General features: G+C 66.7%; 42 protein-coding genes and 1 rRNA gene (1 of these 43 running past the window's edge). 23 read left to right on the forward strand and 20 right to left on the reverse strand.

The features are described 5' to 3' along the window. The 4 genes in view from MLJ35_RS12945 to MLJ35_RS12960 are tightly spaced (at most 9 nt apart) and all read left to right on the forward strand, a layout consistent with a single transcriptional unit that may run on beyond the window. Positions 1–732: the 3' portion of a 4Fe-4S dicluster domain-containing protein gene (locus MLJ35_RS12945; protein ID WP_243324503.1), read on the forward strand. Its footprint begins 48 nt before the window's first position; only the last 732 of its 780 coding nucleotides appear in the window; the start codon falls outside the window, past its left edge; the stop codon is at positions 730–732. After that, positions 729–1,907, forward strand: a complete 1,179-nt coding sequence (gene nrfD / locus MLJ35_RS12950) for an NrfD/PsrC family molybdoenzyme membrane anchor subunit (RefSeq protein ID WP_243384690.1) — start codon at positions 729–731, stop codon at positions 1,905–1,907. Before MLJ35_RS12945 ends, nrfD begins: the two co-directional genes overlap by 4 nt. A gap of 2 nt (positions 1,908–1,909) precedes the next feature. Continuing rightward, positions 1,910–3,442, forward strand: a complete 1,533-nt coding sequence (locus MLJ35_RS12955; protein ID WP_243384691.1) for a sensor histidine kinase — start codon at positions 1,910–1,912, stop codon at positions 3,440–3,442. Positions 3,443–3,451: 9 nt separating this feature from the next. Next, positions 3,452–4,573, forward strand: a complete 1,122-nt coding sequence (locus MLJ35_RS12960) for a response regulator (RefSeq protein WP_243384692.1) — start codon at positions 3,452–3,454, stop codon at positions 4,571–4,573. A 46-nt stretch (positions 4,574–4,619) separates the two neighbouring features. Here MLJ35_RS12960 and lipA read toward each other — a convergent pair whose 3' ends face one another. Continuing rightward, positions 4,620–5,504 carry a lipoyl synthase gene (gene lipA, locus MLJ35_RS12965; RefSeq protein ID WP_243384693.1) on the reverse strand — a complete coding sequence of 295 codons (885 nt, stop codon included), beginning with the start codon at positions 5,502–5,504 and terminating at the stop codon, positions 4,620–4,622. A gap of 50 nt (positions 5,505–5,554) precedes the next feature. Here lipA and MLJ35_RS12970 point away from each other — a divergent pair, with 50 nt between their 5' ends. The 3 genes from MLJ35_RS12970 to MLJ35_RS12980 are packed head-to-tail and all read left to right on the forward strand — an operon-like array spanning position 5,555 to position 7,395. Continuing rightward, positions 5,555–6,370, forward strand: a complete 816-nt coding sequence (locus MLJ35_RS12970; protein ID WP_243384694.1) for a segregation and condensation protein A — start codon at positions 5,555–5,557, stop codon at positions 6,368–6,370. After that, positions 6,367–6,840 (forward strand): hypothetical protein, encoded by a 474-nt coding sequence (locus tag MLJ35_RS12975; RefSeq protein WP_243384695.1) that lies wholly within the window; start codon positions 6,367–6,369, stop codon positions 6,838–6,840. The genes MLJ35_RS12970 and MLJ35_RS12975 overlap by 4 nt, the downstream gene beginning before the upstream one ends. A 51-nt stretch (positions 6,841–6,891) precedes the next feature. Continuing rightward, entirely contained in the window at positions 6,892–7,395 is a 504-nt protein-coding gene (locus MLJ35_RS12980) for a tetratricopeptide repeat protein (protein ID WP_243384696.1), read from the forward strand. Between the two features lie 3 nt (positions 7,396–7,398). Here MLJ35_RS12980 and MLJ35_RS12985 read toward each other — a convergent pair whose 3' ends face one another. The 3 genes from MLJ35_RS12985 to uvrC all read right to left on the reverse strand — a co-directional run bounded on the left by MLJ35_RS12985 (position 7,399) and on the right by uvrC (position 10,595). Next, positions 7,399–8,310, reverse strand: coding sequence for a YaiO family outer membrane beta-barrel protein (locus MLJ35_RS12985; protein ID WP_243384697.1), 912 nt, complete (start codon positions 8,308–8,310; stop codon positions 7,399–7,401). Between the two features lie 49 nt (positions 8,311–8,359). Further along, positions 8,360–8,665, reverse strand: coding sequence for a hypothetical protein (locus MLJ35_RS12990; RefSeq protein WP_243384698.1), 306 nt, complete (start codon positions 8,663–8,665; stop codon positions 8,360–8,362). Positions 8,666–8,768: 103 nt separating this feature from the next. Then, on the reverse strand, positions 8,769–10,595 hold the full coding sequence (uvrC, locus tag MLJ35_RS12995) for an excinuclease ABC subunit UvrC (protein WP_243384699.1): 1,827 nt from the start codon (positions 10,593–10,595) through the stop codon (positions 8,769–8,771). Positions 10,596–10,662: 67 nt separating this feature from the next. On the opposite strand from uvrC, the gene MLJ35_RS13000 reads away from it, so the two are divergent. Beyond that, positions 10,663–11,286, forward strand: coding sequence for an MBL fold metallo-hydrolase (locus tag MLJ35_RS13000; protein WP_243384700.1), 624 nt, complete (start codon positions 10,663–10,665; stop codon positions 11,284–11,286). A gap of 1 nt (position 11,287) precedes the next feature. On the opposite strand, the gene MLJ35_RS13005 is transcribed toward MLJ35_RS13000, so the two are convergent. Next, the gene (locus MLJ35_RS13005; RefSeq protein WP_243384701.1) at positions 11,288–11,887 is read right to left on the reverse strand and encodes a hypothetical protein; all 600 of its coding nucleotides are present in this window, start codon (positions 11,885–11,887) and stop codon (positions 11,288–11,290) included. Positions 11,888–11,988: 101 nt separating this feature from the next. Between MLJ35_RS13005 and MLJ35_RS13010 the strand changes: the two genes are divergently transcribed. Then, complete coding sequence (locus MLJ35_RS13010; protein WP_243384702.1) at positions 11,989–12,762, forward strand: slipin family protein; 774 nt, start codon at positions 11,989–11,991, stop codon at positions 12,760–12,762. Here the strand turns inward: MLJ35_RS13010 and MLJ35_RS13015 are convergent. Together MLJ35_RS13015 and MLJ35_RS13020 are read right to left on the reverse strand one after the other, a co-directional pair. Beyond that, a complete protein-coding gene (locus tag MLJ35_RS13015) occupies positions 12,749–14,701 on the reverse strand; it encodes a transglutaminase TgpA family protein (protein WP_243384703.1) in 1,953 nt (650 codons plus the stop codon). The genes MLJ35_RS13010 and MLJ35_RS13015 overlap by 14 nt on opposite strands. After that, positions 14,698–15,819, reverse strand: a complete 1,122-nt coding sequence (locus tag MLJ35_RS13020) for an anhydro-N-acetylmuramic acid kinase (protein WP_243324537.1) — start codon at positions 15,817–15,819, stop codon at positions 14,698–14,700. The genes MLJ35_RS13015 and MLJ35_RS13020 overlap by 4 nt, the downstream gene beginning before the upstream one ends. A gap of 69 nt (positions 15,820–15,888) precedes the next feature. Between MLJ35_RS13020 and MLJ35_RS13025 the strand changes: the two genes are divergently transcribed. After that, entirely contained in the window at positions 15,889–16,476 is a 588-nt protein-coding gene (locus MLJ35_RS13025; RefSeq protein ID WP_243384704.1) for a hypothetical protein, read from the forward strand. A 218-nt stretch (positions 16,477–16,694) separates the two neighbouring features. Continuing rightward, on the forward strand, positions 16,695–19,412 hold the full coding sequence (locus MLJ35_RS13030; RefSeq protein ID WP_243384705.1) for a TonB-dependent receptor: 2,718 nt from the start codon (positions 16,695–16,697) through the stop codon (positions 19,410–19,412). A 53-nt stretch (positions 19,413–19,465) separates the two neighbouring features. Here the strand turns inward: MLJ35_RS13030 and gatC are convergent, their stop codons facing one another. Beyond that, positions 19,466–19,750 carry an Asp-tRNA(Asn)/Glu-tRNA(Gln) amidotransferase subunit GatC gene (gene gatC, locus MLJ35_RS13035; protein WP_243384706.1) on the reverse strand — a complete coding sequence of 95 codons (285 nt, stop codon included), beginning with the start codon at positions 19,748–19,750 and terminating at the stop codon, positions 19,466–19,468. Position 19,751: 1 nt separating this feature from the next. Then, entirely contained in the window at positions 19,752–20,795 is a 1,044-nt protein-coding gene (gene tsaD / locus MLJ35_RS13040; protein WP_243384707.1) for a tRNA (adenosine(37)-N6)-threonylcarbamoyltransferase complex transferase subunit TsaD, read from the reverse strand. A 13-nt stretch (positions 20,796–20,808) separates the two neighbouring features. Here tsaD and MLJ35_RS13045 point away from each other — a divergent pair, with 13 nt between their 5' ends. Beyond that, the gene (locus MLJ35_RS13045; protein ID WP_243384708.1) at positions 20,809–22,035 is read left to right on the forward strand and encodes a hypothetical protein; all 1,227 of its coding nucleotides are present in this window, start codon (positions 20,809–20,811) and stop codon (positions 22,033–22,035) included. Further along, positions 22,032–24,302, forward strand: a complete 2,271-nt coding sequence (gene priA / locus MLJ35_RS13050; RefSeq protein ID WP_243384709.1) for a replication restart helicase PriA — start codon at positions 22,032–22,034, stop codon at positions 24,300–24,302. The genes MLJ35_RS13045 and priA overlap by 4 nt, the downstream gene beginning before the upstream one ends. A 44-nt stretch (positions 24,303–24,346) precedes the next feature. Here the strand turns inward: priA and MLJ35_RS13055 are convergent, their stop codons facing one another. From MLJ35_RS13055 to MLJ35_RS13075, 5 genes are read right to left on the reverse strand one after another with little or no spacing between them, the layout of a single operon-like run. Further along, positions 24,347–28,945 carry a pilus assembly protein gene (locus tag MLJ35_RS13055; protein WP_243384710.1) on the reverse strand — a complete coding sequence of 1,533 codons (4,599 nt, stop codon included), beginning with the start codon at positions 28,943–28,945 and terminating at the stop codon, positions 24,347–24,349. 13 nt (positions 28,946–28,958) lie between these two features. Continuing rightward, positions 28,959–29,531, reverse strand: coding sequence for a pilus assembly PilX N-terminal domain-containing protein (locus MLJ35_RS13060; RefSeq protein WP_275976536.1), 573 nt, complete (start codon positions 29,529–29,531; stop codon positions 28,959–28,961). Positions 29,532–29,542: 11 nt separating this feature from the next. Further along, positions 29,543–30,721, reverse strand: a complete 1,179-nt coding sequence (locus tag MLJ35_RS13065; RefSeq protein WP_243384712.1) for a PilW family protein — start codon at positions 30,719–30,721, stop codon at positions 29,543–29,545. Further along, on the reverse strand, positions 30,708–31,277 hold the full coding sequence (locus MLJ35_RS13070; RefSeq protein WP_420843044.1) for a prepilin-type N-terminal cleavage/methylation domain-containing protein: 570 nt from the start codon (positions 31,275–31,277) through the stop codon (positions 30,708–30,710). The genes MLJ35_RS13065 and MLJ35_RS13070 overlap by 14 nt, the downstream gene beginning before the upstream one ends. Further along, complete coding sequence (locus tag MLJ35_RS13075) at positions 31,259–31,963, reverse strand: pilus assembly FimT family protein (protein WP_243384714.1); 705 nt, start codon at positions 31,961–31,963, stop codon at positions 31,259–31,261. The genes MLJ35_RS13070 and MLJ35_RS13075 overlap by 19 nt, the downstream gene beginning before the upstream one ends. Positions 31,964–32,147: 184 nt before the next feature. Between MLJ35_RS13075 and rsmA the strand changes: the two genes are divergently transcribed. Together rsmA and MLJ35_RS13085 are read left to right on the forward strand one after the other, a co-directional pair. Beyond that, the gene (gene rsmA / locus MLJ35_RS13080) at positions 32,148–32,957 is read left to right on the forward strand and encodes a 16S rRNA (adenine(1518)-N(6)/adenine(1519)-N(6))-dimethyltransferase RsmA (protein ID WP_243384715.1); all 810 of its coding nucleotides are present in this window, start codon (positions 32,148–32,150) and stop codon (positions 32,955–32,957) included. Further along, a complete protein-coding gene (locus MLJ35_RS13085) occupies positions 32,957–34,684 on the forward strand; it encodes a ribonuclease J (RefSeq protein ID WP_243384716.1) in 1,728 nt (575 codons plus the stop codon). Before rsmA ends, MLJ35_RS13085 begins: the two co-directional genes overlap by 1 nt. On the opposite strand, the gene MLJ35_RS13090 is transcribed toward MLJ35_RS13085, so the two are convergent. Genes MLJ35_RS13090 through MLJ35_RS13100 form a run of 3 tightly spaced genes read right to left on the reverse strand, consistent with a single transcriptional unit; the run spans position 34,685 to position 36,348 of the window. Then, entirely contained in the window at positions 34,685–35,194 is a 510-nt protein-coding gene (locus tag MLJ35_RS13090; protein ID WP_243384717.1) for a hypothetical protein, read from the reverse strand. A gap of 3 nt (positions 35,195–35,197) precedes the next feature. Next, positions 35,198–35,704: a hypothetical protein gene (locus tag MLJ35_RS13095; RefSeq protein ID WP_243384718.1), complete on the reverse strand. Its 507-nt coding sequence runs from the start codon at positions 35,702–35,704 to the stop codon at positions 35,198–35,200. Then, a complete protein-coding gene (locus tag MLJ35_RS13100; protein WP_243384719.1) occupies positions 35,701–36,348 on the reverse strand; it encodes an RNA polymerase sigma factor in 648 nt (215 codons plus the stop codon). The genes MLJ35_RS13095 and MLJ35_RS13100 overlap by 4 nt, the downstream gene beginning before the upstream one ends. Before the next feature lie 126 nt (positions 36,349–36,474). Here MLJ35_RS13100 and hpt point away from each other — a divergent pair, with 126 nt between their 5' ends. The 3 genes from hpt to holA are packed head-to-tail and all read left to right on the forward strand — an operon-like array spanning position 36,475 to position 38,571. Continuing rightward, entirely contained in the window at positions 36,475–36,996 is a 522-nt protein-coding gene (gene hpt, locus MLJ35_RS13105) for a hypoxanthine phosphoribosyltransferase (protein WP_243324569.1), read from the forward strand. A gap of 7 nt (positions 36,997–37,003) precedes the next feature. Further along, complete coding sequence (gene lptE, locus MLJ35_RS13110) at positions 37,004–37,552, forward strand: LPS assembly lipoprotein LptE (protein WP_338028460.1); 549 nt, start codon at positions 37,004–37,006, stop codon at positions 37,550–37,552. After that, entirely contained in the window at positions 37,552–38,571 is a 1,020-nt protein-coding gene (holA, locus tag MLJ35_RS13115; protein ID WP_243384720.1) for a DNA polymerase III subunit delta, read from the forward strand. The genes lptE and holA overlap by 1 nt, the downstream gene beginning before the upstream one ends. 302 nt (positions 38,572–38,873) lie before the next feature. Here holA and MLJ35_RS13120 read toward each other — a convergent pair whose 3' ends face one another. Continuing rightward, positions 38,874–39,227 (reverse strand): DsrE/DsrF/TusD sulfur relay family protein, encoded by a 354-nt coding sequence (locus tag MLJ35_RS13120; RefSeq protein ID WP_243384721.1) that lies wholly within the window; start codon positions 39,225–39,227, stop codon positions 38,874–38,876. 132 nt (positions 39,228–39,359) lie between these two features. Here MLJ35_RS13120 and MLJ35_RS13125 point away from each other — a divergent pair, with 132 nt between their 5' ends. Genes MLJ35_RS13125 through MLJ35_RS13140 form a run of 4 tightly spaced genes read left to right on the forward strand, consistent with a single transcriptional unit; the run spans position 39,360 to position 42,182 of the window. Next, on the forward strand, positions 39,360–40,340 hold the full coding sequence (locus MLJ35_RS13125; protein ID WP_243384722.1) for a fumarate hydratase: 981 nt from the start codon (positions 39,360–39,362) through the stop codon (positions 40,338–40,340). A gap of 20 nt (positions 40,341–40,360) precedes the next feature. Beyond that, complete coding sequence (locus MLJ35_RS13130; protein ID WP_026852856.1) at positions 40,361–40,939, forward strand: FumA C-terminus/TtdB family hydratase beta subunit; 579 nt, start codon at positions 40,361–40,363, stop codon at positions 40,937–40,939. Between the two features lie 45 nt (positions 40,940–40,984). After that, complete coding sequence (gene prmC / locus MLJ35_RS13135) at positions 40,985–41,878, forward strand: peptide chain release factor N(5)-glutamine methyltransferase (RefSeq protein ID WP_243384723.1); 894 nt, start codon at positions 40,985–40,987, stop codon at positions 41,876–41,878. 46 nt (positions 41,879–41,924) lie between these two features. After that, positions 41,925–42,182: a flagellar biosynthesis anti-sigma factor FlgM gene (locus MLJ35_RS13140; protein WP_243384724.1), complete on the forward strand. Its 258-nt coding sequence runs from the start codon at positions 41,925–41,927 to the stop codon at positions 42,180–42,182. A 2-nt stretch (positions 42,183–42,184) separates the two neighbouring features. Here the strand turns inward: MLJ35_RS13140 and MLJ35_RS13145 are convergent, their stop codons facing one another. Together MLJ35_RS13145 and trmFO are read right to left on the reverse strand one after the other, a co-directional pair. Continuing rightward, positions 42,185–43,528, reverse strand: coding sequence for a hypothetical protein (locus tag MLJ35_RS13145; RefSeq protein WP_243384725.1), 1,344 nt, complete (start codon positions 43,526–43,528; stop codon positions 42,185–42,187). Continuing rightward, positions 43,525–44,883: a methylenetetrahydrofolate--tRNA-(uracil(54)-C(5))-methyltransferase (FADH(2)-oxidizing) TrmFO gene (gene trmFO / locus MLJ35_RS13150; RefSeq protein ID WP_275976554.1), complete on the reverse strand. Its 1,359-nt coding sequence runs from the start codon at positions 44,881–44,883 to the stop codon at positions 43,525–43,527. Before trmFO ends, MLJ35_RS13145 begins: the two co-directional genes overlap by 4 nt. 324 nt (positions 44,884–45,207) lie before the next feature. Between trmFO and MLJ35_RS13155 the strand changes: the two genes are divergently transcribed. Then, positions 45,208–45,297 (forward strand): 16S ribosomal RNA (locus MLJ35_RS13155); the annotation flags it as partial.

A 45,297-nucleotide genomic window follows, 5' to 3' on the forward strand; every position in this document is an offset into this window, starting at 1 on the left:
GCCTGCAGCTCCGCCTGCAAGGAGCAGAACAAGCTACCGGGGAAGGTAGAGGAGGTGTTGACGGCCTACACCTGGACCACGGTCCAGGAGCGGGAGGGCCTCAACGTCCGGCGCCTGTGCATGCACTGCGAAGTGCCCACCTGCGCCTCCGTCTGCCCCGTGGGAGCCCTGAAGAAGACGCCGGAAGGCCCCGTGGTCTACGATGCCGAGCGCTGCATGGGCTGCCGCTACTGCATGATGGCCTGCCCCTTCGAGATCCCGAAGTACCAGTGGGACCGCCCCGTGCCCGTGGTCGGCAAGTGCATCATGTGCGCGGGCCGACTCAAGGAGGGCAAGCCCACCGCCTGTGCGGAGGCCTGCCCGGCGGAGGCCACCATCTTCGGGAAGAAGGAGGACCTGATCTGGGAGGCCCGGACGCGCATCCGCCAGAAGCCCGGCGCCTATGTCGACCACATCTATGGCCTCACGGAGGCCGGTGGAACCTCGGTCCTGATGATCTCCAACGTGCCCTTCGACAAGCTGGGCCTGAAGTCCAACCTGCCCGGGGAGCCCCCGGCCATGAAGACCTGGCAGGTGCTGTCCAACATCCCGGACTTCGTCGCGGTATGGGCCGTCTTCCTCTACGGGGTGCACTGGATCACCGCCAGGCGGGAGGAGGTGGCGAAGGCCGCGGCCAACGGAAACGGGAACGGCCGCAATGGACAAGGCCACGGACGGGAGGACCGGTCATGAACACCACGCTCACCACGCCTGCCACGCTGGCTGGACGCCGGTTCCGCCCTGGCTTCTGGACCGCCGTCTTCGGAGTCCTCTTCCTCGCGTTCTGCGCCGTCTCGGTGATCCGCTACACCAAGGGGCTGGGTGCGGTCACCAACCTGAGCGACCAGTTCCCCTGGGGGCTCTGGATCGGCTTCGACCTCCTCTGCGGCGTGGGCCTGGCCGCCGGGGCCTTCACCCTCACGGCGGTGGTCCATCTATTCAACCTGCGCCGCTACGAACCCATCGTGCGCCCCACCATCCTCACCGGCTTCCTGGGCTACGCCTTCGTGATCGTGGCGCTGCTCCTGGACCTGGGCCAGCCATGGCGCATCTGGCACGCCATCGTCTACTGGAACACGCATTCAGTCATGTTCGAGGTGGCCTGGTGCGTGATGCTCTACACCACGGTGCTGGCAGTGGAGTTCTCGCCAGTGGTCTTCGAGTACTTCGGCTTCCACGCGCCGGCGAAGTTCATCCACCAGCTCATCACGCCCCTGGTCATCCTCGGCGTGATCCTCTCGACGCTCCATCAGTCGTCGCTGGGGTCCCTCTACCTCATCGTTCCCAGCAAGCTGCACCCGCTCTGGTATTCGCCGATGCTGCCGCTGCATTTCTACATTTCGGCCATCGGGGCGGGCATCGGCATGATCGTCCTGGAGTCCTACCTCAGCAAGCGGGCCTTCCACCGCCACCTGGAGATGGATCTGCTCGAGCCCCTGGCCCGGGGCATGGTGGTGGCGCTCGGCATCTACGGCCTCATGCGGCTGCAGGGGATCGCCCGCAACCATGCGTTCGGAACGATCTTCGACCTCGGCTATGAAGGGCGCATGTTCCTCCTCGAGTTCGCGCTGGGCGTGGTGCTGCCTGTGGTGCTGATGTCCTTCCGGAGGCTGCGCACGAACCCCGATTGGCTGGTGGCGGGCGCCTTCCTCGCGGTGCTCGGGTTCGTCATGAACCGCCTCAACGTGAGCATCACGGGCATGGAGGCGGCTTCCGGCACCCGCTACCTCCCCTCGGCCATGGAGATCACCGTCTCCCTCGGCCTCGTGGCCATCGGCATGGCGGTCTTCGCCTTCGCCGTCCGCACCTTCTCCGTCTTCCCCGAGGGGCCGGTCGCAGGCTCGAAGGAGCTGCCGAGGAGAGGCTAGGCATGCGAACCCGAATCGGCACGCGGCTCGTCCTGGGCGCTGGGCTCGCGACCGCGGCGGTGATCGGAGGCATGGCCTTCGCCGTCCTCCGATCCCACACGGCGCAGCTCCTCGCCGAACGTACCCGCAGCGCCGACCAGCTCAGCGAGACCATCAAGAGCGCCACCCACTTCGACATGCTGGAGAACCGGCGGGAGAACCTGCACCGCCAGATCCGGGCGGTGGGCGATCTGCGCGGGGAGGGCATCCGGAAGGTGCGGGTGTTCAACAAGGAGGGTCGCATCATGTTCTCCTCCGCGGAGGAGGAGATCGGCACCAGCCTGGATATCCGCGGCGAGGCCTGCTACGCGTGCCATGCCGAGGGTCGTCCCCTGGAGCGCCTCGGCATCCAGGCCCGGGCCCGCACCTTCCGCGCGCCGGACGGGACTCGGGTCCTGGGGCTCATCAACCCCATCCCCAATGAGCCTTCCTGCTCGACGGCGGCCTGCCACGCCCACAGCGCGAAGCAGAGCCTGTTGGGGGTCCTTGATGTGAACGTCTCCCTGGCCGAGGTGGACCGCCAGATCAGCCGCAGCCGGATGCTGATGGGGCTTTCCGCCACCGTGGCCATCCTGGCAGGCGGCCTGATCCTCTGGCTCCTCAACCGGAGCCTGGTGGTCAAGCCCGTGGCGGCCCTTGTGGCGGGGACCCGCCGGGTGGGCGAGGGGGATCTCGGCACCACCATCCCCGTGAGCGGCAACCACGAGCTGGGCGAGCTGGCCGGGGCCTTCAACACCATGTCCCAGCGGCTGGCCGAAACCCAGCGCCAGCTTGCCCAGGCGGACAAGCTGGCCTCCGTGGGCCGGTTGGCCGCCGGGGTGGCCCACGAGATCAACAACCCCCTGACGGGCGTGCTGAGCTACGCCTCCCTGCTCCGCAAGCGACTGGACGGTGACAAGGAATCCTGCGATGACCTGGATGTGATCGTGCGGGAGACCGTCCGGTGCCGCGGAATCATCCGTGGCCTGCTCGACTTCGCCCGGCCCACCCCGCCCGCCCGCAAGCCCATGGATCTGAACGAGGTGGTTCGGCGGGCTGTGTCCGTGGTGATGACTCAGCTGTCTCTGAACCAGGTGGATCTGTCGCTGGACCTGGCACCCCAGCTTCCTGTGGTTCACGCAGACGCGAATCAGATCCAGCAGGTGGCCGTGAACCTGCTGCTGAACGCCGGAGACGCCATCAACGGCGACGGCGGCATCATCAAGCTCACCACGCGGGCCAGCTCAGAGGGCTCCGTGGAAATGCTCGTCCAGGACAACGGACGCGGCATTCCGCCGGAAGACCTGCCGCGCATCTTCGAGCCGTTCTACACGACCAAGGGAAGCCATGGCACGGGCCTGGGCCTCGCCGTGAGCTGGGGCATCGTGGAAGCCCATGGTGGAACCCTGGAGGTCCACAGCGACCCGGGCCAGGGCACCTGCTTCACCCTCCGCATCCCCGCGTCCGCCGGCTCCGGCGAGGGCACCGGCCAACTCCTCATTCCCACCACCACCTAGGAGGTCCCCATGACCGCCCTGCTGATCCTTTTCATGTTCGTCGCCTTCGTGGGCATCGACTTCCTGGTGCGCACGAGCCTCCGCCGCATGCGGGAGAAGCGCGAGCGTCAGGCCCGGGAAGCGGTGCTGAACACCGCCATCCACCTCGACTTCACCTACGAAGCCAAGAGCCTGAAGCGCGTGGAGGTCCCCAATCCCAAGGCCAGGATCCTGGCGGTGGACGACGAGGCCGTGGTGCTCGACTCCTTCCGGCGGATCCTGGTGCTCGAAGGCTTCAGCGTGGACACCGTCGAGCACGGCCCCGAAGCCCTGGGCCTGATCCAGCGCCACGACTATGACTTCCTCTTCACGGACCTCAAGATGCCGGACATGGATGGCGTGGACGTGGTGAAGGCGGCCAAGCATCTCCGGCCAGACCTGGACGTGGTGGTGATCACCGGCTACGGCAGCATCGACACCGCCGTGCAGACCCTCCAGTTCGGGGCCTGCGAGTACGTCCAGAAGCCCTTCACGGCCGACGAACTGGCCGAGTTCGCGAAGAAGATCCTCATCAAGCGCGAGGCCCGGCTCGAGGCCCAGCGGCGCCCGAATGTGCGCGTGGTGGCGCCGGAGATGGCCGAGGTCCTGTCCGCCAGCGAGTTCTGCGTGCCCGGCGGCGCGTTCCTGTCCACGGGTCACGCCTGGGTGCGCATCGAGCCCGAGGGGCAGATCCGCGTGGGCATCGACGACTTCGTGCGGAAGGCCCTCGGCTCGGTGAAGGGCGTGGTGCTTCCGGAACGGGGGAAGACAGTGCGGAAAGGCGACATCCTGTTCACCCTGAAGGGCGCCTCCGGCGAAGTCCACGTGGCCGCGCCGCTCAGCGGCAGCGTCGAGCACCACAATGAGGGCCTTCTCTCCTCGCCTTCCGACCTCATGCACAGCCCCTACGATCGCGGCTGGGTCTGCCTGATGACGCCCAGCGACCTGGCCGGCGAGCTGGCGGCCCTCAAGATCGGGCAGCCCGTCATCGACTGGTACCAGGAAGAGATCACCCGCTTCAGGACCGCGGAGACGCCTCTGGCCGCCGGCACCCTGGACTGGTCCACCTTCGAGAAGCAGTTCCTGGGCCAGGGCGAGCACGCCCCGGTCTGAGCCTCGGCGCCCGCCGGGAGAAGCCTGTCGGGAGAGCTTCGGGGGCCTAGCCCTCGAAGCTCTCCTTCGCGTGGTAGCTGGACCGCACGAGCGGGGCGGACTCCACCCGCTGGAAGCCCATCTCCAGGCCCTTCCGGCGGTACAGGTCGAACTCGGCCGGTTCCACGAAGCGGTCCAGGGGCAGGTGCAGCTCCGAAGGGGGAAGGTACTGGCCGATGGTGGCGATGTCCACGCGGCTGTGCCGCCAGTCGGCCATCAGCTCGAGCACCTGCTCCGACGTCTCCCCCAGGCCCACCATGATGCCGCTCTTCACGCGCATGGCCGGGGCGTGGACATCGCGCCACTCCGCTGTCCGGCGCAGCACCGCGAGGCTCTGGGCGTAGTCGGCGTCCGGCCGCACCCGCCGGTAGAGGTGGGGCACCGTCTCGACGTTGTGGTTCAGCACATCGGGCCGGGCCTCCAGCACCGTGAGCAGGTCCGCCTCGCGGCCGCGGAAGTCGGGGATGAGCACCTCCACCCCACAGTGGGGCGACAGGGTGCGGATCCACTGGATGGTGGCGGCGAAGTGCGCGGAACCCCCGTCCGGAAGGTCGTCCCGGTTCACGGAGGTGACCACCGCGAACTTCAGGCCCAGGCGGGCGACGGCTTCGGCCACGCGCTGGGGCTCCTCCGGGTCCAGCTCGCCCGGGCGGCCCTTGCCCACATTGCAGAAGCCGCAGTGCCGGGTGCAGACGTCACCCATGAGCATGAAGGTGGCCGTGCGGTGGACGCCCCAGCACTCATGCAGGTTGGGGCAGCGGGCCTCCTCGCAGACCGTCACCAGCCGCTGCTCGCGGATGAGCCCCTCGACCTCCGCCACCACCTCTGGCGCCGGCACGCGGATCTTCAGCCAGTCGGGGCGGGGGCCGGGGAGGACAGGAGGTCGGGCCATAGCTTTCCATTGTCGCTCAAGGGCGCCCGTTGGCGAGGTAGAATGGCCCCATGTCCGACACCCCCCAGGAAGTTCCCGAATCCATGGCTGAAGGTGCGCCTGCGCCGGAGGTTCCAAAAACCTTCGAGCCTCCCAAGGGCTTCGAGACGAAGTTCCGGGGGCTTGCGCTCCACCTGTCGGCCTTCGAAGGCCCCCTGGACCTGCTTCTGCACCTCATCCACGAGCAGAAGCTGGACATCCTGAACCTGCCCATGGCGGAGGTCACGCGGCAGTACATGGAATACCTCAAGCTCATGGAGGAGCTGAACCTGGAGATTGCGGCGGAGTTCGTGGCCATGGCGGCCCAGCTGCTGCAGATCAAGTCCCGGCTCATGCTGCCCCGTCCGCCCCAGGAATCGGGCGAGGAGGATCCCCGCGAGGCGCTGGTGCAGCGCCTGCTGGACTACCAGCAGGTGAAGGCCGCGGCCCAGGCCCTGTCCGAGCGCGAGTCCGACTGGCAGAAGGTGGCCTTTGCCCCGGGCCTGGACCTGGAGGACCACAAGCGCGTGGAGGACGAGCCCATCCGGGCCACGCTGTTCGACCTGCTCGGCGCCTACCGGGAGGCCCTCAAGCGCCTGCTCCCGCCGCCGCCGGTGGAGGTGCGGACCCAGCCCAAGACGCTGGAGCAGCGGGTGATGGAGGTGCTCCGCGATCTCCAGGATGGCCTGTGGAAGCCCTTCCAGGGCCTGCTGGGCCCGGCGCGGACCCGGGAGGAGCTGGTGCTGACCTTCCTGGCCCTTCTGGAACTGGTGCGGACCGGCCGCATCTCCCTGGTCCAGGGCGAGGCGTTCGGGGAGATCCGCGTCAAGGCCTCCGAGGCCGCGTGATCGAGGCGCCCGAGCACCTCCGGATGGCCTGCCGCCAAGCCCGCCTCGTGGGATTGGCCCTCTGCCTCGGCACGCCCATCCTCGTCGGCGCCCTGATCCTGTGCGGTCTCCTGCCACCCGGGAGCCATCCGCCTGAGGGGACGTATCTCCAGGTGGGCCATCTCTTCACCGGCCTGGTCTTCTTCTCCGCCGCCTGGGTGCTCTGGCGGCGCGGGGCGGTGCTGAAGGCCTTTCCCGGAATCCCCGCCGCGCAGCAGGCCGGCGTGGTCCTCCGGGAGACCCTCCTCTACGCGGCCCTGTTCGAGCTGAGCAGCCTCTACGGACTGGTGTACTGGCTGCTGGTGGGGGCCCACGCCCCGCGGCACGTATTCGGTTTCATCGTCCTGTCACCGCTCCTGTTCCTGGCCTTCGCCCCCCGGCTCCGCCACTGGGCGAAACCGCTGGAATCGGGTCCCGGGGGCGGCACGTGAGCCGCCTGGCATTATCCTGAGTGTCGCCAGTCGAGAGCCAGGGGGGGGGCCATGAGTGAACACGAGACGCGGCCAGGCCAGGAAGGCGCCCCGGACCAGACCCACAAGCTGGTCCTGCCCATGACGTCCGATCCGGTCCAGCGGACGCAGAAGATCTCCATCCAGGCCGGGACCTCCGGGCAGACGCAGGCGCCTGGCGCGCCGGCCAAGGCTTCCCGGCCGTGGACCTGGAAGCTGCTCTTGGGTTTCGGGGGCATCCTCGCGCTGGGGGGAGCGGCGCTCCTGCTGTCCTCCCGGGGGCCGGAGATCGGGGTACCCAAGCCCCAGGGTGGAGTTCAGGAAGCGGGTGCGCCGGACGCCATCCGGGCTTACATGGATCAGGCCCAGGCCGGTGACGTCCATGCCATGCGGATGCTTGGCGTGATGTACTATTACGGCCTCAACGTGCCGCAGGACCGGGAGAAGGGCCTCCAATGGTACCGCCAGGCGGCGGAGAAAGGCAGTGACGCGGCCCGCGAGGATCTCTCCAGGCTCCAGATGGGGGCCGCGAAGTAGGCCTCAGAAGGTGACCACCACCTGCAGGCTGCCGCCCCAGAAGTGGTAGGTCGAGACCTTTTCGCCCCAGGTGGCTTCCGCCTTCAGGGCCAGGGACGGGCTCAGCGGCCAGTGTCCCGAGAGGCTGGCGAGGCGCTCCTGGGGACGGGCGCCAAGCAGGGAGGTCGCGGCGCCCGTCGTGCCGCCCATCATGGACGAGCCGGTGCCGCCATATCCGAACCGGCCTCCGTATCCGCTTCCGCCCGTGGTCATGGCTGTGGTCGTCGAGGCAAGGCCGCCCCCGGAGGCGGTGCTTTCGATGATGCCCCGCCCCCAAGCCAGCCGCAGGTTGTGCCACATGTCGAAATCGTTTCCGCCGAACCTGAGGTTCAGGATGCAGCCGTCATCGGAGTCCCCGTAGGGTTCGTACTGGAGCCGTTGGTACCACACGGAGGCGCTCCAGGACCGGCCCTGGTAGGCGGGGCCCGCCTGGAGCAGCCGGACCTCCTGGTCCCCGTCGAAGCGGCTGAGCGCGCCAGCCAGATCCACCTTCCAACCGTGGGCGACATCCAGGTGGAAGTCCACGTCCACCCGCCCTCTCGGCAGAATGTCCGTGTTGGTGCCGCCGCTGACGCCCAGGAAGACCGATGAGGCCTTGCCGATGAGCAGGTATTTGCCCGCGGAGAAGAGCGTTCCTTTGCCCTCGGGTCGATCGAACCCCACGGCGGCGAGCTGCCAGGGCCCGCCGCGGGTGGGGTAGATGGTGCCTTCGAGTGTCCAGCCCTTCCACCGGCCGTAGCCATCGGAGAATGCCTGGTCGTACCCGCCCACGGCCAGGCGCGTGAGGGTGGTGGGCTGGGGAAGGTCGAAGTCGAGCGGATCTTCCTGGGCAGACAGCCCCAGGCAGGCCAGCAGGAGGAGGACGGGACGCTTCATCATCGGGGCTCCAGGTCTGCGTGGTCAGGTTCGATCATGGTGCGGCCGTTCAGCGCCCCCGGCCACCCTTGCCGGCCGCCCGTCCGGACCTCTGGCCCGTGCCCAGCGCCTGGCCGCAGCTGCCATCGCGCTTGCGGAGCTGATCCCGGGTCTTTGTCTGGTCTCGCGTCTGGTCCCGTGTCTGGTCCTGGCTCCTTGCCTGGTCCCGCGTCTGGTCCCGGTCGCGGGTCTGGGCCTGCGCCTGATCCCGGGCCTGGGAACGGGTCTGTGAGCGGGTCTGGTCCTTCTGAGGTGTCTGGGCCGAGAGGGCGAGGGCCGCGCCGAGTGCCGCGGCCAGGCAGATGGGAGTCTTCATGGGTGCCTCCATGGGGAGGTGCGGACTGGCCCGCACACCTGGAGAGAGGCGCCTTCTGCCATGTTGGTTGAGAGGATTCCACCTGACGTCAAGGTCGATGGAATCAGCCGTTGCCCTGGGGTTGCGCACGTTTCCACGCCTCGATGCGGCCGGTGGCGGCCGGGCCGACCGTCGCCGCCAAGTCTGTCTCGCTGGCTTCGCGAACTCGCGCGGCACTGCCGAAGGCCTGGAGCAGCTTCTTCGCCGTGGCAGGGCCGATGCCGGGAATCTGCGTCAGCTCCGTCTGGAGCGTGCGCTTGGCCCGCAGGTTCCGGTGGTAGGTGATGGCGAAGCGGTGGGCCTCGTCCCGGATGCGCTGGAGCAGCTGCAGCACGGGCGAGGACTTGGGGATGCGCAGGGGCTCGCTGGAGCCTGGCCGGAAGACCAGCTCCTCCTTCTTTGCGAGGCTGCCCAGCTCCAGCTGGTCGATGCCCAGTTCCTTCAAGGCGGCCTCCGCCGCATGGAGCTGGCCCAGGCCGCCGTCGATGAGCACCAGGTCCGGGAACGCCTGTCCCTCGTCCCGGAGCCTCTTGTAGCGCCGCGTTACCGCCTCATGCATGTTGGCGAAGTCGTCGTTCTGTTCGTTGGTCATCTTGAAGCGTCGGTAGCGGGCCTTGTCGGGCGCGCCGTCAGTGAACACCACGCAGCTGGCCACCACCTCGCGGCCTTGGCCGTGGCTGATGTCGAAGCACTCCATGCGCCGGGGCAGGTGGCTGAGGCCCAGGAAGGCCTGCAGGCCCTCGAGCACGGCCTCGTTGAGGCGCGCCGGCTCGAACTTGCGCTCCAGGGCCAGGCGGGCGTTCTCCTGGGCCATGGCCAGCAGGTCCACCTTCTCGCCCTTCTTCGGCACCGTGATCTGGGGACGGCTTCCCCGCATGCCGCCCAGCCAGTCCCGCAGCAGCTCGGCGTCCTCCGGCTCCACTTCTGCCAGGATGCGGCCGGGAACAGGGTCGGCGCTGTAGACGCGCTGGAGCACCTGGGCCAGCACAGCGCCGTCGAAGGTCTCGACCTCATTCAGCACATACTCCTGGCGCCCCATCATGCGGCCGTCCCGCAGCATGAGGCGGTGGACACAGGCCCGGCCGTCCAGCACGGCGCTGCCGTACACGTCCAGGTCCTCCAGGTTCGGACTGGCGGCTTTCTGGCGGGTGAACCAGGCATCCACCTGCTGGAGGGCGTCCCGGTGCTGGGCGGCCTGCTCGAAGGCGGCGGCCTCCGCGGCCTTCCACATGGCGGCCTCCAGCCGCGCCTTCAGCTCATCGCGCTTGCCTTCGAGGAACAGCCGCGCCTCCTTGGCCTGCTCCCGGTAGGCCTCCTGGCTCACGGCGGCGATGCAGGGGGCCGTGCAGCGGTGGAGCTGGTACTTCAGGCAGGCCCGGCCCCGCTTGCCGTCGATCTCGATGTCGCAGTCGCGGATCTGGAAGAAGCGGTACACCAGCTCCGCCGTGCGGTAGGCCGTGCTGGCCGGGAAGAAGGGGCCGTAGTAGAGGCCGCCGTCCTTCCGTACCTTCCGCGTGACGAAGACCTTGGGGAACGTCTCCTTCCAGGTGAGCTTCACGTAGGGGTAGCTCTTGTCGTCGCGCAGCAGGATGTTGAAGGGCGGCAGGTGCTCGTTGATGAGGTTGTTCTCCAGCACCAGGGCCTCGAGCTCCGTCTCGCAGACGATGAACTCCAGGTCCCAGATGCGGGCCACGAGGCGGCGGGTCTTGGCGTCCAGGTGCTTGTTCTGGAAGTAGGACTTCACCCGGTTCCGCAGCACCTTGGCCTTGCCGATGTAGAGCAGGGCCCCCTTCTGGTCGCGGTAGAGGTAGCACCCGGGACGCAGGGGCAGGTCCGACAGCTTGCGCTGGAGGGCGGGAGACTTGTCGAGGTTGTTCCGGATGGCGGCCACGGTTCAGTGTAGCTGTCAGCTCTCCGCTATCAGCTGTCGGCGGGGGCAGATCTGGGACAATGGGGGGATGCTGAACCTCGAGACCTTCCCCGTGGGTCCGCTGGGCTGCAACTGCTCCCTGCTGTGGGACCCCGACACGGGCCGGGGCGTGGTGGTGGACCCGGGCGGGGATGGCGCGAAGATCCGGAAGCGCGTGGAGGCCCTGGGCTTCCGGGTGACGGCCCTCCTGCACACCCACGCCCACTTCGACCACGTGGGCGCCACCAAGGAACTGCAGGACCTCTGGCAGTGTCCCGCCCACCTGCACGGGGACGATACCTTCCTCATCGAGGCCCTGGCCCAGCAGACGTCGATGTTCGGGATGCCGGCCATCCCACAGCCCGAGATGACGGGTCTGAACGCCGGGGACCGGCACATGGACCTCGCCACCCTGCACACCCCGGGCCACACGCCGGGTTCCTGCTGCTTCCACGGCACCTTCGAGATGGGTCAGGTGCTGCTGGCCGGCGATACCCTCTTCCGGGGCGGCGTAGGCCGCACGGACCTCTGGGGCGGGAACTGGGACGCGCTGGAGCAGAGCATCCGGCGCGAACTCTACGTCCTGGACGGCGCCACGCTGGTGATCCCGGGACACGGGCCCGCCACCACCCTGGGCGAAGAGGCGGCGAGCAATCCCTTCGTTCGGAAATAGGCTATCGGCCGAACCGGAAGACGGCGCTCACGGCGAGCCAGCTGATCGAGTCCATGCCCAGGCCGTCGGCCCCGTTCTTCTCCACCGACACGCTGTTGAGGTGGCCCTCGAGGCTGAAGACGCGGGAGAAGGTGTAGCCCCCTCCGATGCGGACGCCGATGCGGCCGGACTGGTTGGCCTCCACGTCCGGGAAGCCCGCGAGCTCGTAGGTGGCCTTTACCTTGTTCACGTTCAGGCCCACCAGGAAGTAGCCTCCCAGGGACGGCGAGATGGCGTTGAAGACGTAGTCGGCTCCGAACTGGGCCACGCCGAACCGGTTCTGCTGGGTGTTCCCGAAGATCGTCTGCTCCTTGCTCGCGAACCCGTTCGCGTTGAGGACCAGGCGCAACTGGTGGTGTTGGGTGAAGTTGAAGTCGATGTGCCCCCCGAAGTGGACGCCGAGGCCCTGGTTGGCGCCGAGGTAGTAGCCCCCCTCCTTCTTGTCGGCGAAGTCGCCGACGGGGAAGCCGAGGCCCGCCTGCAGCCCTCCGTTCAAGGTGGTGGACTGGGCCATCAGGCCGGATCCGGCCGCGAGCAGGAGCGCCAGGATCTTCGCGTTCATACACCCTCCTGGAAGAAACCGCCCAAAGGATAGCCGAGAAGCGGGTTGTCTTTCCCGGCTTTCTCTGGTGGCATGATGGGCATCCCCCCCGGAGGTCCTCGATGCCAGAACTCCTCGCCACGTCGTTCGGCTGCTTCGGCCCGATCGCGCTCGTCCTGCTGATCTACTTCTTCGCCTGCCTCAAGGTGGTGAACGAGTACGAGCGGCTGGTGGTCTTTACGCTCGGGAAGGTGGAGGACAAGCCCAAGGGGCCAGGCCTCTGCTTCGTGTGGCGGCCCTTCCAGACGGCCGTGACCGTCAGCCTGCGCACCGTCGTGATGGACGTGCCCAGCCAGGACATCATCACCCGCGACAACGTGAGCCTGAAGGTGAGCGCCGTCGTCTACTTCAAGGTGCTGGATCCCAAGGCGGCCATCGTGGGCGTGGAGAACTACTACTACGCCACCAGCCAGATGGCCCAGACCACGCTGCGCAGCATCCTGGGCGAGGTCACGCTGGACGAGCTGCTGGCGGACCGGGAGAAGCTGAGCCAGCGCCTGCGGGAGATCATCGATCACTCCACCGAGCCCTGGGGCATCGAGGTCACCAGCGTGGAGCTGAAGAGCGTGGACCTGCCCGAGCAGATCCAGCGGGCCATGGGCAAGCAGGCCGAGGCGGAGCGCGAGAAGCGGGCGAAGATCATCGCCGCGCAGGGCGAGCTCATGGCCAGCCAACAGCTGCTGGAGGCCGCCAACAAGATCAGCGAGAACCCCACGGCCATCCAGATGCGCTACCTGCAGACCCTCGCGGAGATCGCCACGGAGAAGAACAGCACCATCGTCTTCCCGCTGCCCATGGAGTTCATGAAGGCCTTCGAGAAGTTCACGAAGAGCTAGGTCGTTTCCAATTCCGCCAGGCCGCGGCCTCCGCCTTCGCCAGGGCGGAGGCCGCGCCGTTCCGGCCGCCGTAGGCCTCGGCATCCACCCGGTTGGCGAGCTCGATCAGGGCCCTGGAACGCTCGGGTCGCAGGGCGCCGAGCCGCAGCAGCCATGACCTGGCCGTCTCTCCAGCCAAGGGGGCGGCCACGCGCCGGGTCCGGGCCAGCAGGGGACGCAGGGCCCTGACAGCCCCCGGGCCCGCTGGTGCGGGTCGCCAGAGCCGCCGTGTCCGCCAGGCGATCCAGGCGGCGGCCGCCAGGGCGAGACCCCAGGACAGGCGGGCGGGGGGTGCCTTCCAGCGCCACTCCCAGCCCTGGATCCGCGCCTGGATCCAAGAGAGGCCCGCCACCTGGTCCTGGTCCGAGAAACGCACCACATGGCGGTCCCACTCGTAGCGCAGCGTGTCGAGCCAACGCGAGAAAAAGCCGAGGCTGTGCGGACCTTCCCGGGGATCCAAGCCCGCGGCGGCCGGCGTGGGATCGGCCACATGCCAGCGGCCCTGATCCCAGTACTCCACCCAGCTGTGGGCCTGGTCCTGGCTCACGCGGAAGTAGCCGCCCTCGGGAATCCAGGGGCCCAGGCGGAAGCCGTTCACGACCCGGGCGGGCACGCCCCGGGCCCGCAGCATCAGGGCCATGGCCGAGGCGAAGTACTCGCAGTGGCCGGCCTGGGTGCGGTCCAGGAAATCCTCCAGAGGATTTGCCGCCCGACCGGAGGGATTGTCCAAGGTATAGCGGAATCCGCGCAGGGATCGCTCCAGGGTCCGGGCCAGCTCCGGCGTGGGAAGGATGCCCGGCGCCAGGCGCAGGCTCCAGCGCCGAGCGGCCTCATGCTCGGGGCCCAGCTCAAGCAGGTGCTCCAGCCGTCGGGAGGACAGGACGGTCTCCGCCGGGCCGGCGTTTCCCGGGCTCCAGGTCACCGCCAGGGGCATGGGGCTGGTCCCGGGGAACCGCCAGCGGAGGCTGCCCCCTCCCCCGCGGCGAAGGGGCGTGTCAGGGGCCAGGCCCGTGGTTCCGTAGGGCAGGGTGAGGATGCCCTGGGCGCTGGGATAGAACAGGAACTCCGCCTGCCTGGCACCGGCTCCACCTTGCGGGCTTCTCCCACCGGCGGGTGTCAGGTCCCAGACGGTCCAGCGTGGGCCCTGGACCGTCTCCAGCGCCAAGCCGCGCAACAGGTCCAATCCAGGTACGGTCGTCGGATCCGTGCCGGAAGGCGGAGCGATGCGCAGGACCACCTCGGGATTGGGTTCGATGGGGCCGCCGCCGGCCAGGTCCAACTGGTCGCCGAAACCCGCCCGGCCTGCGGCCGCCGCGGTTCCCATGAACGCCGCGGGACGAAACCCGGCTTGGAGGCGTGGAAGGATGAGGAAGAAGGCGGCGCCGATCAGCAGCGTCGCGCCGATCCAGCCGGGGATGCGGGCATAGGGCGGCGGGGAGAGCACGCCCCGGCGCAGGCTGGCGGAGCCCTCCCAGCTCTGCTGGAGCAGGGCGGCGGCGGCTGATCCCAGCCAGAGCAAGGCCCAGGCCAGGAACACCAGATCCGTGGTGCTGACGGCCGTCGTGAGGAAGAGCAGGAACCCCATGAGCACCAGCTGGCGGCGCTGCGGCAGCCCTCTGGGCAGGATCAGCCTCATGCCAGCCAGCACGAACAGGGTGTGGATGGCCACCGGGAAGATGCCTCGGCCCCGGGCGAGATCGGCCAGGAAGAAGACCAGGGCACCAACCTCCAGCCAGCGTTGGTGCCGGCCCAGGTCCCAGCGCAGGGCCTCCACCACGGCCGCCGCCCCCAGGGGCAGGGCCATGACCGCCAGCTCGCCGGGCTCGTAGATGTCCGTGGACACGGCCGCGCCGAAGGCCACCCAGAGAGGCAGGTGGTCGACCCAGCGGGCGAGCCTCACGGCCAGACCCAGCTGCCGAGCGCCACGGGCCGCGCGGCGCCGGTCACCTCCGGCAGGTTCCCGGGCAGACCCAGGGCGCTGGCCGCGCCCAGCAGGGCCCAGCTCACGGCCTCCCGGGCGCCGGAGGGGAAGGCCGCGTCGTCTACGAGAGGCAGCGGCAGGCGCGAGGCCAGCTCCGCGCGAAGGCGGCCGTGCAGGGCCCCGCCGCCGCTCACCAGGCCGCGGGTATCCGGCGTGAACGGGGCCAGACGCGTCGCTTCGCGGGCCACGGCCTCGGCGCTGAAGGCGGCGAGCGTGGCCAAGCGATCCGCCATTGGAAGGGATTCCAGTCTCCCGGTCTCCGCCTCGAGCCAGGCGTCGCCGAAGACCTCCCGCCCGGTGGACTTGGGAGGCACCGCCTGGAAGTGCGGATGCGACAGCCACCGTTCCAGCAGGCCGGTGTGCACCGTTCCGGTGGCCGCGGCACCTCCGGGATCGAAGGCCTGGCCGAGCCAGCGCCGGGCCGCGAGGTCCAGGAGGGACATGCCCGGACCCGTGTCCCAGGCCTGGAGACGGTGGCCGTCCCAGTAGGCCAGGTTGGCGATGCCGCCCAGGTTCAGGGCCAGCCAGGGTTCGGGACCCCGCAGCCAACGCTCGGGCAGGGGCACCAGCGGAGCGCCCTGGCCGCCCAGGGCCATGTCGCGGCGGCGAAGGTCCCACACCACAGGGCAACCCAGTACCTCAGTCAGCACGTAGGGGTCCGCCAACTGGAGGGTGGCACCTTCCGCAGGCCGGTGTTGGACGGTCTGGCCGTGAAGGGAAGCCAGGTCGGGAACCAGGTTCAATCCGGCGCAGAGATCCGCCGCGGCACGGGCGTGGTGGTCCCCCAGGCGCCGCTGGAGGATGCAAAGCTCCGCGGGAGCCAGTCGGTTCGAGGCAGCTGCGAGGATTGCGGTTTTCAGTCCTTCGGAATAGGGTTCCGCCCGATGGCCCAGGAGGGCGCGGAAGGGCCGCCCGGCTTCGAAGCCCCTGGGGTCCACCTCCACCGCCGCCACATCCACGCCGTCGGCGCTGGTGCCGGACATGAGGCCCAGCACACGCCAGGGGCGGTCCTCCGGGAGCGGGATGCGGGAACGCATGATGCTGATCATGCCAGCAAGTACCCCCTGGGGTTTCGAGGTACCCTTAAGGTTCCCCGGGGGTTCCCCATGTTCTGGATCATCCTCATCATCGGCATCGTGCTCTTCTTCGTCCTCCGCGGGAAGAAGGACCGCCCCGAGCAGCTTGGCGCCTCCCGTCGGGCTCTCCCGACCGCGCCGCTGGAACCGCACACTTTTCCGTGTCCTTATCCCAAGTGCCCCGCCTGCGGCGCCACGGGCGACAAGATGGTCCAGGAATGGGATGGCCTCCGCGCCGTGAAGTGGACCTGCGGCTACTGCGGCGCCCTGGCCGGGGTGCAGACCCTGAAGGACGAGGAGCTGCCCCCCTCCGCGCGACGGCGCCTGGGCCTGGATGCGCCCATGCAGGGAGCGGCCCCCATGCAGCAGGGCGGCTATGGCCAGCCGGGCGGTGGCATGGGCGGGCTACTCACCGGCATGATGATCGGGAGCATGATGGGCGGCGGAAACCACCACCATCACGACGGGCAGAGCGGCAATGATGGCTGGGGCGGCGGCGCTTCTGGCGGCGGCTCCAGCGACTGGGGCGAGTCGAGCGGAGGCGACTGGGGCGACTCCGGTGGCGGAAGCGACTGGGGCGGTGGGGATTCCGGCGGCGACTCCGGTGGTGATTGGTAATAGGGAACTCAGGATCAGGGCACGGGAATCTGGGTGGTCAGGTTGGCTGATCTTGTCTTTATTCAGCTAGATACCTGTATCGACATAAATGATGATCATTGTATCATTAATGAGTGCCATGGAAATTTTCCTTGATGCAGACATTCAAATGTCCATGATGAAGCCACTTCTTTTTTGAATCTGGCCATCCGATGGTGGCCATTCCTTTTGGAGCGGCCATGGCCAGCCGTCGCATGCGCTATCTGACCCTGCTTCTAGCCTCCGGAGCCGTTCTCTCGGCCCAGACCACGGGGTCCCTGCAGGGGCGCGTGATGGATCCGAAGGGACGGCCGGTCGTCGGCGCCACCGTGTCCGTCAGCGGGGCGGGGATCCAGGGAGGCCGCTCCACCACCACCGATGAATCCGGCACCTATCGCATCGGCCTGCTGCCCCCGGGACTTTGCACCATCACCGCCACCAAGGAAGGCCTGAACGCCGCGAAGGCGCAGATCCAGGTCGGCCTGGACCGCACGGCCACGGTCGATATGACGCTGAAATCCGTCGCGGCGGCGACGGTGGAAGTGACGGACGCCCCTGCGACCGTGGATCTGAAGGCCACCACCGCCGGGAGCAACTACACCAGCGAGGCCATCCTGAAGCTGCCCACCACCCGCGACTTCGCCAATGTGGCACTGCTCGCGCCCGGCGTGTCCCAGGACAACGTGGGCTTCAAGGTCTACGGTTCCTCCGGGGCCGAGAACAACTTCGTGGTGGATGGCATCAACACCACCAACGTGGAGTTCGGCACCCAGGGCAAGAAGATCCCCCAGGAGTTCGTGCAGGAATTCCAGGTCAAGACCGGGGGGTACGAGGCGGAATACGGCAAGGCCACTGGCGGCATCATCAATGTCATCACCAAGTCGGGCGGCAACGAATTTTCGGGGGACGTGTTCGCCTATTCCGAGGGCCGGGCCTTCAAGAGCGGGAACCGGCACACGGACGACGCCAACCTCCGCCTGAAGCCCCTGCTCCTGGAGAACCGTACCTCGGAATACGGCTTCGATATCGGTGGCCCGATCATCAAGGACAAGCTCTGGTTCTTCGCCGCCTATGACCGGCGCACCAACTCCCAGGAATCCCAGGTTCGGGTGCCGGGGCCGGATTATGGATTGAAGGCTCCCACGGACTCCACCCGCGACCTGTACGCCCTGAAGCTCACCTGGCGTCTCGCCGAGAACCAGACCCTCATCGCCTCGATCCTCGGCGACCCCGAGAAGGTCACGGGGGCTGTGAAGGATCCCCAGGGTCCCTCAACCACCTGGGATGGCGAGCGGAAGATCGGCGGCACGGACTTGAGCCTGCGATATGAGCTGACCGGCCAGTCCTGGTTCGTTCAGCTCCAGGCCAGCCAGCACGAGGAGAAGAATTCCGTCCTGCCCACGGGCGCCGGGGCCACGCTCATCCAGACCGTGGACAACACCACCCAGCGGAACAGCGGCGGGTTCGGCCGCTACGACGACAAGGACTTCACCCGCACCAACTTCTCCGGTTCGCTCACCTGGTACCTCGGGCCGCACGAGCTCAAGGGCGGGTTCGACCTCCAGACCGACAAGGCCACCATCCACCGCGGGTATTCGGGCGGCCAGCAGGTCACGGACTACGGCAACGGCACCTATTCCCACTACTACTGGACCGTCGCCGGCGCGGACGTGAACAACGCGCCCAGCATCATTTTCAACGCCTCTCCGAAGCACGAGAGCGCGGGCTACTTCATCCAGGACAAGTGGTCCGCCACCCCTGCCCTCACCTTCAACCTGGGTGTCCGCCTCGACACCACCAAGATCAAGGACCAGCACGGGGCCACCAAGATCGACCTGAAGGACCAGTGGGCCCCCCGCCTGGGCGTCATCTGGGATTGGGCCGGGAAGGGGCAGGACAAGCTCTATGTGAGCCTGTCACGGTTCTACGAGCAGGTGCCCCTCGATCTCGTCATCCGCTCCTTCAGCGACGAGAGCAATCCCACGATCTTCAACTTCAGCCCCACCAGCCTGGTCCCGGACCCCGCCGCGGGCACCAGCTCCATCGTCGGCTCGTACATCGAGCCGGTGGATCCCGATCTCAAGGGCCAGTATTCGGATGAGCTCATCCTGGGGGCCGAGACGACCGTGGCCGCCAACTACGTCCTCGGAGCCAAGTACATCCGCCGCTATGTGGGACGGGCCATCGAGGACTCCCTCGATGTGAACAGCCCCCTGGGCGACTACTTCATCATGAACCCCGGAACCAGCCAGACCGGCAAGCAGTACCCCCGGGCCACCCGCGACTACAAGGGCGTGGAAGTCAGCGTGCAGCGGAAGTTCGCTGACCACTACACGTGGCAGGCCTCGTACCTCTGGAGCAAGCTGGACGGCAACTACGAGGGCGCCTACCAGGGGGTCGGCGGACCGGATGGGACCGGGCAGCTGGATCCGAACATCAACTCGGCCTTCGATGAACCCGCCTTCATGGTCAACAGCGAGGGACGGCTCAGTGGCGACCGCACCCATCAGGTCAAGGCGAACGGCTACTACGAATGGGACTTCGGCCTCAGCCTCGGCGCCTCGTTCACTTATGCCACGGGCACCCCGGTCAACCGCCTCGGCTTCGCGGACCAGGTGCAGCCCTTCCCCTACACCCGGTACGAGCTCTTCCTCACGCCTCGCGGATCCGAAGGGCGCACCCCGAACACCAGCCGCCTGGACCTGAATCTGGGCTACACCTTCAAGATCGTCGGTAAGCAGCAGGTGCGCCTCTCGCTCGACGTCACCAATGTCCTCAACAGCCAGAGCGCCACGGCCCTGGACCAGCGGTACAACTTCAGCGGCCTCGATGTGGGCCAGACGAACCCCTACTTCAAGGCCCCCACCACCTTCCAGTCGCCTCGCTCGGTCCGCTTCGGCGTCCGCTACAGCTTCTGATTCCTATTCCTGCCCATGGGAAACGGCTCCTCGGAGCCGTTTCTTTTTTCCGGTCAGAGGACCTTGGGCACGACGAAGTGCCCCAGGACCTGCTCGGGCGCGTTGGCCAGGGCCTGGGCCTGCGTGAACGTATCCCGCGGCTCGTCCTCCCGGCGGGGCAGGGGATGGGCGAGGGCCTGGAACATCGGCTCGACCTCGTCCAGGGGCAGCTCATCCAGGCTGGCCGCGTGGGTGAGCATACGGGCCATGGCCACCCGCATGGGCTCGATCTCCTCCTCTCGCAGGCTCAGGTGGGCCAGGGCGGCACAGCGCAGCACATCCTCGCGGGTCACGTCCATGTCAGGCTCCGAGTTTGAGGTCCGCGTCGGCGTTCTGGATCCAGGGCTCGGCGTCCGGCTCCAGCAGGGCGCCCGCGGCGGCGATCATGGCGCCGTTGTCCGTGCAGAGGCGCGGCTCGGGGATGGCCAGGGTCAAGCCCGTTCGGGCGGCCAGGACCGCGGCGTCGGCGCGCAGCCTTGAGTTGCAGGCCACGCCGCCGCTGATCACGAGGCCTCTGGCGCCATGCTCCTCCGCCAGCGCGGGCAGGGGCTTCAGCAGCCAAGTGCTGATGGCCTCCTGAAGGCTGCGGCAGAGGCCTTGGACATCAGAATCATTAGCGCCCGCCGCGGCCAGGCGCGGGTTCCGCTCCACCCGCAGCTTCACGGCGGTCTTCAGGCCCGAGAAGCTCCAGGAGGCCTTGCCGTCGCGGAACTTCGGCGGCGTGAAGGGATCCGCGGCCTTATTCGCGGTGCGGGCGCAGGCGTCCACCACGGGCCCGCCGGGGTAGCCCAGGTTCAACATGCGGGCGGCCTTGTCGAAGGCCTCGCCCGCCGCGTCATCCCGCGTTTTCTGGAGGAGCTGGAGCGAGGTCCAGTCCTTTGCCAGGTAGAGGTGGGTGTGCCCGCCGGAAACCAGCAGCACCAGGGCCGGAAACGGCAGGTCGGGCGCAGAAAAGCGGGCGGCGTTCAAGTGCCCCAGCAGGTGGTGGACCCCCACCCATGGGATTCCTTCCTGCCAGGCCAGGGCCTTGCTGGCGCTGAAGGTGGCCAGCAGGCTGCCCACCAAGCCAGGCCCGCGGGTGACGGCGATGCGGTCGAGATCCTTCAGTCCGATTCCGGCCTGCGCCACCGCCTCGGCCATGACCGCGCGCACCTGCAGCAGGTGCTCTCGCGCAGCGAGCTCGGGCACCACGCCGCCAAAGGGTCCGTGGATGGCGTCCTGGCTCTCCCGCACCAGCGATTTCAGCACCGGACCCGCGGCCGTCTCCTCCACCACCGCGGCGGAGCAGTCGTCGCAGGAGGATTCCAGGCCGAGGACCAGCATCCGGATAGTGTAACTTGGCACCTGGAGCCTCCCCATGCGCGGTCTGACGATGCTGCTGCTGCCCGCCCTGCTGCTGGCCCAGCGACCACCCGCATCTCCCGCCGGGGCCTTCGACCGGGAGCTGAAGCGGAACCGGTTCGGCACCTGGCTGGTCCTGGAGGACGAAGGGGCCGCCTGGGGCGCGGCCATGCGGTCGGCCCTGGACGAGGAGCCCATGATCCTGCTCAACCTGCCGCTGAAGGTGGTGGCGGGGGGCAAGAAGGCGGACGCCCTTGCACCGGTCCTCCGGGAGCGCTTCGGCTGGCCGAAGGGAGCCCACTGGGCCCTGGTGGACGCAAAGGGCCGCGTGAAGGCCGAGGGGGCCGGAATCCCCATGCCAGGGGCTCTGGGCCGGGCTGTGGAGCAGGCGGGGATCTCTTCCCGGGCGCAGGAACTGGAGGCCTTCCTCCGGCATAACCCGGACCGCCAGGATGCGCGGGCGGCATTGGTCCAGGACTACCTCGCCGTGGCGACCCGGCGGACGAAGAAGGCCCTGAACCTCTCCGGATCCAAACCGGCGCCTTCGGAGCCGGTTCCCGTCAAGCCGCTCGATCCCGAGGTGGACCTGAAGATTTGGGCCGCGGTGGCCCAGCAGCTGGACACCGTCCTCCGCGAAGTTGGCGGCGCGCCCGATGGCTCCCATGGGTTTCTGCTCGGCCATCAGATCCGGAGATCTGCTGCGGAGCACTCTCCATCCATGATCGCGGTGCTGGAGCGGCACAAGGCGACCTTGGAGGAGACGCTTCGCCGGTCGCCAGAGAACTTCGCCACGTGGCAGCTCTGGATCGCCGCCTCCCAGAAGTGCGGCGGGTGGCCTCTCCAGCCCCTGCTGGCGACCATTCCGGCCTTGCCCGGCACTCCGCCGGGGTCCTGGCCGCCCCAGGGCATCTTCGAGGCGTATCTGAAGGACGCGAAATCCAGGAGCGACTGGACGACGATCCGGGAGGTCCTGGAACCCCGCTGGAATGACCTCCGGGACGCCGCCCTGGATGGGCAGATGCACTTGGGGAACAACGCCATCTCCTGGGACTGGAACCTTGGTCCCTTGCTGGAGGCACAGGTTTCCCAGGGAGACATTGGGGCCGCCGACCAGGTGCTGAACGAAGCGGCCGAGGTGATGGGCTGGCCCGGCCTTCCAGGAAAGGCCCGGGACCTTGCCACGCGGCTGAACCGCCCCGACCTCGCGACCCGCTGGGGCGCCCTCGCCGTGAAGGGCCGATGAGCCTCGTCCCCACGCGCATCCAGCTCAACCGTCCCCTGCCGCCGCTCACCTACCTGGCGCCGGATGGACTTCCCGCAGGGGTGCGGGTGCGGGTGCGGGTGCGGAACAGCCTGGCGGTGGGCCTGGCCGTGGGGCCGGATCCCGCGCCTCCCGCGGCGAGGCTGCGCCCCGTGGAGGCGGTGATCGACCCCTTTCCCCTGCTGCCGCCGAAGCTGCGGGAGCTGCAGGCCTTCGCCGCCCGCTACTACGGCTGCCTGGAGGCCCACCTGCTGCCCCTGAGCTTGCCCCAGGCCCTGCTGCCCCACTGGGAGGCGGACGAGGATGGACAGCGGCTGTCGTTCCAGCGGGACCGGGGCGCCTGGGACGTGCTGGGGGATCTGGGCGAAGCCTGGCACCGGGACCCGTCCATCCTGCCCACGCTGCTGCACCGGCCCCTGCTGCGGGGCGCGGGCTTCACGGAGGTGCGCCTCACCGGTGCCCCCCACCCGCCCCGGGTGACCTCCGCCCAGGCGAAGATCCTCCTGGCCCTGGAGGAAGCTGGCGGCGCCCTCATGGAGCCGGAGCTGCTGGAGGCCGCCGGTGTGGGCGCCTCCGTGCTGGGCACCCTGGAGAAGCGCGGCCTCGTGGCGCGCATGAAGCGGGTGGACCTGCTGGCCCAGCGCCGGGAGGCGGGCGCGGACCGCACGGTGATCCTCAACGAGGAGCAGCGGGCGGCCCTGGAGGCTGTGGATCCCGGGAGCTTCGGCGTGCATCTGCTCCAGGGCGTCACCGGCTCGGGCAAGACCGAGGTGTACCTGGCCCTGGCGGAGCGGGTGCTGGCGGCCGGTCGGCGGGTGCTCTGGCTGGTGCCGGAGATCGGCCTCACGGCCCGGCTGCTGGACCGCCTGGAGGCTCGCTTCCCCGGCCGCGTCGCCGTGGGCCATGCCGGTCTCAACGCCGGCGAGAAGCACGGCGACGTGGTGCGGCTGCTCTTCAACGGGGCGGACCTCTTCGTGGGCGTCCGGAACGCGGTGATGGCTCCGCTTCGGGACATCGGGCTCGTCATCGTGGACGAGGAGCATGAGGGTTCCTACAAATCCGAGGAACACCCCCGCATCCACGCCCGTGACCTGGCCATCAAGCGGGCCCAGCTCGAGGGCTGCCCCATCGTGCTGGGCAGCGCCACACCCAGTCTCGAAAGCTGGCAGGCGGCGCAGAGCGGGCGCTACCGGTTGCTCCAGCTGAAGCAGCGGCCGGCGGGCATCACCCTCCCGGCCGTGGAGGTGGTGGATCTGCGGGACGCGTACCGGGAGATGCGGCGCAAGGTGATCCTGACGCCGTTGTTGATGCGGGCCCTCACGGAGGTCCTGGCGCGGGGCGAGCAGGCCCTGCTCCTGCTGAACCGCCGGGGCTACGAGAACTTCTGGATGTGCCGGGCCTGCGGGAGGACGCTCGGCTGCCCCCACTGCGCCATCTCCCTGACCTACCACCGCGGCGATTTCCGCCTGCGCTGCCACCTGTGCGGCCACGAGACCGTACCGCCGGAGGCCTGCCCCGACTGCGGCGCCGATCACCTGCGGGGCGTGGGCGAGGGCACGGAGCAGGTGGAGGAGCACCTGAAGCAGCTCTTTCCGTCGGCCCGCATTCTGCGCCTGGACCGGGACACCACGCGCCGCCGGGGTTCCTTCGAAGCGGGCCTGCTGGCCGCCGAGACTGGCGAGGTGGACATCCTGGTGGGCACCCAGATGCTGGCCAAGGGCCACACCTTCCCAAAGCTCACCCTGGTGGGCGTGCTCAACGCGGACCAGGGCCTGAAGGTGGCGGACTTCCGGGCCTCCGAGCGCACCTTCCAGCTGCTCACCCAGGTGGCGGGCCGCGCGGGCCGGGCCGAGCTGCCGGGCCGGGTGATCCTCCAGACCTATTCGCCCGAGCATCCGGCCATCACCTTCGCCCTGGCCCAGGACTTCGAGGGCTTCGCCGCCTCGGAGCTGCCCTTCCGCGAGGGTCTGGGCTACCCGCCCTTCACGGCCCTCAGTCTCTACCGTGCCGAGGCGGACACGCCGAAGGAGGCCCGCGACGCCCTGGAGGCTTTCCGGCAACGCTTGACTGTCCCCGGCCTGAGGGTGCTCGGTCCCCTGGAGGCTCCCGTTCCCCGCGTTCGTGACCGCTGGCGCATGCACCTGCTCCTCAAGGGCACCCGCGGAGCCCTGGGCGAGGTCCTTGCGCGCCATCCCTTGGAACCTTCAGGGCCCATCAGCCTGGACCGGGATCCCATCCAGTTCGGATAGAAAAAGGGCCCCCGAAGGGGCCCAGGTTGGACAGGTGAACATCCTTATCGGACTACGCGCCAGGAACGGAGCTTGAGTCCTGCCTGCTTGGAGGTATCCCGGACATTCTGCAGCGAGGCTGTGTTGGATCCCGTCTGCTGATTGAAGGACGTCGTCGAGGCAGCCGTGACTGCACCGCCTTGAATCACCCGATCTCCCGTGTCCGTCATCTCGCTGGCCAGGGAATTGAAGAAGAAGGCCAATCCGCTGCAGGAATCTGAGTTCCGGTTGAGGGTGTCTGTATCGCCGACGAGCGTCGAGGCCTCGAGTCTGCTCTGGCTCGAAATTCCCAGGGGGCGGAGTATGTCGCATTCACGGAATGTCCTGGTGAACGCATTGGAAGAACACTTATAACCTGAATTCCCATTGATGTTGAATATGGAGAAGAAGATGGAATTCTGTTTAATCAAAGGGCTGACAAGCACTTTGTCGTGCGTGGTGTCTAGATAGGCCTGACCAGGTAGGGAACCATTAAGAAGATCGTAGTAATAACCTGTATTATTCGCAAAAAGGTAATTGGAGTCTCCTGGCGTCACCTTCCCATTGTCATTGGTATAGCTGGTGGTCCAATTGAAGTTCGCATCGCTCGTGTCCTTGATCTCCTGAAGGCTGCTCTCCGGAATGCCAGATGTATCCATTCCTTGGTTATTGCTGTCTTGCCGGTCCGCAAAAACAAGCATGCGATTGGTAAGGGGGGGGTAACTCTTGAGAGTGATGGTCCCATCTGAGACGGATTCATCGGCGTCTGTCGGATTGTTCCAGTCGCCGGATCCGATGGCGATCATGGCCGTCATCGGAGCGAAATTCGGCTGCGAAGGGGGAGGATTACCCAATTTCACGGCAGGGACCGGGTAGCCACTGTCCAGAAGACTCGTCTCTGGCCGTGTGCTGAAGCGGAAGGCGGAGTTACTGTAGATGAACCGCGGCGTCGCTCTCCAGTTGTTCATGATGCTGGTGTCCAGGCGGAATCCTCCCGGGTATCCGTTGGCTGGGTCCGCACCACTGAGCGACGAGGAGTCCAAGGCCATCACATTGCCCTTCATGTCGGCGAAATAGATGCGATGGACCAGCGGGTAGCCCAAAAAGATTCCGAGGGGAGAAACAGCGGAAGGGATGGCGCCGACTTTGGGGTCTCCAGACCAATCCCAAGTCTTGAGGATGGTACCCGTCCGAGGATCCAGGGCGAGCATGGAGCGTCCCATCCCCTGGCTCGAAGTGATGGGCGGGTTGGCTCTGACGCGATAACGGGCATTGATTTCGGGGTTGGCATAGCCACCGGGGAGGAAGCACACAGCCGTTTTCGTGGCCAGCGTTCCGTCGGTGCTGATGTAGGTGAAGACGGGAGTCGCGGTACTCGCCCCCATTCTCTTGACCGTATCGATGGTTGAGGTCTGCGGATCGAGCTTCCACATGAACTTGGGAAGCCCCGGGGTACCACCGGTCCCACTCAGGGAAAGCGCGTAATAGCTCCTGGCGCCTTTTCGCATGCCGAAGACGATGATGGCGTCTTCCGTTGCGTCTACGCGGGTGTTTCCAATGGGTGAGCCTGAGGGAGGGACGTCCTCCCAGAACAGTGCGGGGTTCCCGTCAACTGTATAGGTATGAGGAAGCACATCATTGATGCCATCGTTCAAGTAGACCTGATAGAGGGTGTTCAGCACATCGGGTGGGATGAAGGACCAGGCTTCAGTGGCCTTCGCCTTTACGTAGCCGCTGGCGTCGGTGGAAGCGGACTCCACGAAGCAGTGGAGCTGTCCCATGTTTGTTCCCACTAGGACGAGCCTCACATGCGGATCTGTACCTGTGCTGGGCCAGGCAATGGAGGATGGCAGATCCCGGATGTTGTCCGATCCGAGTTCGATGGCCAGAGGCGAGGAATTGACGATATCTCCCATGATGTCGATTCGGTTGTTGGTGGCGGCGTAGGTGGGATTCCTGTGCTGCCCGCGGATGAAATTGATGAATTTCTGGACGGTCGCCGTGGTGGGTGTAGGGGTGTAGCCCGCCGCGGTGAACTGAGCGACGAGGGCATTCACCAGGGTGGTGTTGTCTGAGGCGAATCTTGTCAAGGCTGAACCGTTCAGGGTGTATACGTTCCGCTGGCTCCAAAGCAGCCCGCTGCCTCCCGCGACGCCGTCGGTGTAGGGCGGCACCCCATTGGAGTAATCCGTGCTGAGGTAGGCACCGAAAATGTCGAAGGCGGACCAGAGGTGCCGATGATCGAAATCATTGGTTCCAGTGATCACGATGGGTTGGCCCGAGCTGTCCAGAAGGGGCTGGTTCAGGGCATCGGTGGGGGTATAGGAGGCAATGGTGTTCCGGCTTTGGGAATCGTAGAAGGACAGGACTTCCGTCGTTCCCGCGGCATTGAGGCTCCGCTTGAGTCCGACGGAAAAGAGGTTGCCTGACCAGACTGGCGTGCGGCTGGTCCGGAAAATGCCGAAGTAGGCTTGCGTTGTGACACGGGCCCCGGTCGAGGGGGTTGCGGGAGCCGACAGGGAGGCGGAACCGGCCACGATATAGGCGACAGCGTTCCTGAAATTATCCTCCAGCTGGGTTGGACTTCCTGAAGGGTAGTAGTGGACCTGACCAGGGTTGGTGGGATCCACGATGGAGGTGTCATAGCCCGGCTTGTCGGAGTACCACTTGCCATATCCCAGGTCCTTTCGGGTTGGATCTGACCACTGGGCAATGCGGAAGAACTGAGCCGAAGCACTGCGAAGGTTGTGGGAAGATCCACAGTAGACGCTCCCGGGGATGCCCACGCTCACGACCAGCGTCTGAAGGCCCGGGTTCGCAGAGCTTCGGGTGGTTCCCGGGGCGATTTCCCAGGGAGCGCCCCAATGGGAGGAGGTGTTGGTTGCGGCTTCCGCGAACGCCGCGACAGAAGCCAGGGCCGCGGGATGGAAGGATATGCTCCCAGGGGTGAGGGATCCAGTGGCGCTGGGGCCTTGGCAAAGCGGGGCCCCTGGATAATTCCCGCCGATCTGCGGCACGCCTCCTCCGACGCCGGAAGGGATGGCCCCCGACTTGCTGCCATAAGCAATGGCGGCGTCTTCGGAGATGTTTGTGGGTGAGCCGATGTCGGTCGAATCCGTGAATCCACCGGTCGGGAACATGATCACGTATTTCTGGCTGGGGCAGGTGGCGGATGAGGCCGGGAAAATATCCGTCATGCTGTGCTTTGTGGGTTCGACGGTCGTCCGATAGTAGGTGTTGGCCAAAGCGTAGGCCCACGGCTGCGGGGTTCGCGGGTCCATGGTGCCCCCGCTCAATTTGCAGGGATCGTTATTGCCGGTGGCTTCGATGAAATCATTCAGCGCGTCGTAGGTTTTCGGAGCCTGGAGGTAGACCTGGCTCCATCCGGAAGGGCCCATGCGCTGAAGGCTTGTGGCGTTGGTGGACACGCCAGTGCTCGCATCATTGGTGAGCTTGCGAAGATACTTCCGGTTCCTAATGGACACGTCATTCCACAGACTGCTCTGGGACGGATTGTTGTCTACCGGGCCCACGTTGCCCCAGTCGATGCCTTCTTCGGAGTTGAGAGGATTGTCGACACGTCCATCCACATAGCGATAGACGATGTTCACCTTCCCCACGTAGTCCAAGAAGACGTTGATGGCTGCCATCTTCAGCGCCTGGTACCTCGCCATCACGGGCAGTCCGTTGAACCAGCCCTCTGCCGTGACCTTGCCGCTCATTCCGGGGACCGTGGTCTGTTCCGTCGCAGCGGGAACCGCATAGCCGGCGGGCGAGGCATAGTTGCCGGAGGTTGGGGCGGCAGACCAGCAGAATCCGTTCCCGACCTCTTTGGATCCGAATATCCACGCCATGTAATCAAAGGGATAATAGAAGTTGCCGATCGGCACATAGCCGGCGGGAATATTCTGAAGGTCCGATCCCGAAGCTGGGTTCGTACCGCTCAGATTCGCCTCAGACCAGGGATCATAATGGGGGCCGTCCGATCCGGCCTGGGTGTGTTGGAAATTGGTGATGCCGGAATTGCTGGGGCGGCGAGGGTTGCTGGGATCGGCCGAGTAGGGCGAGTCCCAGATCTGGGAGGGACATGGAAGATCCACGCTGCGCCCGTTGATGGTGAACCGGACATGCGTGATGTGGGCAATGGTGTCCGCATCCGAAGATCCCGCGATAACACTCGCCTTGGACTGTGTGTTGCTGCTCCCGGAAAATTGATACGGAGTTCCAACAAGAGCTGGGGCGGCGGGACCGTGTCCACTTCCGTTATAGAAGTCCTGGCTCTGTGGCCAACGATAAAGCCGGACTTCGGTCGTCCCCTTTTTTAGCAGGAAAATGTAGCCATAATCCTTGCCCTGAATAATTGTACTGCAATCGATTCCGGGTACACCGGCGTTGGCGATGTACTGGTTGCGGCCGTTGTTGGTGAGGTAGATCGCTGGCTCATACACGGCCCGGCTGAGGGTACTGAAATCCATGAGGCAGACGACCGCGGATTGTCCGGCGTCGGATTTGTAAACATCCAGGGTGTCGGTCCTGGTTCGGAGCTGGGGTTCCACCTGGGCCTTGAGGCTCGACCCCAGGATCAAGAGCAGACCGGACAGAAGGGCAGTGCGTATGTTGGACATGGTTTCCCTCGACTCAGTAGACGAGCGCTTCGCGACGGGAGATGAAGGATTGGCCAGTGTTCGCGATATTGGCCCTGCCTGTGCTGCGCGCGATGAAGGCGGCTGGGCCTTTTGACTTCTGGGTGGCAAAAGGATGACCCAGGTAGCGGAGTTCCAAGTCGAAGGCGGGTTGAACGACGCTAGTTGTTTGCAGATACCCAGCGGTGCCTGGCGTCAGATCCCCGCCGATGTTCGAGGCCAACATTGTGACCTTGATCGTGCCGTCGGGGTCCATGCCGGTGAAGGTGTTGTTGGACGGGTCGATTGCATTCAAGAGCGCCTGGTACTGGGTCGCGATCATCTGCGCCGTGGGAGAGGGGGCAGTCACGTAGGGGGTGTTGCTCCAAGTGATGAGATAGTCGATGCCGGAGTCTGCCATTTCATAGGCTTTTCGACCGGTGGATTCGTTGCTGGTGATGAGGGCCTCACGAATGGCCGAGCGGCTGAGGCTCACGGTGACCACGGCCGCGACGCTCAACAGGATGAGGGCCATTAGGATGGCGATTCCACCTGATTCTCGGTGGCTGGATGGTGTCGGATGGCTCATGGTCGCAACCCTTAATTGGAGCCGATCCCGCAATTCCGCGGAGAGAGCAGAATGGTCTCCCTCCGGGTGCGGTAGTCGACTTTGGGATTTGCCGCCGTGCTGTCGGCACTGAATTCAGTCCGCCGCATGACTGAACGGGTGGACAGGTCGATGCGCATCAAAATCGGCGTGTAGAGGGTCCACATGGGCAAAGTCGGGTTGTCGACTCCGCCCGATTGCTTGATGAACTGGCTTGGGCTTCCTTTGATCGCCGCGTCGAGGGCCCCCCGGATGGCTTTCCACTCATTCCCGGCACCCGAGGCGCGCAGCCAAGTCTTCCCCCCGTCAATGCTCCAATCCACGGCAAACCCGGTCACATTCTCCAGGAGAATCTGCTCGTCTGCGGTGGGGACATTCTTGTTTGGAGCCCAGATCTCGCCGGGAACGAGTGGCTTCGACTGGCGGACGAGACAGGGGACCATGGTATTTGGATCGGCGGGATCCAACGCCCGGGGGACCACAGTAAATCGGATGATCTGGGCCGGCCGGATCACCGAAAAAGGCATTCCCTTGGCGTGCTGGAACTTGAATCCGCCCGTCGGGCTAATGTTGTTCAGCGGGGTGCCGGTGTTCGGATCAATCCCGGCGCTTTCCGAGGTCTGCAGTTGGATGGTGACGTTGGTCCCGCTTCCAGGTTTCACGCTGATGGTCGGGAATTCCGCGCCAGCATCCTGGATGAAGAGCATATCTCCCGCCTGGATCACCCCTGCTCCTGTCGGGATGGTGGCGGGGAATTGGCTGGCCCCGAAAGCGATGGTGTCTGACGATTGACCCTGAACATCCAGAGGAACGTCCATCACCATCTGCAACTCATCGACAGGGAGATTGGCGCCGGTCGGAATGTAGTCCGTTGCCTGCATCAGCAGGGGGGGCTGGAAGCTATCACCTGCCATGAGCCCGCCCGGGGCGGAACGTACAGGGAAGAGGAATCCTGCCTCCAGGATCTCGTCCTGTAGCAGGTTCAATCCCCAGCGGGTGTTGCGCTGAACCCCCATGGTTTCCATGCCCGCCATGAATGCAGAGGTGCTGGAGGCGAAGACTTTGAACATGCCCGCCATGAGAATTGAAAGAAACGCGACAGCTATCAGCATCTCAATCAAAGAGAAACCGCGGGAACGACGGATAGTCGGACTGGACTCAGATGCGGACATTTCGGCTCGCCGAGAAGTAATGCGCCTGGATAGACGTGGTTCCATTTGAAGTCTTGACGGCTTCATTCCACTGAACGTTCACGACGAATGGCTGCATCGCCAGCACATTGCTTCCGATCATCCCCTGCATACGCTGCCAGCTGACGGTGTAGACCCGGCTCGGATCCGCGGCTGCCACAGCATTGCCCTGGACGTCGTAATAGAAGTTGGTGCCGCCCCCGGAGGTGGCTGGTGTGAGACCAACGGGGTCGATGAATGTCCAACCCGTCGAAGTGATGGTTCCGTTCCCGCTGTCGTACCGCTCAGCGGAGGAAACCAGTCCTTCCGCCACGGCGCGATCAAGCAGGTTGTGGGCGAGGATGGTCGCCGTGCCCCTCAGGCGGGATTGCCCTCCACTGGCGATGGAGACGACTTGAAGGCTGAGCAGTCCGAGCAGGCCTACGGCCAGAATGAATGCCACCAGCATCAACTCGATCATCGAGAACCCATGAGCCGATGAGTGTGCTGAACATGAGGGTCGGGGGGTGTTCATTTTCTCTACTCCAAACGTTTCCATTTGTTCTCAGGGGTGTCATCCAACTGAGCGTCTCCCTTGTAGTAGGTGATGATCTGCCCCTGTTCTGTCACGAGGACGACCCCGTAGGGGACACCGCTGGTGTTCGGCGTGGTGCCGACCACCCCCACCCAGAAACCTCCGTTCGCGACACTGACCGTCGGATTTGGCGAGGGCCCCGCGAGTTGGACCGTGGAACCGGTGGGGCTGAATCCATACTGCGAAGAGCCCGCGAGGCATTGGGTCCAGGCCCCAGCAACGGCAGACGCCCCGAAGCCATATGAGTTCGCGGGCAATAAGGATGTGACTGTCGTGGAAGTCGTCGGGAGATCCTGAAAGGCCGCGGCCAGGGAACAGTAAGTCAGGGGCTTCAATGGCAGGGTATCGGAGAAAAACGTCGCGATCGCGTTGGTCTCTGCAAGTGAGGTGTCCATGGCTCTGAATTGCCATTGCCCAGAGACGTTTTCGAGCCGAATCCGCACAGTCTTGCCGCTGGAAATGGCGGATTGCCGTGCATTCTGAAGGGCATTTCTCAGATCCAGAAGGACCGCACGGGTCGCTTTCGGAGACTTGGGACCAAGCGAGGAAATGCTCGCCAAGGCCAGCACTCCAATGATGGCGAGTACCACAATCAGCTCGATGAGGGAATATCCTCGATTTGGAGATCGGTGATTGGAAATGGGGTCCATAGGCGCCTCGAGAGGAATAGTAGGTGAGTGTGGTCGGAGGTCCTTGCTTTATTAAATCCATTTAATTTAGCGCTTGTGCCAAGAATGGGCCCCGAGACCCCCTCTGGATCGATGGTTTGTATAAAAAGAATACACCTTATTTACGGCCGCCATGGATCGAAAGATCCCCGTGCTAACCTGAACCGTGTCCGAATCTGCCCAGCTTCCGAGACTCCGGGCAAAAAAGCGGCTCGGTCAGAACTTCCTGGTGAACGAGGGGGCCATTGCCACCATCGTGGGGGCGGCACTGGATTCGAAGGCGCCGCGGCTGCTGGAGATCGGGCCAGGTCCCGGGGTGCTGACGGAGCGGCTGCTGGCGGACGGGCGGCCCCTGTGGGCGGTGGACCTGGATCCGGAGGCCTGCGCCTTGCTGCGCGAACGCTTCTCCACCGCGCCCCAGTTCCACCTGCTGGAGGGTGATGCCGTGCGCATGCCCCTGCCGGAGGGCGGCCCCTGGTCCGTGGTGGGGAACCTGCCCTACAACGCGGCGACGCCGATCCTGGCGCGGCTGCTGACGGAGGGCATCCCCTGGCACCGCATGGCGCTCATGTTCCAGCTGGAGGTGGCCCAGAAGCTCATGGGTGAGCCCGGCACGAAGGCCTACGGGCCGCTGTCGGTGCTGGCGCAGCTCTGTGCGCGGTTGACCCGCCTGGTGAAGCTCGGGCCCGGTTCCTTCCGCCCGGCCCCCAAGGTGGATTCGGCGGTGGTGCAGTTCGACCCCAGGACGGACGCCCCCAGCCTGGCCGAGCGCCGCGCTCTGCTCACGGTGCTACACCACTCCTTCGGGCATCGGCGGAAAACCCTCGCGAACAACTGGCAGGGGATCCTTCCGGCGGAAACCCTCTCGAGTGTGGGACTGGCTCCAGCGCTTCGGGCTGAAGTCATCCCGCCTGAGACGTGGCTGACGGCCACACGCCGACTCATCCAATCACACCCGGAGGTGTTCCCATCGTGATGCCCGTCGCGCCCGAATTCACGAGCTGGACCGAAACCCCCGCCGACGACGAGCTGCGGCTGATCCCCATCGGCGGGCTCGGCGAGTTCGGCATGAACGCCCTGGTGGTTCACAGCGCCCGCAGCCTCTTCCTAGTGGACTGCGGCCAGCTCTTCCCGTCGGACGACCAGCCGGGCATCGATTCCATCGTGCCGGACTTCGCCTACCTGGAGCCTTTCGCCGACCGGCTCCAGGCGGTGCTGCTCACCCACGGCCACGAGGACCACATCGGCGCGCTGCCCTACTTCCTCCGCCGCTGGCCGGTACCCGTCTACGGCACGGCCTTCACCCTGGGCCTGGTGGAGGGCAAGCTCCGCGAACACGGGATCGATGCCGACCTGCTCCGCCCGGTGCCGGATTACGGCCGCGTGAAGGTGGGCCTTGATGAGGATGGCGGCGAGATCGAGGCCGAATGGATCCCCGTCACCCACAGCATCCCCGACGCCTGCGCTCTGGTGCTCCACACCCCCCAGGGCGTACTGGTGCACTCCGGCGATTTCAAGATCGATCCAGACCCGCTCGACGGTCGCCACACAGGCATGGACCGGCTGAAGGCCCTGGGTGACGCCGGCGTGCGGCTACTCATGGCGGATTCGACCAATGTGGGCCGCCTGGGCCGCTCGCCGTCGGAGTCCGCCTGCCGGGAGGGCCTGGAAGCTGCGTTCGAGCAGACGAAGGGGCGGCTCTTTGTCACCACCTTCAGCTCCAACATCCACCGGCTCCAGACGCTCATCGACCTGGCCTACGAGTTCCGCCGCCGCGTGGTGCTGCTGGGGCGCAGCCTGGACCGCAACCTGGCCCTGGCCCGTTCCCTCAAGCGCCTGGCCCTGCCGGATGATCTCCTCACCGATCCGAAGGATGCCCACCTGTTCGATCCCGACGAGTTGCTGGTGCTCTGCACCGGTAGCCAGGGCGAGCCCATGAGCGGGCTGGCCCGCCTCCTCCGCCGGGAGGTGAAGGGCCTGCCCATCGAGCCCGGCGACCGGCTGGTGGTGAGCGCCCGGGCCATCCCCGGCAACGAAGTGGCCATCTCGCGGATGCTGGACGAGGCCGAGCGGCTGGGGGCCGAGACTTCGCTCGAGGGTCTGGGTCCCGTGCATGCCTCGGGCCATGGCAGCCGCGACGAGCTGGCGGACCTCATCCGCGCCGTGCGCCCCGCGCAGATGGTGCCCGTGCACGGCACCTACCGGAACCTGCGGGCCCACGGGAAGCTCGCCGCCTCGCTGGGCTGGCCCCCGGAGCGCATCTCGCTGCTGGACGGTGGCCTCTGCCTGCGGCTGTTCGGGGGCGATCGTGTGGACATGCCCGGGGCCGTCCCCGTGGGCAAGTGCTTCGTCAGCGAAGGCGTGGACCACATGGTGGATGCCCGCGTGGTGAAGGACCGTCTCATCCTCCAGGAGGATGGCGTGGTGTTCGCGACCCTGCTGGTGGACCCGCAGACCCGCGACCTCGTGGCGGAGCCCACCATCCTCAGCCGCGGCTTCGTGATGCTTTCCGACGACGAGGCCTACACGGAACTGCTGGCGGGCGTGGCCCGCAAGACCTACGAGGAGGCCCCGCCGGAGATCCGGAAGGATGGCGAGGCCCTGCGGGACACCCTGCGCCTGGCCCTGCGACGCGTCATCCGCAAGACCACCCAGACTCGGCCCCTGGTCATTCCCGTGGTGCTCGAGGCGCCTGGGATCTGATCAGCGGCCTCCCCGCCGCATGCCGCCGCCCGGGCCGGGGCGCAGCATCCCGGGGCGACCGCCTACCCCGCGCTGCCTCAGGGCCTCCAGCATGCGCCGCTGCATTTCCTCCACATGGGTGATGAGGCGGACTTGCTGGGCGGGGCTCAGACGGGCCCGGATGTCCTCCTCGAACTTGAACTTGAGGTCGGCCTGCTGGCGGCGCAGCTCCACGAACTGGTCGAGAAGGGGCCGGACCTTGGCATTCTTCTCGTCTTCGGTTCCGGGGCCCAGGAGGATGTCGTTGAACCTTCGACGGATCTGCTGAATTTGCTGGGTTTTGTCAAACTGCTCGAGATCATAGCGGGACCAGCGCTCCACCACGGCCCGGGCCTGGTCCTCGGGAAGGCCGACGGTCTGCTGCAGCTGCTCCATGCGGAAGCGGGCCAGCGGCCGATCGTCCTCCGCCTGGGCACGCATGGGCAGGCCGGCAAGCAGGAGGAAGGTCAGGAAAAGGGTCGGTCGGGACATGCATCACCTCGTCGGCGCCGGAGTCGCATCCAGGCGCTCCAGGAGGGCCTTCATCTCCTCGGGGCTGAGGGCCTGAACTTGGGCGGCCTCTTCCTCGCCGCTGTGGAAGGGCGTGTCGGTCGTGGAAACCTCGAGGATGTCGGGCTGCCGGGGCAGGTTGGCTTCCACATAGGGCGTCCGGTTCGCGCGGCCGGCCAGGAAAGCGCCGGCACCCACGGCCATGAGCAATCCCGCCGCCGCGGCCCAGGCCAGGGGCCCCAGGTGGCGGTGCAGGGCCGGGCGGGCGGGCAGCTTCCGGAGGATGCGGCCAGGGAGACGTTCGAAGTAGCCGGAGGGAACCAGCACGTCAGGGCTGTCCTCCAGGGCCAGAAACTGGATCCGGGCCTCGGCGCAGGCGGTGCAGGTCTTCAGGTGGGCCTCCGCGGCGGCGCCGGGATCCAGAGGGCTGGTCTCCATGGCGGACAGGGTCGGGACACAGGCTTCGGGGAGGGGCAGGGGCTCGGCGGTCATGCTCGGCCTCCTTTGACATGGCGGGTCAGGTTCTGGATGGCATGGAAGATGTGGGCCTTCACGCTGCCCACGGAGGTGCCCATCTGCGCGGCGATCTGTTCGTATTTCCAGTCGTGCTGCAACTTCAGCGTGAGAGCTTCCTTCTGGCGGCGGGGCAGCTTGGGCAGGGCCTCGTGCAGGAGGCGCCGTGCCTCCTGGTCCAGGAAGGCCGTCACCTGGCTTTCCTCGACGCGAAGGGCTGGGTGGTCCAGCGTACCTTCCGGGCCATCAAGGCTCTCGTGCTCGCGGGCCATCCGTTCCCGGAAGTTCAAGGCCTGGCGTGTGGCGATGCTGATGAGCCAGGTGCGGAAGGAGGACTCGAAGCGGAAGCCGGGAAGGGCCCGGAAGACGCGGATGAAGGTCTCCTGCACGACGTCATCGGCGTCCTGGTGGTTCCTGAGAATGGAAAAGGCCTTGCCGTAGACATCCCGGGAGAACAGGCGCACCAGGTTGGCGAAGGCGGCCTGGTCCCCCTGCTGGGCGGCTTCCACCCAGGCCAGCACCTCTGGCGTATGGTAGGGCGAGGCCGGATCGGGGGTCCGGTCGACGACCCGGGGGGCCGGCTGGGGCATCAGGGGTTCGTTCAAGGTGGCAACCGCCATCATCGTAGTCTCCGGCGCCGGAGTTCGAGGAGAAATACGCCGTCATCGGATGGACCCCGGAAGGCCTTCTGGGGTTGAATGGAAATGACCTCGGAACGTGGTTCCAGCCCATCCCTTTCAGGAGTTTCCATGCGCGATCGCATCAGCCCGCTGCTCACGGAGGGGCAGATCCGGACCCGGGTCCAGGAATTGGGGACCCAGCTGTCCAGGGACTATGCGGGCCAGGACCTGGTGGTGATCGGGCTCCTGAACGGGGTGTTCCCCTTCTTCGCGGATCTCGTGCGGGCCATGGACCTCGATATCGATGTGAGCTTCATGCAGGTGTCCAGCTACGGGGCGGGCACGGAAAGCACCGGCGAGGTGCATATCCTCAAGGACCTCGATCGCTCCATCCAGGGAAGGCATGCCCTGGTGGTCGAGGACATCGTGGACACCGGCCTCACCCTCTTCAAGGTCCGCAACCTGCTCCACGATCGGGAACCCCTCAGCCTCAGGATCTGCACGCTCCTGGACAAGCCCAGCCGCCGCAAGGTCGAGGTCCCCGTGGACTACATCGGCTTCACCATCGAGGACCATTTCGTGGTCGGCTACGGCCTCGACTTCGACGGCAAGCTCCGCAACCTGCCTTACGTCGGGATCTACCATCCTTAGGATCCCTGTGCCCCGCCTTGTTCTTCTCCCTCTCTTTCTTGCGGCCTTCCTGGGCTGCGGGTACCACCGTCTGGACCGGCAGCCGCGGCCGGTGGCCTGGGCGAAGCAGGGGGAGACGATCCGCCTGGCGCGGTTCCGCAACCTGACCCCCCGGCTGGGGCTGGAGGACCGCTTCACCAAGGCGCTGGAGAACCGCATCGTGGCGGCCAGCCCCTGGCGTTTGGTGGGGGCCGGCGAGCCTTCCCGCTGGGTGCTCCAGGGCACGCTGGAGGGCTACACCTCCCGGCCCCTGGGTCTGTCCCTGGGCAATGACAAGCTGAAGGCCAGCGCCGGGTCCGCCTCCCGCGTGGAGGTGGCCGTGGTGGCCAGCGTGGAGCTGCTGGACGGCCAGACCGGGGCCGTTGTGCTGTCCCGGCGGGGCATGACGTTCTCGAACCAGTACCGGGTGGACCAGAACTTCGCCAGCTTCGACAGCCGGGAGCTCCAGGTGCTCGAGAGCCTGGCGGACGACTTCGCCGAGAGCTTCCTCACCCAGCTGCTGGAAGGCACGGACTGATGGCGGCACCGGTCTGGGTGGACCACGCCTTCGCCCTGGTCCACGGGGAGGATGGCGACGGACGGCGAAAGGCTGTCGAGGACTGGAAGGCCCGGCATGTGGACCCGGAGTGGACTGACTTCACGCTGACGATCTGCGCCGAGGGGTGCCCCTGGGCCGAAGTGGTGGCCGCCCTCCAGGAAGCCGCCCCCCTGGGGGCCGAGGCCCGCACGGTGGTCGTACCGGCCGCGGACAACCTCTTCGCCCGGGCCAAGGACCTGCCAGGGGCGGTGAAGGCCCTCCTCGAGAAGCCGCCCCAGGGCGTGAACCTGCTGCTGGTGGCCTGGACCACCCTGCCGGCCGCACCCGGCAAGGCCATCGGCGCCAAGCCTTGGACGGACTGGGCCAAGGCGGGACGCATCCTCAAGGTGGGGGCCCTGGAGGCCGCCGAGATCCCTGGGTTCATCGAGGCCGAAGCCCGGCGTCTGGGCCTGTCCCTCCAGGGGGCAGCCACCGCCCTGCTGGCCCAGCGGCAGGGCGGAAAACCCGGCCTGCTCAAGCGGGCCCTGGAAGTGCTGGACCTGCTGGCGGAAGACCGGCGGGTGACCGAGGCCATGGTGGATCAGGTGACCTTCCGGCTGGCGGAGCAGAAGGCCTTCGCCTGGTCCGGCGCCTGGCAGAAGGGGGACGCGGCTGGAGCTCTGAGAGCCCTCCGCATGGCCCTGGAAGACGGGGACGAACCCCTGATGCTGCTCGGCCAAGCCCGCCGCGAGGTGGATCGGCTGTTGAGGTATGCCGAGGCGCAGGCCGCCGGGCTCAAGGGACCAGAACTGACCTCGGCCCTGGGGCTTTCCCCCAAGCAGGCCTTCCTGATGGATGGTTACCGTGGCGCCTTCGATAAGCTGAAGCCCAAGGGCCTGAAGGCCCTGCTGGGGCGACTGAACCAGTGCGAGCGGGACCTCAAGGGCCTGGCCATCTCCCGAAGCGAAGCCCCTCTGTTGGACCTCACCCTCGCCCTCTGCCGGGCCTGGGGACGCTGACCTTCAGCGCAACGGACCCTCGGCTCGGATGGCCTGGACGGCCCTCAGCACATCCCCCAGGCAGCAGGTGCCGGAGGGGTTCAGGGCCTCGCACCGGCAGCGCCCCTCCCTCACGGCGCTTCGGATGGCCTCAACCGAATCCAGCCGACCGGTCGCCTCCCACTCCGCGCGCAAGCTCTCCAGGCTGTGGCCGAAGCAGTAGCAGAGGAGCGGGGTCGCCTCCGCCCTTATCGGGGCCGGGGGCTCGGATCCGCCACAGCAAGAGCAGGAGCGTGGTTCATCAGGTACGGTCACAGCGCCGCCTAGAAGACCAGCACCTGGTCCGCCCACAGCGTCCAGTCGGTCAGTTCCTCCAGGGTGCTCCGCCGGCAGTCCTCGGCCAGCTCCGCTTGAGTGAGGCCCCTGGCGTCCATGCAGGTGCCGCAGACGCCGACCAGGCCGTGGCGGGTGGTGACGCCCTTCAGCATGCGCTCCAGGTTGTAGAACCCATCCGGAGTCTTCTGGCCTTTCTTGGCACAGGTGGCGGCGTCGCCCATGAGGAAGACGCGCACGTCGGCACCCTCGCGCTTGGCGGTGGCGCCCGCCAACCGCAATCCGTTGTAGCTGCGCTCGGTGCCGTAGGGGGGATCGTTGAGGATGAACAGGATCTTGCTCATGGTGGCCCCGCGGATGAGGCTTCAAGGATACCTGGAGCGAGGTTCCACGCCGGTGGAAGAGGAACCGGGCATTGATCACTTGAGCCTCGGCTTCGGCGGGCGGATGATGGGGGTCTGGATTCCGGAGGGCCCATGTCCGAATGCGTCATTCCCACCCTGACCTCCAACGAGGTGGTGGCGTCCAAGTCCGTGCTGCCTGCAGGGTGGAAGGCCGACCTCAAGGATCTCAAGGCCCTGGACCTCACCCTGCCCATGCTGGAGCTGCTCCGCCGCAGCACCAGCCGTCTTCCCCAGGATGTGATCGACGCCCTGGTGAAGGGCCGCGACGCCGAAGAGGAAGGCAGCCGGGCCTTCAACACCCTGAACGACATGGTGCGCAACATCATCCTCGCGGACGGCCACGTGACGCCCCTCTGCCAGGACACGGGCACGATCATCGTCTGGGTGCGCCATCCCTACGGCCTGAGCCAGCGTGCCGCCAAGCAGCAGATCCGGGCCGCCGTGGCCGAGGCCACCAAGCGCTCCTGGCTTCGCCCCAACTGCGTGGAGGCCCTCAGCGGCAAGAACACGGGAACCAACATGGATCCCTTCCACGAGGGCCACCCGGCAGTCCACTTCGAGGAGTGGGACAAGCCGGAAGTCGAGATCGCCGTCATGCAGAAGGGCGGGGGCTGCGAGAACGTGGGCGCCCAGTACCGCCTGCCGGACGCCGCGCTGGGCGCGGGCCGCGACATCAAGGGCGTGCGCAAGTGCATCATCGACGCCGTGGTGAAGGCCCAGGGCCAGGGCTGCAGCCCGGGCATTCTCGGCGTGGCCATCGGCGGCGACCGCGTTTCCAGCTACGAGAAGAGCAAGGAGCTCATCCTCCGGAAGCTCGGCACGCAGAACCCCGATCCCAAGATGGACGCCTTCGAGAAGGAGATCACGAACGATCTCAACACCCTGGGCATCGGCCCCATGGGCTACGGCGGCAACACCACCGTGCTGGGCGTCATGGCGGAAGAGATGTACCGCCACCCGGCGAGCTTCTACGTCTCCATCAGCTACATGTGCTGGAGCAGCCGCAGGGGCTCGATCACGCTCAAGACCAACGGCGAAGTGTCCTTCGACTGACCGCGACGACGAGGCTACCCATGATCCGTCTCACCACTCCCATCACCGAAGACCAGATCCGCCAGCTCAAGGTCGGCGACGAGGTGCTGCTCAACGGCCGCGTCGTCCTGAGCCGCGACATGGGCCACAAGTACATGAAGGAGCAGAAGCCCGAGTGGCTGAAGCCCATCCTCGAGAACATGGTCATCTACCACTGCGGCCCCGTGGTGAAGAAGCACGAGGACGGCCACTACAGCTTCGTGGCGGCGGGTCCCACCACCTCCATTCGCGAGGAGCCCTATCAGGCCGATGTCATCGAGACCTACAAGGTCCGCGGCGTCATCGGCAAGGGTGGCATGGGCAAGAAGACCAGCGAGGGCCTCCAGAAGACCGGGGCCGTCTACCTCCACGCCACCGGCGGCGCCGGCAGCCTGCTGGCCGAGCGCTGCAAGCGCGTGGTGGACGTGAAGATGCTCGAGGAGTTCGGCAGCCCCGAGGCCTTCTGGATCATCGAGGTGGAGGACTTCCCCCTCGTGGTCACCATGGACAGCCACGGCGGCAGCCTCCACGAGATCGTGGCCCAGCAGAGCCAGGAGCGCGCCAAGGCCCTGATGGCCTGAAAACCAGCCGTTCGCTGGCTGTCCATCCCACGCTAGGCTGGAGGGATGGTCCAGACGTACCGACAGCTCCGCCTCGATCTGGGCGCAGCCTTGGCCGAATTCCTGGATCACGCGGAGGCCCACGCTGAAAGCCTTCGCTGGTTCGAGGAGGGGCTGGGCCTCTCCCGGTCCTGGATGGCCGCCCATGGCGGCGACCTCGTGCCCGACGAGGCGCGTGCGCAGGTGAGCGCCTGGGTACGCCGGCGCAGGACGGGCGAACCCTGGGCCTACATCCTGGGCTGGTGCCTCTTCCGGGGGCGTCGCTTCAGGGTCACCCGGGACACGCTGATCCCGCGCCCTGAGACTGAGCTGCTGGTGGAAGCCGCCCTCGACGTGGGGGCGCGGCTCGGGGTGAGCCGCTGCGTGGATGTGGGCACGGGCAGCGGCATCATCGCCGCGAGCCTGGCCCTGGAGACGGATTGGCGGGTGTCCGCTTCGGATCTCAGTTCCGGCGCCTTGGCGGTGGCCCGCGAGAACATCGCCGCCCTGGGCGCCCCGGTGACTTTCTTCGAAGGCAGTCTCCTGGATCAGGTTCCCGATCCCCTGGGCCTGGTGGTGGCGAACCTGCCCTATGTGGATCCGGCGGACGAGCCGGGCCTCCAGCGGGAACTGGCCTTCGAGCCCGCCTCGGCCCTCTTCGCCCCGGATCGGGGTTTGGCCCTGTCAGTCCGCCTGCTGGAACAGGCCCGGGCGCGCCAAGCGCCGGCCTGCCTGCTGGAGATCGGTGCGGGCCAGGGCGGCGAACTGTGTCGGCGCGCCATGGGAGCGGGATGGCTAAAAGCGATGGTGCATCAGGATCTGGCTGGCCATGACCGGATTCTTGTGGCCCTGGGCGTATCGAACCTCCCGGATGATCGTCCGGCCGTCTCCGGAGCCAAAAAAGTGGGGTCGGGGGCTTGAGTTGGGGCAATTGCGTGCCGATAAGGCACCGTCAAGGGGCGAGCGCATGAGCAACCAGGGCAGATCGCGCAAGGATGGCAGCCACAAGAGCACGGGTTCCGGGGATGCCACCGCCGACCATCTCGTCGAAGTGGCCCATGAGGTGCTAGCGGAGACGCCGGATGTGCGCGCTGAGAAGCTCAAGGCTCTCAAGCGCCAGTTGGAGGCGGGAACCTATCATCCTGATGAGGGGGCGGTGGCTGAAGGCCTGATCCGCGAGCACCTGGCCAACGAGAAACCCCAGGGGAAGCCCCAGGGGCGTTAAGGTCACCGGGGCCGGAGGGCCTTCAGCGGAAGCCACCAGGCGCGGTCGGGTCCGCCACAGAGCAGGGCTCCAGCCTCGGGACGCAGGTTCCCGAGCCCAGGGAACGCGGAGGCGTTCGGGGGGGGTGCCAACCGTTTCCAGGCGTCGGCGATGGACACCACCTTCATGCGCGCCTCGCCGGGCTTCCACAGGTACAGGCGATCCAGTCCCTTGTCGAGGTAGGCCTGCCAGTCCTCCCGTGAAGGCTGGATGGTGGCGGTCGTCGGCGGAGGGGTGGCGGGGGTTTGGGGAGCCTGCCCAGACTCGTCCGGGGCAGAAGGCGCGGCCGGTGGAGTAGCCGCCGCGGAGTCCAGGGCGGGAGCTGGCGCGGGTAGGGTGGGTCGCGTCAGACCGAACCACAAGTGGCCGTCTGGTTCCTCGCCCAGCAGCTGGAGCAGGCTTGCATCCAGGCTTGATGGGTCAGGAAGGAGGGCCTTCAGGTCCCGCGATGGGCCTGTCTTTGCGCCTGGGCCCAGGGGAATCAGGGCACCAGGTTCGGGCTGCCACCAGCCGCCCTTCGCATCGCCGGCGATCCGGCCGAGTCCGTGGGGGAACCCGAGGGGCGAGGGTGCCGGAGCCGGCACGTGGGTCCAGGCCCCGTCGCGCCAGGTCGAGAGGCCCGAGTCGTGGGCCACCGCGAAAGCATGGCGGCCGATCGGGAGGAGGCTGGAAACCATCTTCACCTCCGGGGGAAGGTCCACTGGTGTTGAGGAGGGTTTCAGCTGGCCGGGGCGGCCGGCCAGTTCCAGGATGTTCACGGGTGTCGAGGCCCCGAAGAGAAACACGCTGCGGTGGTCCGCAGACAGGGCCAGGTGCTCGCCGGGGGCGCGGAGGGACCAGCGGACCTGCTGGGGACGCAGGTCGCAGGCCAGGACCAGCGAAGGCGAGGCGGGGTCTGTCGAGCTGCGGTAGAGCAGGACCAGCGCATCGTCAGGCGCCAGTGCCGCATCTGCCAAGTCCGCGAACCGGAAGAATCCATCAGGTACGCCCGAAGGTTCCGGCAGGGACAAGACCGGGCCGGGCACACCCTGCTGGAAGAGAACCACCTGCTGTCGGCCAGTCTGGGTCAGGATCTGCGCCACGGCCGTGCCCCCAGGAAGGGGTAGCGTCCATCGAACGCTCCTGAGGGGCATGGGCGGGGGTTGAAGGTCGATGAGCTGGCCGAGGCCCATCGGTTCAGAGCGGAAGGGTTCCGGTGTCTCCTCCTGGGGCGGAGTTCCCGGATCCCGACGAGCCAGCCACCAGGCCCCGCTTCCGAGCGCGAGGATCAGGGCTGCGGCTCCCAAGGCGAGGGCGGGTCGCTTCATGGCAGGCCTCCGGCGAGGATCAGATGCTGTTCCAGCGAACGGAGCGCCCGTTCACGATGGGCGTGGCCCTTGGCTGATTTCACGGCCCGGGTTCCGCCTGCGCGCTTGAGGGTGCGCAGGTCCAGGAGGCCCTCGGGAAGCGGCGGCAGCAGCCCCAGCATGGCGTTGGTCGGCCCGAAATCCACGCTGGAGGCGTGAGCCAGATAGTGCAGCAGGCTGCCGAGCATGGTGTCCGGTGGGAACGGCATGGGGGCCAGGCCGCGCACGGCGCGATCTGTGGCGAACGCCGCGGCCAGGCCACCCGCGGCGGATTCCAGGTAGCCCTCCACGCCGGAGAGCTGCCCGGCGATCCATAGAGCGGGGATGGATTTGACAGCAAGTGTCGCATCAAGTACCGCGGGAGCCTGCACGTAGGTGTTCCGGTGGATGCTTCCCAAGCGGACGAATTCCGCATTTTCCAGGCCCGGGATGAGCCGGAAGACCTCTTTCTGGGCGCCCCATTTCAGACGGGTCTGGAAGCCCACCAGGTTGAAGAGCTCTCCCGCGAGGGTGTCCTGGCGGAGCTGGACCACGGCGTGGGGCCACCGCCCGGTACGGGGATCATCCAGTCCCACGGGCTTCATGGGGCCGTGGCGGAGGGTTTCCCGGCCGCGATCGGCCATGACCTCGATGGGGAGACAGGCCTCGAAATAGGGAGTGTCCACCTCGTGGAGGGGAACGCGTTCAGCGCTGAGCAGGGCGTCCAGGAACCGCTCGTACTGGGCCTTGTCGAGGGGGCAGTTGATGAAGTCGGCGCCTCCCTTGTCGTAGCGGGCGGCCATCCAGGCGATGCCCATGTCGATGCTCTGGCGCTCGACGATCGGCGCGATGGCGTCGTAGAAGTGCAGCCGGGTCGTGCCCGTGTGTTGCGCAAGCCAGTCGGCGAGCGGGTCCGCGGTCAGCGGGCCCGTGGCGAGGATGGTCGGGACACCCGGTTCTGGAGCCACGGCCTGAGCCTCTTCCCACTGGATGCGGGGGTGCGACCTCAGCGCTTCGGTGACGGATTGGGAGAATGCTTCCCGATCAACGGCCAGGCTGTTCCCCGCGGGCACACGCGTGGCTTCGGCACAGCGAAGGATGAGAGAGCCCATGCGCCGCATTTCGGCCTTCAAGATGCCTGTGGCCGAATTCGGATCGTCGCTCTTGAAGGAGTTGGAGCAGACCATCTCCGCGGCCCGATCGGACACGTGGGCCGGGGTTGCCCAGCGCGGGCGCATTTCCGTCAGCTGGACGTCATGTCCTCGCGAAGCCAACTGCCATGCGGCTTCTGACCCGGCCAAACCCGCCCCGACGATATGAATCACGCGCCCTCCCAGTCCTCGATTCTACGGCAGGGATCCTCGCATTCCGGCTGGCCCCAACGGATTCCAGGAGGTCCCGCGAAAATTCCTCTTGCGCTTTTGGTCCGGGGTGTTAGTCTGAATGTCCTGCGCAGTTGAGGCTGCGGGGTGCCGGGAAGGGCTGGAAGGTTCTTCTGGACCGTGCGAGAGCGCGGAGGGCGTCTTTGAAAACCGGATAGAAGATAGGAAGCCTTTGAGGGTTCCGCGGGACGTTCTAGGACGGTTCGTGGAATTCAGAGAAATACGACCAGAGCATTTGTCCGAGGGGGGAACCCCGAGGAGCAAGAGTTCAGGAATATTAAACTTGAGAGTTTGATCCTGGCTCAGAATGAACGCTGGCGGCGTGCCTAACACATGCAAGTCGGATGTGCCGCAAGGTGCATGGCAGAC

The sequence above is a fragment of the Geothrix alkalitolerans genome (assembly GCF_022808885.1).
In the GTDB taxonomy this organism is placed as follows: domain Bacteria; phylum Acidobacteriota; class Holophagae; order Holophagales; family Holophagaceae; genus Geothrix; species Geothrix alkalitolerans.

What these genes read in the sequence shown, in the direction of transcription:
- nrfD (WP_243384690.1), top strand. Translation starts at nt 729, where the DNA reads ATGAACACCACGCTCACCACGCCTGCCACGCTGGCTGGACGCCGGTTC.
- MLJ35_RS12955 (WP_243384691.1), top strand. Translation starts at nt 1,910, where the DNA reads ATGCGAACCCGAATCGGCACGCGGCTCGTCCTGGGCGCTGGGCTCGCG.
- MLJ35_RS12960 (WP_243384692.1), top strand. Translation starts at nt 3,452, where the DNA reads ATGACCGCCCTGCTGATCCTTTTCATGTTCGTCGCCTTCGTGGGCATC.
- lipA (WP_243384693.1), bottom strand. Translation starts at nt 5,504, where the DNA reads ATGGCCCGACCTCCTGTCCTCCCCGGCCCCCGCCCCGACTGGCTGAAG.
- MLJ35_RS12970 (WP_243384694.1), top strand. Translation starts at nt 5,555, where the DNA reads ATGTCCGACACCCCCCAGGAAGTTCCCGAATCCATGGCTGAAGGTGCG.
- MLJ35_RS12980 (WP_243384696.1), top strand. Translation starts at nt 6,892, where the DNA reads ATGAGTGAACACGAGACGCGGCCAGGCCAGGAAGGCGCCCCGGACCAG.
- MLJ35_RS12985 (WP_243384697.1), bottom strand. Translation starts at nt 8,310, where the DNA reads ATGAAGCGTCCCGTCCTCCTCCTGCTGGCCTGCCTGGGGCTGTCTGCC.
- MLJ35_RS12990 (WP_243384698.1), bottom strand. Translation starts at nt 8,665, where the DNA reads ATGAAGACTCCCATCTGCCTGGCCGCGGCACTCGGCGCGGCCCTCGCC.
- MLJ35_RS13000 (WP_243384700.1), top strand. Translation starts at nt 10,663, where the DNA reads ATGCTGAACCTCGAGACCTTCCCCGTGGGTCCGCTGGGCTGCAACTGC.
- MLJ35_RS13005 (WP_243384701.1), bottom strand. Translation starts at nt 11,887, where the DNA reads ATGAACGCGAAGATCCTGGCGCTCCTGCTCGCGGCCGGATCCGGCCTG.
- MLJ35_RS13010 (WP_243384702.1), top strand. Translation starts at nt 11,989, where the DNA reads ATGCCAGAACTCCTCGCCACGTCGTTCGGCTGCTTCGGCCCGATCGCG.
- MLJ35_RS13020 (WP_243324537.1), bottom strand. Translation starts at nt 15,819, where the DNA reads ATGCGTTCCCGCATCCCGCTCCCGGAGGACCGCCCCTGGCGTGTGCTG.
- MLJ35_RS13025 (WP_243384704.1), top strand. Translation starts at nt 15,889, where the DNA reads ATGTTCTGGATCATCCTCATCATCGGCATCGTGCTCTTCTTCGTCCTC.
- MLJ35_RS13030 (WP_243384705.1), top strand. Translation starts at nt 16,695, where the DNA reads ATGGCCAGCCGTCGCATGCGCTATCTGACCCTGCTTCTAGCCTCCGGA.
- gatC (WP_243384706.1), bottom strand. Translation starts at nt 19,750, where the DNA reads ATGGACGTGACCCGCGAGGATGTGCTGCGCTGTGCCGCCCTGGCCCAC.
- MLJ35_RS13045 (WP_243384708.1), top strand. Translation starts at nt 20,809, where the DNA reads ATGCGCGGTCTGACGATGCTGCTGCTGCCCGCCCTGCTGCTGGCCCAG.
- priA (WP_243384709.1), top strand. Translation starts at nt 22,032, where the DNA reads ATGAGCCTCGTCCCCACGCGCATCCAGCTCAACCGTCCCCTGCCGCCG.
- MLJ35_RS13055 (WP_243384710.1), bottom strand. Translation starts at nt 28,945, where the DNA reads ATGTCCAACATACGCACTGCCCTTCTGTCCGGTCTGCTCTTGATCCTG.
- MLJ35_RS13060 (WP_275976536.1), bottom strand. Translation starts at nt 29,531, where the DNA reads ATGAGCCATCCGACACCATCCAGCCACCGAGAATCAGGTGGAATCGCC.
- MLJ35_RS13065 (WP_243384712.1), bottom strand. Translation starts at nt 30,721, where the DNA reads ATGTCCGCATCTGAGTCCAGTCCGACTATCCGTCGTTCCCGCGGTTTC.
- MLJ35_RS13070 (WP_420843044.1), bottom strand. Translation starts at nt 31,277, where the DNA reads ATGGAAACGTTTGGAGTAGAGAAAATGAACACCCCCCGACCCTCATGT.
- MLJ35_RS13075 (WP_243384714.1), bottom strand. Translation starts at nt 31,963, where the DNA reads ATGGACCCCATTTCCAATCACCGATCTCCAAATCGAGGATATTCCCTC.
- MLJ35_RS13085 (WP_243384716.1), top strand. Translation starts at nt 32,957, where the DNA reads ATGCCCGTCGCGCCCGAATTCACGAGCTGGACCGAAACCCCCGCCGAC.
- MLJ35_RS13090 (WP_243384717.1), bottom strand. Translation starts at nt 35,194, where the DNA reads ATGTCCCGACCGACCCTTTTCCTGACCTTCCTCCTGCTTGCCGGCCTG.
- MLJ35_RS13095 (WP_243384718.1), bottom strand. Translation starts at nt 35,704, where the DNA reads ATGACCGCCGAGCCCCTGCCCCTCCCCGAAGCCTGTGTCCCGACCCTG.
- MLJ35_RS13100 (WP_243384719.1), bottom strand. Translation starts at nt 36,348, where the DNA reads ATGATGGCGGTTGCCACCTTGAACGAACCCCTGATGCCCCAGCCGGCC.
- hpt (WP_243324569.1), top strand. Translation starts at nt 36,475, where the DNA reads ATGCGCGATCGCATCAGCCCGCTGCTCACGGAGGGGCAGATCCGGACC.
- holA (WP_243384720.1), top strand. Translation starts at nt 37,552, where the DNA reads ATGGCGGCACCGGTCTGGGTGGACCACGCCTTCGCCCTGGTCCACGGG.
- MLJ35_RS13120 (WP_243384721.1), bottom strand. Translation starts at nt 39,227, where the DNA reads ATGAGCAAGATCCTGTTCATCCTCAACGATCCCCCCTACGGCACCGAG.
- MLJ35_RS13125 (WP_243384722.1), top strand. Translation starts at nt 39,360, where the DNA reads ATGTCCGAATGCGTCATTCCCACCCTGACCTCCAACGAGGTGGTGGCG.
- MLJ35_RS13130 (WP_026852856.1), top strand. Translation starts at nt 40,361, where the DNA reads ATGATCCGTCTCACCACTCCCATCACCGAAGACCAGATCCGCCAGCTC.
- prmC (WP_243384723.1), top strand. Translation starts at nt 40,985, where the DNA reads ATGGTCCAGACGTACCGACAGCTCCGCCTCGATCTGGGCGCAGCCTTG.
- MLJ35_RS13140 (WP_243384724.1), top strand. Translation starts at nt 41,925, where the DNA reads ATGAGCAACCAGGGCAGATCGCGCAAGGATGGCAGCCACAAGAGCACG.
- MLJ35_RS13145 (WP_243384725.1), bottom strand. Translation starts at nt 43,528, where the DNA reads ATGAAGCGACCCGCCCTCGCCTTGGGAGCCGCAGCCCTGATCCTCGCG.